This window comes from Kitasatospora sp. NPDC088548 (genome assembly GCF_044753005.1).
Classification (GTDB): domain Bacteria; phylum Actinomycetota; class Actinomycetes; order Streptomycetales; family Streptomycetaceae; genus Kitasatospora.
The window spans coordinates 1-57,384 of sequence record NZ_JBIVMI010000038.1; the positions used below are offsets into that span (position 1 = coordinate 1).

Sequence of the window (57,384 nt, forward strand, 5' to 3'; positions counted from 1 at the left end):
GCAGGGGGGACCCTGTGGGAGAGTAGGACGCCGCCGAACAATTATTCCAGAGAACCCCCACCCGATTCCGGGTGGGGGTTCTCTGCGTTTACGGCTGTGTATTGCTGTGTATTTACGGCAGCGCGCGCAGGGCACGGCGGCAGCGGGGGTGGTGCTAAGTCCACCTCGGAACTGGGGTAGGACGGCCAGTGCCTCGGGCCGGCGGTGCAGGGAACACTGAGTCAGGACGATCGGTACCGGCATCAGGAGCACCCTTGACAACAGCGAGCCGAATGAGCGGCACGACGATGCGCGCCCAGACCGAGGCGGCCTTCCTGTCAGGTCGCCGGGCGCTGGCCCGGCTGGCACTGCTGGCGGTGGCGACGGTGCCGGCCATCGCGGTGCCGCTGGCGACGGCGCTGCTGGTGGGCGGGGCGGTCGCGTCGATCCTGCAGTACTACCTTCCGGCGGCGGTCCTGGTCGGTGTGCTGGTGGGGACGACCGCGGGGCTTGCGGCCGGCGGCCTGTTCGTCCGGCGCACGGCGAACCGGACGCGTGCTCAGCTGGAGCGCTGGTACGGCATCCGGCTGCCCGTCGAGTACGGCCCCCGGCCGGCGCTGGAGCTGGACGAGCGCGGTTACTGGTGGACCGGGTACTCGTATCACCGGTCCCACGCCGTGGCGAAGGTCGGGCAGCTGTTGCACTGGGCGGCCCGGGACCGGGCGACGCGCGCCGAGATCGGCTGGCTGGTGGTCAACCCGCTCGCGGCGGCCGCCCTGGCGGGCCCGGTGGCCGCTCTGCTCCTGATCGGTGCCGGCTACACCGTCGCGCAGCCGGTCTTCATGAACGGATTCGGGCCGTTGCCCCCGACGCTCGTCGGTCTCCTGGTGAACTCCGTGCTGGGGATCGCGCTGATCGTGCTCGGTGTGCTGGTGGCGCCGTACGCGGTGCGGGCCTACGCGGAGCTGGCGCGCAGGGTCCTGGACCAGGACGGGTGGTCCTCGCACGCCCAGCTCGCCAAGCGGGTGGCGGAGCTGACCGAGACCCGGGCGGACGCGGTGGGCAGCCAGGCGGCCGAGCTGCGGCGGATCGAGCGGGACCTGCACGACGGTGCGCAGGCCCGGCTGGTCGCGATCGGAATGACCCTGGGCACGATCGAGCACCTGATGGACACCGACCCGGCCGCCGCCCGGGAGCTTCTCTCGGAGGCCCGGCAGTCCTCCGCGCGAGCGCTCCAGGAACTGCGCGACCTGGTCCGCGGCATCCACCCGCCGGTGCTCGCGGAGCGCGGACTGGGTGATGCCGTCCGGGCGCTGGCGCTGGACAGCGCGCTGCCGACCGAGGTCTGCGTGAGCCTGCCGGACCGCCCGCCGGCGCCGGTCGAGGCGGCTCTGTACTTCAGCATCAGCGAGCTGCTGGCCAACGCCGCCAAGCACTCGGCCGCGGAGCAGGTCTGGGTGGACATCCTGTACCGGGCCGGCACACTGCGGATCACGGTGACGGACGACGGCATCGGCGTGGCGGACCCCACCCGGGGTACCGGCCTTCGCGGGATCGAACGGCGATTGGGTACCTTCGACGGTGTCCTCGCCATCGACAGCACGTCGGGCGGTCCGACCACAATCACCCTGGAGCTGCCGTGCGAGTTGTCCTCGCCGAGGACCTCTACCTCCTTCGCGAAGGCCTGATCCGGCTGCTGGAAGCGCACGGCTTCACCATCGCGGCCGCCGTCGAGACCGGCCCTGAGCTGCTGGACGCGCTGCTGACGCACCGTCCCGACGTGGCGGTGGTCGATGTGCGGCTGCCGCCGACGCTCACCGACGAGGGACTGCAGGCCGCGCTCAGCGCGCGCCGGGAGATCCCGGGCCTGCCGGTGCTGGTGCTGTCGCAGCACGTCCAGCAGCTGTACGCACGGGAGTTGCTGGCGGACGGCACCGGTGGGATCGGGTACCTGCTGAAGGACCGGGTGTTCAATGCCGGCCAGTTCATCGACGCGGTCCGCCGGGTGGCGGACGGCGGTACGGCGATGGACCCGGACGTGATCGCGAAGCTGATGCAGAGCACCGCCCGCCGCCCCGGTCCGCTCCAGCGCCTGTCGCCGCGCGAGCGGGAGGTGCTGGAGCTGATGGCGGAGGGCTGTTCCAACTCGGCGATCGCGGGCCGACTGGTGGTCAGCGACGGCGCGGTGGCCAAGCACATCGCCAATATCTTCACCAAGCTCGAACTCGCCCCGGCCGACGACGCGAACCGCCGGGTGCTCGCCGTGCTGGCCTATCTCAACGGAACGGTGGAGCGGAGCGGCTGACACCCCACCGGGTCCGCGTCCCCCGCGTGCGGCGGGCAGTGACACCCCGGGCTGCGAGAACGCTGAAACAGGTGTGCGAGTAAACTCCGGGGGGCCGAGCCCGGAGGTTGCTCAGCCGTCCGGCGCCCCGACACGTGGGAATCGGCAGCCGAGGCAGCGTACGGCAGCAGCCGACATCCAGGGGTTGATAGACGTAATGGCACGCCCATCGCTCACCAAGGCCCATCGGGTCCTGCTCGGCCTGGTCGCGGCAGGGGCCTGCCTGATCTCGGGCATCGGTTTCGCGGGCTCGTACAACGCGGTGCGGGACCTGGCGGAGGAGAAAGGTTTCGGCACCTTCTCCTACGCGTTCCCCATCGGCGTGGACGCCGGTATCGTCGTCCTGCTCGCGCTGGACCTGGTCCTGACCTGGCTGCGGATCCCCTTCCCCCTGCTGCGGCAGACCGCCTGGCTGCTGACGGTCGCCACCATCGCCTTCAACGCGGCCGCCTCCTGGGGCGATCCGCTGGGGATGGGCATGCACGCGGTCATCCCGGTGCTCTTCGTGGTCGTCGTCGAGGCCTCCCGGCACGCCGTCGGCCGGATCGCCGCGATCACCGCGGACCGCCACATGGAGTCCGTCCGGCTGATGCGCTGGGTGCTGTCGCCGGTGCCGACCTTCCGGCTCTGGCGACGGATGAAGCTCTGGGAGCTGCGCTCCTACGACGAGGTCGTCCGGCTGGAGCAGAACCGGCTGGTCTACCGGGCCCAGCTGCGCTTCCGCTACGGGCGCGGCTGGCGCCGTTCGGCGCCGATCCAGGCGCTGCTGCCGCTCAAGCTGGCCAAGTACGGGGTGCCGCTCGACCCGGCGGTACTCGACCGGCTGGACGACGAGACGCGCGAGGCCCGTGAGGCCAGGGAGCTGGCCGAGAGCCGTCCGGTGGCCGCGGCCATCCCACCGGGCGCCGCCGCCGACACCCAGCCGCAGCCCGGGCCCTCTTCCCCGGAGCAGCGGTCCCAGCCCCAGCCCCAGCCCCGACCTCAGACCCAGTCCCAGCACCCCGAGCCCGAACCGGCTCCGGCCGCCGTCGCGGCGGTGCCCGCCGAGGTGGCCGCGCCGGTGCTCGCCAAGCTCGCCGCGGTACGGCTGCGCGCCGCCCAGGAGCCGGCCGGGGACGCGGAGCAGGCACCGCCGCCGCCGAGGGAGGAGCTGAACGTCTGGACCGAGCGTCCGGTGCGGACCACCGGTCACCAGGACGACGGCACGACGGGCGGCCGGGTGCCGGGCCAGGCCTCCCCGTGGTTCAAGCCGCCGCGCCCGTCGACCCCGCTGCCCGTCCAGCAGGGGGTGGCGCAGGCCGACACCGCCACCCACGGCCACCCGGACGACGCCGAGTACGCCGACTTCCCGCAGGAGCCCGTGCTCCCGCAGGGTCCCGGCTCTCCCGAGGACACCGACCACCCGCGGCAGCCGGGCCACCCGGAGGACTCCGCGCCGCGCACCGTGCCGTCCCGGCTCGACCCCGAGCTGTGCTTCGAGGCACTGGTGACGTACATCGACACCTTCGAGCACCATCCCGACCCGCAGCGCCTCGCGGACTGGCTGACCAGGGAGTACGGCGTGACCGGCACCCGTCCGGACGGTTCGGTGAACCCGAAGGACGTCGCCGAGCTCTTCCCCGAGCTGCGCGACCGTTACGCCGCCGCCGGGAGGGAGTGACGCGTCGCGGCCGCCCGTCCACCGCGCCGCGGGCCATTGACGCCCGATTCCGGCGGGGCTACCTTCGCCGCAACAAATTGTTGAACTGATGGTTCGGCATGGAGGAGCGCGGATGTCGCAGGTCGCGGCGGACGGTCAGGGGCCGGTGGGCGGAGCCTCGTTCTCCCGCGCCGCCCGGGCCGCCGTGGAGGCGCTGCTCGCCCCGGTCGACGCCGACCTGACGCGTCGCTACCCGGGCGACCCCGGTACCCGGCAGCCGGTCCACACCGTCTACGTCCCGGCCGACGCCTTCACCGCCGGCACCGTCCGCGACTGGGGCCGCCAGGCCCTGGAGGCCTTCGACACCCACGCCGGCACCCCGGCCGAGCTGGCCCGGGCGCTCGGTGTACCGGACGACGCCCTGCTCGCGGACGTGCACGCCCGGGTCCGGGCCAAGCTGGTGCGGGAACCGGTCGAGGACCTGCGGATCGACTTCGAGGACGGCTACGGGCCGCGGCCCGACGCCGAGGAGGACGCGGCCGCCGTCCGCGCCGCCGGGCTGGTCACCGCCGCCGTGGCGGACGGCGGCGCGCCGCCGTACCTCGGCATCCGGATCAAGTGCCTTGAGGCGGCCGTCCGTGACCGCGGCATCCGCACCCTGGAGCTGTTCCTCGCCACCCTGCTGGCCGGCGGCGGTCTGCCCGACGGCCTGGTCCTCACCCTCCCCAAGGTGACGTACGCCGAGCAGGTCACCGCGCTGGTCCGGCTGCTGGAGGACTTCGAGCGCGGCGCCGGCCTGCCGGCCGGGCGGCTCGGCTTCGAGATCCAGATCGAGACCACCCAGGCCGTCCTGGGCCCCGACGGCCGGGCCACGGTCGCCCAGATGATCGAGGCCGCCGAGGGCCGGGCCACCGGTCTGCACTACGGGACCTTCGACTACAGCGCCTCCTGCGGGGTCGGCGCCGCCCACCAGAGCCTGGACCACCCGGTCGCCGACCACGCGAAGGCGGTGATGCAGGTGGCCGCGGCCGGTACCGGCGTCCGGCTCTCCGACGGTTCGACCAACGTCGTGCCGACCGGCTCCACCGCCCGCGTGCACGCCGCCTGGAAGCTCCACCACGACCTGGTCCGCCGCTCGCTGGCCCGCGCGTACTACCAGGGCTGGGACATGCACCCGGCGCACCTGCCGACCCGCTACGCGGCCGTGTACTCCTTCTACCGCGAGGGTCTGGCGGCCGCCGCCGCCCGGCTGGCCGCCTACGTCGCCCGGACGGGCGGCGAGGTGCTGGACGAGCCCGCGACCGCCCGGGCGCTCAGCGGCCATCTGCTGCGCGGTCTGGACTGCGGCGCGGTCGACCCGGCCGAGGTCACCTCGCTGACCGGCCTGGACCGCATCCGGCTGGAGACCCTGGCCAGCCGCTGACCGGCCGACCCGCCGTCGACACGGCTTAGGCTGGCGGTACCGCCCGGACGTACCCGGCCGGTACCGCCAGCCTTCGTCGTCTCCGGGAGAACCACCGCGCCATGTCCGCCACGCCGGAGCCGACCCCCAGGACGTACCTCACCATCCGGCGCGACGGCAGCCACGAGACCGAGATCAAGAAGTCCCGGTTCATCTGCCATCTCGCCCGGGTCGCCGACGAGGAGGAGGCACAGGCGTTCATCGCCGGCATCCGCAAGCGGTACTGGGACGCCCGGCACAACTGCACCGCCTTCGTGGTCGGCGACGAACAGCGGCGCGAGCGCTCCAGCGACGACGGCGAGCCGGGCGGCACGGCCGGCGTGCCCATGCTGGAGGTGCTGCGCCGGCGCGGGCTGACCGACACGGTGGCCGTGGTGACCAGGTACTTCGGCGGGATCAAGCTCGGTGCGGGCGGCCTGGTGCGGGCCTACGGCAACGCGGTGTCGGCGGCGGTGGACGAGGTGGGCCTGCTGGAGCGGCGGCCGGTGGCGCTGCTGGCGGTGACGGCCGGGCACACCCGGGCCGGCCGGGTGGAGAACGACCTGCGGGCGGCCGGGTACACGGTGCGCGACCTGGCGTACGAGGCGGCCGGGGTGCGGATCGAGGTCGGCGTGCCGGAGCCCGAGGTGGCGGACTTCCACACCTGGCTGGCCGAGGCGACCGGCGGTACGGCGGTTGCGGTGGCGGCGGGCCGGACGTATGTCGAGGTGCCGGTCTGAACGTCGGACCCGTCGAATCCGACGGATCCGACCGGCGCGATGGTTTCGGACAGACTTTCGGACAGATCGGGGCCGGCTGGTTTCGACTGGCCGTCGCGGTTGCCTAGCCTGGTCCGACCGCCGATCAGGAAGCCGACCGAGATGACCCTCGTTCAGACCATCACCCTGCCCCCGGGGGCCAGCACCGGCTGGCACTACCATCCGGGCCGGGTCGAGGTGGTGGTGCTGTCCGGGACGTTGACCCGGACGCTGTACGACGGGCGGGTCGAGGTCACCCGTGCCGGGGGCTCGCTGGTCGAGGAGGCCGGCTCGGTCCACATCCACGTGGGCCGCAACCACGGGAGCGTCCCCGTGGTGCTGATCGCCAGCTACGACACCCCGGCGGGCTGCCCGCTGGCCGTGCCGGTGGCGGAGCCGGCGTGGAGCCGCAGCGGTACCGGGCCCGTCGGCACCTGAGCCGACCGCTCCCTGAGTCGCCCCCTGAACCGGCCCGCTGAGCCGGACGGCGACCGAAGCAGATGACGGCCCGTTCCGGCGGGCCGCTTGAGCAGATTCACTCGAACGTATTGACGTGGCCCGGAGTTGGAACTTCCGCTCCGGGCTGTGGCGTTTCCTGGGCAAGGATCCGGCCGAACCGGACGAAATGACCTCATCGATGGAGGACGAGAGACCCCACCCCGCACCACGGAGGTATGCGCATGACCTCGGACCGCTTCCCGTCGCCCGCCCGAGCCGAGCTGTTCGCCCCCCGGGGGCCCGCGACGCCCTACCGGATGACCGTCACCACCGCGCTCCCGCACGCCGATGCCGTCGCCCTGGCCGACCAGGGCCTGGGCGCCTGGCTGAAACAGGAAGGCTGCGAGGAGCCCCCGCCGGCCGTCCGGGAGCCCGTCGGCCCCGACACCCCTGACACCCCCGCCGAGCGCCTGCGGCTGGGTGACCGTGTCCTGCTCGACCGCGACCACGGCCCGCTGCGCGGCGGCCCGGGCACCGGCCGGTACCACCGCCGCCGGCTGCGCACCCCGGCGCCGCACGGCACCCACCAGCTCACCCTCACCATAGCGACCGGGGCCGAGGGCCCCACCTGGGTCCGGCTGGAGGCCGAGACGCACACCACCGGAAGCGGTGTGCGGACACCCTGCCGAGTGCCCGTGCCCGAGCTCGCCCGTACCCTGCTGCCCCTCCTCGACGCCACCGACGGCCCGGCCGCCGTCCACCTCTCCCCGCAGGTGCTGACCGCGGGCCAGGTCGGCGGCCTGATCGACGAACTCTGCGACCCGGAGCGCCGGCTGCCCACCGTGGTCGCCAGCGTCCCGGTCAACCTCGGGCTCGACCAGTGGCTCGCCGATGTCGTCCGCCCGCTCTGTCACCAGCTGCCCGGCCTCGCGACCGCCTACGTCCTGGACCCGGGCGCCCGCACCGAGTTCAACGTCGCCCTGGAGTACCACACCGTGTACGGCGGGGCGGTGCGCACCTACCTGCCCGAGGTCGACCCGGCCTCCCGGCAGGACGGCGCCCGGCACCCGGTACTGGCCCGTCAGCGGATAGAGGAGGACATCCGCCGCGCGGCCGGGCTGCTGGCCCGCGAGCCGCGCCGGCTCGCCGCCGAACAGCCGCTGCCGCCACCGCTGGCCGCCGTCCCGGTGCTCCGCGTGGCCCCGCCCTCCGGGGCGCGGGCGGACGCCGACCGGGCCGCTGCCGACGCCCGGGCCGAGCTGGCGGCGCTCGTCCGTGAGGAACGGCAGGACCGCGCCGAGCAGCAGGCCAGAGCCGACGAGCTGGAGCTGGTACGGCACAGCCTGCGCCGTGAGCGCCGCCGCGACCGCCGGCGGCCGGCGCCGGGTGACGAACAGGCCGGGGCACGCCACGGCGGTGCCCCGGTGCGGGGGATGACCGGCCGGCTCTGCGCCGGCCCCGGCGGTGCGGTCCTGCCCACCATGCCCGGCGGGCACTCCGGTCCGGTCGGCCCGGCCGGTTCCCCCAGCCACTGGATCGACGCCCCCGGGACGTTCACCGAGCTGATGACCAGACTGGGCGAGTTCCCGCTGCTCTCCTTCACGGGGGACCAGAAGACCACGCTCGCCCTCGACGGACTGCAGTGCGCCGGGGCCTCCTGGGCCCGGCTCACCTGGGACGGCCTGACGGCCCTCCAGGAGTACGCCGAAGCGGCGGTGCGCGGCGAGGCGGGCGGCGACTTCAAGCAGTGGTGCGAACGCACCCCGGCCGGCTGCCACCGCTTCCCGCCCCGCAAGGCGGTGCGCGGGGAGTCCCGGACGGTGTTCAGCCACACCAAGTGGAAACGGGAGCGGATGCTGCCGGTACCGGAGTGCGTGGACGTCTCCCGGCGTGCCTTCATGGGCGCACACCTGAGGATCGGCGGCGGTCGCACCGCACCCCGGCTGCACTACCTCGACGACTGCTCGGGCAGTGGCCGGATCTATGTCGGCTACATCGGTCTGCACCTGACCAACACCCGGACCAACTGAGAGGCTTGGCTGCCCGGTGCGCCCGTTCGGTGGACAATGTCCCGCAGGGGCAGGGCCGCGGGGTCGCCGGCCGCCCCGGGCAGGCGCCGGACGAGCATGGGGGAACGACGACCGATGCAGTACTCAGCAGACGGCCAGTCCGACGGCACCGCCACCGTCCCCGTGCCCCAACCGGGCTTTCTGGCCTCGGTCTTCCGTGATCTCGGCGCCGACGGGCCGGGCGGTGGCGAGGGGGACGCCGACGCCGGCGGTCGCAGCGGTGGCCGGGCCGACAGCCATGACGGTGGTGGCGGTGGTGGCGGTGGTGACGGTGGTGACGGACCGTCCGGGGAGGGCGTGGACGAGTCCGTCGCCGCCCACGCCCGGGCCGCCGCCCTGACCCACCACCGCACGCTCGCCGTCCGGACCGAGCGTGAGCGGCTGGCCGACCTGCTGCGGCGGGCCGCGCTGCCGGTCTCGGCCATGGACTTCGAGAGCCAGCTGCGCCGCTACGAGCCACGTCCCTACCGGGCGGCCGGCCCGGAGGCGGAGGCCGACGGCGCCGAGCCGCGCTGGGCCGACTTCGCTCCCGCCGAGCCGCCCGCGACCGACCCCGACGCGGCGCCGACCCGCCGCCTGCTCGACTCCGGTTACCAGCGCGAACTGGCCCAGGCCCGGCTGGCCCACCAGCGCGCCCTGCGGGAGTGGCGCACCCGGCAGGCCGAGGCCGGCAGCCCGGCCGCGGACGAGTCCCGGCGGGTCCACGAGGAGGCCGAGCAGGCCAGAGCGCGCGCGGTGCGTGAGTACAACCAGACCCTGGAGGAGTGCCGGCGGGCGTACCGGCTGGCCGAGCCGGCCGCCGTGGAGTCTCTGCTGGAGCGAGCGCTGGCCGCCGCCGAGACGGCCACCCAGGACCTCCCCGCGCCCTGCCGGGCCGTCTTCCGCCCGCTCACCCGCACCGCCGTGCTCGACCTCGACCTGCCGCCGCTCGACCTGGTGCCGTCGCTGACCGGCTACCGGCTCGGCGCGGACGGCGACATCCTGCCGGTGCCGCGCCCGCCGGCCGACCGGGCCACCGACTACCTCCGGCTGGTGGCCCGGCTGGCACTGCGCGCGCTGCAGGCCGCCGACGCCGTCGACACCGACGAGATACTGGCCGGGGTGGTGCTCAACGGCTGGCTGCGCGACCCCGGCGGGGCGGAGCCGCTCTGCCTGGTGAGCGTGGACGCCGACCGGGACGCGCTGGCCAGGACCAGACTGCTGCCGCCCGCCGCCCCCTACGAGGAGCACGACGGCGAGGGCGTGTACGCGGACGCCGAACAGGACGAGGCGCTGGTCCGGCTGCGCCAGCTCGGCGCCGCCGTCACCCCTGATCCCTACGCCCGGGCGGGCGTCGAACCGGCCGCCGTGGCGGGGGCCACGGTGCCGTCCGCGCCGGACCTCTCGGCGAACGAGTTCGCCCAGCTGGTCCGCGAACTGCTCACCTGCGGCGGGCTGGCGCAGTGGAGCGTACGGCTGCGCGGCCCGGCCGGGCTGGTGGCCACCGGCGAGGGGGCACCGGACAGCGCGCTGCCCGGGCGCTGGGTGGTCTGGGCCTCCCGGGGGCCCGGGCCGGTGGGGGAGGAGGAGATCAGGACGCTGGCGGAGGCGGTCCGCGAGGAGTCCGCCGAACGCGGCCTGCGCCTGACGACCGGCCGCTTCACCGACGAGGCCCTCGACCTCTCCGGGGAGGACGGACACCAGCACATCCACCTGGTCGACGGCGAGGGCGTGCGCGAACTCGCCTGTACCCACCTCGGCCTGCCGCTCGCCGTCGGCCGGTAGACCGGCGGCGCCCGCCGGGCCGGACACCGTGGTGCCTCACCCCGTCGGCCCGTCCGACGGGCGCCGGGCCGGGAGCGGCGTGACGCTGGGGGCGCGGGTGCCGGGCTGACCGGGCCCGGCCGGGCGGCGGCGCCCCGGGCAGCGGCCCGCATGGCCCGGCCGAGGGGTTGCCCGGCACCGGTCGGTGGTCGGCCCGGACCCGGGCGGGACGCGGGGGAGGCGGGATGGGCGCGGTACCCGGTACAGCGGTACCCGGTACGGGGGAGCGGCGGTGACCGCCGTCCTGGTCGCCGCCGGGGCGTTCCTGATGACGCTGATCGGCGGTTACGTCGCCCAGCGCACCGGTGACCGGCGCCATCTGGTGCTCGGCTTCGCCGCCGGGCTGATGCTCGGCGTGGTGGCCTTCGACCTTCTGCCGGAGTCACTGCACGAGGCGCCGGCCGAGATCCACGGAGTGCCCCAGGCCCTGCTGATGTTCGCGGCCGGGTTCCTGACCATCCATGTCATCGAGCGCGCGGTCGCCATCCACCGCGGCCACGAGGGCGAGTACGCCGCCCACACCCACGGCCACCACCACGTCCAGGACCAGGTGACCACCGCCTCCGGCAACGGCTACCAGGGCGTCGGAGTGACCGCCGCGCTGGCCCTGGTCGGGCACAGCGTGATGGACGGCTTCGCGATCGGCGCGGCGTTCCAGGCCGGGACCACGGTCGGGACGGTGGTCGCCATCGCCGTGGTCGCGCACGACTTCGCCGACGGCTTCAACACGTACACGATCACCCGGCTGTACGGGAACGACCGGCGGCGGGCGCTGACGCTGCTCGCGGCGGACGCGCTCGCCCCGGTGACGGGCGCCGCGATCACCCTGCTCTTCACCATCCCCCACCACCTGCTCGGCCTCTACCTGGGCTTCTTCGCGGGCTTCCTGCTCTATCTGGCGACCTCCGACATCCTCCCCGAGGCGCACAGCCCGCACCCCTCCCGCAGCACCCTGCTCTGCACCCTCGTCGGGGTGGGCTTCATGTGGCTGGTGATCGGCCTCGCCGGATAGGGCCGGTCCGGCGGATCTCCGCCGGGCCCGCCCCGACCGGCCGGTCAGCAGGCCGGGGCGGACCACCGCTCCCGCATCGCGGTCAGCGCCTCGGTGATCGCCGGGCGCCGGGAGGCCTGGGTGCGCCAGAGGGCGAACACCCGGCGGGCGGGCTCTGGTACCACCGGCCGGGAGACCACCCCGGGCGGGAGGGCGCCCCGGCCGAGCCGCGGTACCAGGCCCATGCCCAGGCCCGCCGCGATCAGCGCGATCTGGGTCTCGAACTCGCCGACCTGGTACCGCACATCGGGCTCCTCGCCGGCCTCGCGCAGGGTGCGAACCAGCCAGTCGTGGCAGATGTTGCCCGGTGGCACGCTGATCCAGCGCTGCCCGCAGAGCCGCCGCACCGGCACCACGGCCGACCCGGCCAGCGGATCCCCGGCGGGCAGCAGCAGATCCACCGGGTCCGCGCCGAGGTCCATCCGGGAGAGCCCTTCCTGCACCGGCAGCGGCACGGTCGGCCAGTCCTGGACCAGCGCCAGGTCCACCTCGCCCCGCGCCACCAGCTCGGCCGCCGGGTACGGATCGCTCTCCAGCAGCCGGACGTCCAGCTCGGGGCAGCGCGCGCGCAGGTCGGCGAGCACGCCCGGCATCAGCCCCCGCGCGCCGGTGGCGAAGGCGGCGACCAGCAGCCGTCCGACCGCCTGGCCGCGCTGCTCCTCCAGCCGTACCTCGGCCCGCTCCACCAGCCCCAGCACCGCCTGCGCGGTGGCGGCCAGCTCGCGGGCGGCGTCGGTCAGCACCACGCCGCGGCCCTGACGCTCCAGCAGCACCGTCCTGGTCTCGCGCTCCAGCTTGGCGATCTGCTGCGAGACCGCCGACGGGGTGAAACCGAGCGAGGCCGCCGCTCCGCCGACCGAACCGTGCACGGCCACCGCGTGCAGCGCCCGCAGGCGCCCCAGATCCATCATGCAGTAATGTTAAACGGTTACCTTCAGAACTCATCGCTGGTGCTACACGATTTCGGCGGCCATGCTCGACCCATGACCACCGCACCCGCCGCCCCGGGCGGCAGCATGAGCCCGCGTCACATCGCCCTGGCCGTGCTGGTGGCCGCCGTCTGGGGCCTCAACTTCGTCCTCATCCACGTCGGCCTGGAGAACTTCCCGCCGCTGCTCTTCTGCGCCCTGCGGTTCGCCGTCGTGGCCGTCCCCGCGGTCTTCTTCGTCGGCCCGCCCAAGGTGGCCCGGCGGTGGGTCCTCGCGGTCGGCCTCACGCTCGGGGTGGTCAAGTTCGGCCTGCTCTTCCTGGGCATGCACGCCGGGATGCCCGCCGGGCTCTCCTCCCTGGTCCTCCAGGGCCAGGCCGTCTTCACCGCGCTGTTCGCCGCCGTCCTGCTGCGGGAGCGGCCCGGCGGGCAGCGGCTGGCCGGACTGGCGGTCGCCTTCGCCGGCATCGGCCTCAGCGCGGTCGACCGCGGCCTCGGCGGCCCGCTCGGCGCCTTCGTCCTGGTCGTCCTCGCCGCGCTGGCCTGGGGGCTCTCCAATGTGCTGACCCGCCGGGCCGCGCCGCCGGACGCCCTGCGCTGGATGGTCTGGGTCAGCGCCGTTCCGCCGCTGCCGCTGCTGGGGCTCTCCCTGCTGGTCGAGGGCCCGGCCGCCGACCTGCGGGCGCTGCGCGACATCACCCCCGCCGGCCTGGGCGCGATCGGGTACGTCGGGCTGGTCTCCACCCTGTTCGGCTTCGTCGCCTGGAGCTTCCTGCTGCGCAGCTACGACGCCACCGCCGTCGCGCCCTACTCGCTCCTGGTCCCGGTGTTCGGGATGTCCTCGGCCTGGCTGCTGCTCGGCGAGCGGGTCGGCCCGCTCGCCGCGGGCGCCGCGCTGCTGGTGATCGCCGGGATCGGGATCACCGCGCTACGCCCGGGGGCGCTGTCCGCCGTGGTGGCGTGGCGGCCGCGTAGCGGCTCTCGGCGGAGCGCAGCACTCGCAGCAGCACGTCCTGGTCGGCGGGGCTGACCTGGCCGAAGTACTCCTGCGCCACCTCGTGCCGGACCTGCCCGATCCGCTCCACCGCCGACCGGCCGGCCTCGGTCAGCAGGATCCGGACGGCGCGTCGGTCGGCCGGGTCCGGGCTGCGTTCGACCAGGCCCGCCTCCTCCAGCGCGTCGACCACGGTGGTGGCCGAGCGGGGGGCGATGTGCAGCCGGTCCGCGAGGTCGCTCAGCCGCATCGCCCGGTCCGGCAGCTCGCAGCCGGGTGCGTGGGCGAGGGTGCGCAGGGCGCGGCCCTGACCGGGGGTGATGCCGTAGGGCTCCAGTCGCTCGCTGGTGCGGCGCCGGATCCGTTTGATCGCCCGGGTCATCGCGTCGGCGAGCTCGGCGGCGGTGTCCTGCGGGGCCGGCACCGGGGCGTCCGGCGGGTCCGGGGTGGGGGAGGAGCTCGCCGCGTCGTCGGTCGGCGTGGTGGTCATGGGCGGTCTCCTCGGCAGGTGTCCGCCCCAGGGTATCGGCCGGTTCCGGCCGTGGGGCGGGGGCGTGGACCGGCCCCGGGCGCGCGGATCCGGAAAGATGTTGAGCAAGGCTCAGTATCTGGGTTAGCGTAGCCCCGAGTGAGGGCACCCTAAGTTCCCTCCCAGGATCCTGGAGGACCAGTGCCCCGCTCCGAAGCCCGCGTCACCACCGACCGTTCCGCCCGCTACGCCAAGCAGCTCGCCAGCCACATGGGCCGCAAGATCGAGGCCCACTGGTCCGAGGAGACCGGCCGCGGCACCCTCACCTTCGGCGCCGGCACCGCCACCCTGGAGGCCACCCCCGACGCGCTGCTGCTCGCCGTCGAGGGCGAGACCGAGAAGCTGCCCGGCCTGGAGGACGTGGTCGGCCGCCACCTCGTCCGCTTCGGCAGCCGCGACGAACTGGTCGTCGAATGGCACCGTGACAACGGCGAGCCCGGTCTCGTCCACCGCAACGACGAGCCCGCCGAGGGCTGACGACTACGCCCGCCGCCCGGCTCCCCGGGGCAGCCGGCGGGCGAGAGCCCACAGCACCAGGCCGCCCAGGCACCAGCTGGCCACCACGTCCAGCAGCCAGTGGTAGTCGCTCCACAGCAGTCCGAGACCGACGCCGACCGAGAGCAGCACGGCGCCCGCGGTCAGCCGCCGCCCCGCGCGGGCGCCGACGGTACGGGCCACCAGCAGCGCGGCGACGCCGTACGCCAGGGTCGCGGTGGCCGTGTGCCCGGACGGGTACCAGCCCCACTGGTCCGCCGCCAGCGGCACCCCGAACGGGCCGGGCCGGGCGAACCAGGCCTTCGCCGGGACGACCAGCAGCGGGATCAGCCCGGTCGTCAGCACCGCCACCACCGCCGGCAGCCACCAGCGCGGCGCCCCGGCCCGGCGGGACCGCCCGGCGGCCAGCGCGCCACCGGTGAGCAGCACCGGGACCGCCGGGACGGAACTCCCGAGGTCCGACAGCGCCTTGCCGAGGTGGTTGAGCAGGGTGCTGTGCAGGTCGTGCCTGGCCGCCCGGACGGTGTGCCGGGCCCAGTGGTCCAGACCGAGCAGCGGGCCGTCGACGGCCACCTGCCAGGACACCAGCACCAGCACGACCGCGAGCACCAGCGGCAGCGCGACCGATCCGGCCAGGCGGCCCACGACGCGAGATGGCCGCCCCGGAGCAGGGGGGGTAGCTCCGGGGCGGCTCTGACGATCGCCGTTCCGTGCGCCCCGGGGGGTGTGGGCCGGACGGTCGGTCGATCGGTCTTCGGTGTGCGCCGCCTTCTCCGAGGCGGCCCGGTCGTCCTCGCGGACGACTCGCGGATCCGCCGGCGAGGGCGGTGCCGCGGACCGGTCCGCCAATGGCTGAGGCTCGCTGTCCATCTGTCATGACCCTACGTCAACGGATTTGCCCCGCCGAGGAGCTTCGGCGATTCCGCACAGCATCTTCACCGCCCGCCGGGCCAGGCCGCGGCGTCCCCCGTACAGCTGCCCGAACCGGCTCGAACCCGCTCGAACGGCCGAACGTAACGAACCGGCGGTGCAGACCGAACGGCCCGCGGGGACCAGAGGTCCCCACGGGCCGTTCAGCGCTGTCCGGACATCCCTCCGGCGGGTGTGTCACCTGTCGGGCTCCACCGGCTCAGAGGGCGGCGAAGGCGCCCTCCAGGATGTCCAGGCCCTCGTTGAGGAGGTGCTCCGGGATGACCAGCGGCGGCAGGAAGCGCAGCACGTTGCCGTAGGTGCCGGCGGTCAGCACGACCAGGCCCTCGGCGTGGCAGGCCTTGGCGATGGCCGCGGTGGCCGCCGCGTTCGGCTCCTTGCCACCCGGCTGCACCAGCTCGACGGCGATCATCGCGCCGCGGCCGCGGACCTCGCCGATGATGCCGAACTTCTCCTGCATCTCCCGCAGACGGCCCAGCATGATCTCGCCGATCCGCTGCGCCTTGCCGTTGAGGTCCTGCTCCTTCATGGTCTCGATGGCGCCCAGCGCGGCGGCGCAGGCCACCGGGTTGCCACCGTAGGTGCCGCCCAGGCCGCCGGCGTGCGCGGCGTCCATGATCTCGGCGCGACCGGTCACCGCGGACAGCGGCAGACCGCCGGCGATGCCCTTGGCGGTGGTGATCAGGTCCGGGACGATGCCCTCGTCGTCACAGGCGAACCACTGGCCGGTACGGCAGAAACCGGTCTGGATCTCGTCCGCGACGAAGACGATGCCGTTGGCCTTCGCGAACTCCACGATCGCCGGCAGGAAGCCCTTGGCCGGCTCGATGAAGCCGCCCTCGCCCTGGATCGGCTCGATGATGATCGCGGCGACGTTGTCGGCGCCGATCTGCTTGTTGATGGTCTCGATGACCTGCGCGGCGGCCTCGGCGGCGGCGTTCTCCGCACCGGTCAGCCAGCGGTACGGGTAGGCCACCGGCACCCGGTAGATCTCCGGGGCGAACGGGCCGAAGCCCTGCTTGTACGGCATGTTCTTCGCCGTCAGCCCCATGGTGAGGTTGGTCCGGCCGTGGTAGCCGTGGTCGAACACCACGATGGCGGTGCGCTTGGTGTAGGCGCGGGCGATCTTCACCGCGTTCTCGACCGCCTCGGAGCCCGAGTTGAACAGCGCGGTGCGCTTCTCGTGGTCGCCCGGGGTCAGCTCGTTGAGCTGCTCGGCCACGGCCACGTAGCCCTCGTACGGGGTCACCATGAAGCAGGTGTGGGTGAAGGCGGCCAACTGCTCGGTCGTCCTGGCCACCACGGCCTCGGCGCTGTTGCCGACGTTGGTCACGGCGATGCCGGAACCGAAGTCGATCAGCGAGTTGCCGTCCACGTCCTCCAGGACGCCCCCGTTGGCACGGGACACGTACACCGGCAGGGTGGTGCCGACGCCGGCCGCCACCGCACCCAGCTTGCGGGCCTGCAGCTCCTGCGACTTCGGACCGGGGATCGCGGTGACCAGGCGGCGCTCCTGCGGGAGCGGCGTTGCGGCGCTCATGGGTTTCTCCAGACTTCTCGGCTCGGTGCTTCGCAGGCTACGGCCGCCCTCCCCGGCCGGGCATGCGCCACTCGGTAGCACTCAGCCGTCCGACTTGTCCGAGGCGGCCAGCGCGGGTAGTGCGACGGCCCGGCGGCTTCGCTCCACTACATTGAGCGCGGGCGTGTCGCCGGTGCGGCGGCATGGGTATGGCGGCACCGACGACGTCGGGCCGGGCGGGCGAGGGAGCGGGGCCGTACATGGGACTGGACGGGGCGCGGAGCCACGGCGAGCGGGCGACAGCCCCACCCCCTGCACCCATGCCCCACCAACGCCCCCACCGCCCGACGGGTGCGGCCGGGCCCGCCTTCGACCTCTCCGCCTGGGTCGCGGCCCCGCGGCCGGAGGCCGCCCCCGGCATCTACCGGCAGGGCTACCGGCAGATCGACCCCGACCGGGCGGAGGCCGGCAGGGTTCCGACGTGGCCGTTGCTCCTTCGTGCGGTGCTGAACGCAGTGGTGGGGTGGTTCGCCTACCTGTACGGAACACAGTTGCTGACGTATGTACTCGTCTGGTTCGGGGGGCAGACAGGCATCGGGCCCCTCGCCGAACCGTCTGAGTCCGAGGCCATGCTCACCCTCCTGGTCGTCAACGCGGTCGTCCTCGCCGTCGTGATCAAGGTCTTCGGCCGGATGGGCCGCTGGCCGGAGGTGTGGCGGCGCTACGTGGCGCCGCTGCTGTCGCGCACCGTGACCCAGGAGGCGCCCGCGGCGGACGCCGAGGTGGCGGAGGCGGCGGCCCGGTCGGCCGACCCCTGGGTCGTGCTGCGGGCCGGCGGGGCAGGCGTGGCCGCCGGGCGGCTGGACGGGGAAGCGGTCGGCGACATCGACTACGTGCGGATTCGGCAGGCGTGGGAGTCGGCGCAGGCGGATCCGGTGTTCGTGCCGGCCTTCGTCGCCCAGGTGGCGGCCCGCGGCGCGGCGGCGTTCGCGCACCCCTCCGAGGTGCGGGAGCTGCCGGGGCGGGACGAGCAGCACGATCTGCTGCTGCGTCAGGTCCGGCTCGGCACCACCCAGGACGTGCCGAAGAACCCGCTGACGCACCGGGCCGCCGGCTTCGCGCTGGACCCGGCCGTGCTCGGCACCTCGCTGCTGGCGGTCGGCCCGGCCGGGACGGGGAAGACGGCGCGGCTGGCCCGGCCGGTGGCCGAGGCGCTCTGCCTGCAGGCACTGGCCGGCACGGCGTGCGCGGTGGTGATCGGATCGGCGGAGGCGGACCTCGGGCCGGACGCCTGGTACGACGTGGTGATCGCCCCGGGCGACCCGGGCTCGGCGTACGGCCTGGACCTCTACGGCGCGGCGCGGGATCCGGACGAGGCAGCCGCCCGGCTGGCCGAGGCGCTGCTGCCGGACGAGTTGACGGCCCGCGCGGAGAGCGCCCGGACGGCGCTTCAGCAGGTGGTCGGCCCGTTCCACGCCGCGTACGGCCGCTACCCGGGTGTGCGCGAACTGCGGGCGCTGCTCGGGGGTGAGACGGAGGCGCTGGGCGCCCTGGCGAAGGCGCTCGGGACGGCCGGCCGGCTGGCCCTGTACGAGCGGGACCTGGCCCACCGTGAGCGCCAGCGGGGCCGGGCGGACGATCCGGGGGCGCTGTTGGCGGACCGGTTGGCGCTGCTGGACCGCCCGGCCTTCGAGGGGGCGTTCGCGACCGACGGGACCGGTCGGCCGCCGTTCGCGATGCGGGTGCTGGACCATCCGCTGCGGGTGCGGGTGAAGCTGCCCGAGCGCGGTCACCCGGAGGCGGCGCGGATGCTCTCGCGGCTGGTGGTGGGCCAGTTCGTCCAGGCCGCCGGCGTTCGCGAGGACCGGTCGCTCTTCGCCGGCCTGGTGGTGGACGACGTCTCGGCGGCGCTGGACGCCCACACCGTCCGGGGTCTGCAGCGGATGCGCGGGGCCAACGCGGGCGCCGTGCTGCTGCTGCGGACCCTGGTGGACCTGCCGGAGGCGCTGCGGGCGCCGCTGTTCGGCGCGGTCGGCTGCCGGATGGCGTTCCCGGGGATCGCGCCGTGGGACGGGCGGCTGTTCTCCGAGGCCTGGGGTACGCATCTGGTCCGCGAGACGGCGGTGACGCACACTCCGGACACCTCGGGCGGCCTGCTGCGCCGGGCCGGGCGGCTGGGGCGCAAGGCGTTGTCGGGGACCACGGCGCAGACCGAGTCCGTCACCACCCGGGAGGTGGAGCGGCTGCGCTGGTCGCCGTCGGACCTCGCGCACGCGCTGCCGGCGGGGCACGCGGTGGTGTCGCTGACAGCGGTGTCGGGGGAGCAGGTGCCGCCGTTGCTGGTGGACCTGCGGGACTGAACCGGCGGGCCGCGTTCCGCCGGGACGGCGCCCCCAGGTATCGCCTCGGAGGTGGATTCGGCAGTGCCGGTTGTCCGGAGCGTCCATAATGAAGGGGAGAGACCCTCGTCAGACCCTCCGCCCCTCTCCTCGCCCGGCCGCAACGGCGCGGTCGGGTCGTTCCCCCGAAGGTGCCATGCCTCCCACACTCGCCTCCGTCGTCCGCAACACCTCGCTCCATCTGACGGTCCTCGCCGGTGGGGACCATCTGGAACGGCCGGTCCGCTGGGTGCACACCAGCGAGCTGGACGATCCGACGCCGTTCCTCGAGGGTGGTGAGCTGCTCCTCACCACCGGGATCAAGCTGGGCCGCACCGCCGCCCGGCTCCAGGCGTATGTGCACCGGCTGGCCGACGCGGGCGTGGTGGGGCTGGGCCTCGGCGTGGGCCTGTCGCACACGGAGGTGCCGCAGCCGCTGGTGGACGCGGCCGCCCAGCGCGGGCTGCCGCTGCTGCGGGTGCCGGAGCCGACGCCGTTCATCGCGATCAGCAAGGTGGTCTCGGCGGCGCTCGCCGCCGAGCAGTACGAGGCGGTGACGACCAGCTTCGAGGCGCAGGAGGAGCTGACCCGGGCGGCGCTCGGCAAGGACGGCACCACGGCGGTGGTCCGCCGGCTGGCGGCCCGGCTGGGCGGCTGGGCGGCGCTGTACGACGGTTCGGGCGCGCTCTCGGTGGTGGCTCCGGACTGGGCGGCCCGCCGGGCCGGCCGGCTGGCGGCCGAGGTGGACCGGCTGCGCCGCCGTCCGGCGCCGTCGAGCGCCGCGTTGCAGGGCCGTTCGCCGGGGATAGACACGGCGGACGAGGACTACGTGGTGGTCCAGTCGCTGGGCGCGGACCGTCGGGCACGGGGTTTTCTCGCGGTCGGTACCGAGGACCGGATCACCCCGACCGAGCGGTATGTGCTGAACGCGGCGGTGGCGCTGCTGACCCTGACCCTGGAGCGTTCCCGGGAGCTGCGGCAGGCCGAGGAGCGGATGGGCGCCGCGCTGCTGCGGATGGTGCTGGCGGGCGAGGTGGGGACGGCCCGGCAGGTGGCGGTCGGGCTGTTCGGCGGTCTGCCGGAGGGGACGATACGGGTGATGGTGGCCGGTGCCGCGCAGGGCGTGGACGCCGCGGAGGCGCTCGGGGAGCTGGGCGACCGGGCCGAGCAGGCCGGCGCCCGGGTGGGGGAGAAGCTGTTGGTGGCGCGGGAGGACGGCGCGCACGGGCCGCGGCTGATGGTGCTGGCGCTGGACAACGGCGCGGTGCACCGGGCCTGTCTCGGCGCGGTGGAGGAGCACGAGGGCCTGTCGTTGGGCGTCTCGGCGCCGGCCGGGCTGGAGGAGTCGGGTACCGCTCACGCGCAGGCCGAGCGGGCGCTGGCGGTGGCGCTGCGCGGTGGCCGCCGTTCGGTGGACCACGAGGAGGTCGGCGCGGGTTCGCTGCTGCCCCTGCTCGGCGAGGACGCCGTGACGGCCTTCGCGGAGGGGCTCCTGCGCCCGCTGCGCGAGCACGATCGCACCGCGCGCGGCGACCTGGTGGCCTCGCTGCGGGCCTGGCTGTCCAGACACGGGCAGTGGGACGCGGCCGCCGCCGATCTGGGCGTGCACCGGCACACCCTGCGCTACCGGATGCGGCGGGTCGAGGAACTGCTCGGCCGTTCGCTGGACGACACCGATGTGCGGATGGAGCTCTGGCTGGCGCTGCGTTCCGGCGAGGAGTGACGGGAGCGACCGGAACGGCGGAAGCGGCGGAAGTCGCGGGAGCGGCGGGCCCGCTGGACGTGGTGGAGTGGCGGCGCCCGCGAACGCTACTCGGTGGCCAATCCGGTCGGCGCGCCGCCGCCCCTACCCTCGGTTCAGGTCCCACGTTCGTGGGGCCCTGAGGACGACGAGGAGAGGGCCGGTACCACGGTGACCACCACGTACGATTTCTGGCTGGCCGGCCGCCGGGCGAGCGGCGACGCGGACTTCGAGGTGTACAACAGCTGGGACGGCCGCCTGGTCGGCAAGGTCGGCATCCCGAGCGAGGCCCAGGTCGAGGAGGCGCTGGACGCCGCCGTCGCCGCGCTGCCGGTGTTCGCCGCGACCCCCGCGCATGTCCGCGCCGCCGCGCTGGACCACGTGGCCAAGCGTCTGGCCGAGCGCACCGAGGAGATCGCCCAGCTGATCACCGCCGAGAACGGCAAGCCGATCAAGTGGGCCCGCGGCGAGCTGGGCCGGGCCGTCTCCGTCTTCCGCTGGGCCGCCGAGGAGGCCCGCCGTACCAACGGCGAGACCATGCGGCTGGACACCGACCCGGGCGGCACCGGCCGCTTCGCGGTGGTGCGCCGCTTCCCGCGTGGTGTGGTTCTGGGCATCGCCCCGTTCAACTTCCCGCTGAACCTGGTCGCCCACAAGGTGGCCCCGGCGATCGCGGTCGGCGCCCCGATCATCCTCAAGCCGGCTCCGGCCACCCCGCTCTCCGCGATGGTGCTGGGCGAGATCCTGGCCGAGACCGATCTGCCGGCCGGCTCCTGGAGCATCCTGCCGGTGCCGAACGACCGGATGCCCGCCCTGGTTCAGGACCCGCGCCTGCCGGTGATCTCCTTCACCGGTTCGGACAAGGTCGGCTACCAGATCATGGACTCGGTGCCGCGCAAGCACACCACCCTGGAGCTCGGCGGCAACGCCGCGGCCGTGGTGCTCGCCGACTGGTCCTCGGAGGAGGACCTGGACTGGGCCGCCGCCCGGATCGCGATGTTCGCCAACTACCAGGGCGGCCAGTCCTGCATCTCGGTGCAGCGGGTGATCGCCGACGCGTCCGTCTACGACGCTCTGGTGGAGAAGGTCGTGGCCAAGGTCAAGGCCCAGGTCACCGGTGACCCGAACGACGAGGCCACCGAGGTCGGCCCGCTGGTGGACGAGAACGCCGCCAAGCGGGTGGAGTCCTGGGTGGACGACGCGGTCGCCAAGGGCGCCAAGGTCCTCACCGGCGGCACCCGCGAGGGCGCGACCTACGCCCCGACCGTGCTGGCCGAGCTGCCGGCCGACGCGATCCTGGCGAAGTCCGAGGTGTTCGGCCCGGTCCTGTCGCTGCACCGGGTGGAGGGCACCGACGAGGCCTTCGCCGCCGTCAACGACTCCGCCTTCGGCCTGCAGGCCGGCGTGTTCACCCATGACCTGCAGACCGCCTTCCGCGCCCACCGGGAGCTGGAGGTCGGCGGCGTGATCATCGGTGACGCCCCCTCCTACCGCGCCGACCAGATGCCGTACGGCGGCGTCAAGGACTCCGGCGTCGGCCGCGAGGGCGTCAAGTACGCGATGGACGACTACACGGTGGAGAAGGTCCTGGTCCTCACCGGCCTCGACCTCTGATCCGGCCGTAGCAGGGGCCCGGCACCGCGCGCGGTGCCGGGCCCCCGGCGTGTCGTGGCGGCCTCAGCCGCGCCCGGTCACGGCCGCGACGGCCTCGGCCACGGTGGTGTCGCCCGAGACCAGTTCCAGCGTCCGCCCGGCCGTGCCCGGTTCGTGCAGCAGCGCCGCCAGCACGGCGGCCACGTCGGCCCGGTCCACCGCGCCGCGCCCGGCCGAGGGGGCGAGCCGGACCAGGCCAGTGCCCGGGCCGTCGGTGAGCCGGCCGGGGCGCAGCACCGTCCAGTCCAGCGTGGTGCGGGCCCGGACGGCGTCGTCGGCCGCGCCCTTGGCCCGCAGGTAGGTCTCGAAGACCGGGTCGGCGGGGTAGCGGGCCGCGGCGTCGGCGCCCGTCGAGGAGATGATCAGGTAGCGCCGGACGCCGGCGAGTTCGGCGGCGTCGGCGAGCAGGACGGCCGCGTCGCGGTCGACGGTGTTCTTCCGGGCGGCGCCGCTGCCCGGACCGGCTCCGGCGGCGAAGACCACCGCGTCGGCGCCGGTGAGCAGCCGGGCGAGCTCGGGGGCGGTGGCGGCCTCCAGGTCGAGCGTCAGCGGCTCGGCGCCGGCGTCCACCAGGTCCCCGGCCTGTTCGGGCCGGCGGATGATCCCGGCGGGCCGGTCGCCGCGCTCGGCGAGCAGCCGCTCCAGCTTGAGCGCGATCTGTCCGTGGCCCCCCGCGATGACGGTACGCATGGCTCCGACGGTAGCCGGGGGGTGTCCCGGCGTCCTGTGGAGGCCGCCGGGCAGGACACAATGGGCGCATGACTTCGCTTGCCCACCCGCAGCTGCGTTTCACGCCGACCGTGCAGGACCCGTCCGCTCCCCGGGAGCTGGTGATCCTCGGTTCCACCGGGTCGATCGGCACCCAGGCCATCGACGTGGTGCTCCGCAACCCGGACCGTTTCTCCGTGGTCGCCCTGTCGGCGGCCGGCGGCCGGGTGGAGCTGCTCGCCGAGCAGGCCCTGCGGCTGGGCGTGCACACGGTGGCGGTCGCCGACCCGGCCGCCGAGCCGGCGCTGCGCGAGGCGCTGGCCGCCAGGGCCGGCGGCCGTGCGCTGCCCGCCGTGCTGGCCGGTCCGGACGCGGCGACCGAGCTGGCCGGGATGGAGTGCCACTCGGTGCTGAACGGCATCACCGGCTCGATCGGGCTGCGTCCCACGCTGGCCGCCCTGGCGGCGGGCCGGGTGCTGGTGCTGGCCAACAAGGAGTCGCTGATCGTCGGCGGCCCGCTGGTGAAGGCGGTGGCGAAGCCGGGGCAGATCGTGCCGGTGGACTCGGAGCACGCCGCGCTGTTCCAGGTGCTGGCCGGCGGTACCCGGGCCGAGGTCCGCAAGCTGGTGGTCACCGCGAGCGGCGGCCCGTTCCGCCGGCGGACCCGCGAGCAGCTGGCGGGCGTCACCCCGGCGGACGCGCTGGCGCACCCGACCTGGGCGATGGGCCCGGTGGTCACGGTCAACTCGGCCACCCTGGTGAACAAGGGGCTGGAGGTGATCGAGGCGCACCTGCTGTACGACGTGCCGTTCGACCGGATCGAGGTCGTGGTCCATCCGCAGTCGGTGGTGCACTCGATGGTGGAGTTCACCGACGGTTCCACCCTGGCGCAGGCCAGTCCGCCGGACATGCGGATGCCGATCGCGCTGGGGCTGGGCTGGCCGGACCGGGTGCCGGACGCGGCGCCGGGCTGCGACTGGACCAAGGCCGCCACCTGGGAGTTCTTCCCGCTGGACAACGAGGCCTTCCCGGCGGTGGAGCTGGCCCGCGAGGTGGGCTCGCTGGGCGGTACCGTGCCGGCCGTTTTCAACGCCGCCAACGAGGAGTGCGTGGACGCGTTCCTGAACGGCCGCCTCGCTTTCACGGGAATCGTGGACACTGTTGCCAAGGTCGTGGCCGAACACGGCACCCCGGCGTCGGGAACTTCTCCGACCGTCGAGGACGTCCTGCACGCGGAGGACTGGGCCCGCGCCCGGGCCCGCGAGCTGGCGGCCGGCTGACGACGGCGCACGACCCCTGACGACGACGAGCGGAGCGGCATGACGGAGGACCAGCGGTGGCAACGGTTTTGACGGTGGTCGGCATCCTGGTCTTCGCGGTCGGGCTGCTCTTCTCGATCGCCTGGCACGAGCTCGGCCACCTCTCGACGGCGAAGCTGTTCGGCATCAGGGTGCCGCAGTACATGGTCGGCTTCGGCCCGACCATCTGGTCCCGGCGCAGGGGTGACACCGAGTACGGCATCAAGGCGATCCCGCTGGGCGGGTACATCCGCATGATCGGGATGTTCCCGCCCGGCGAGGACGGGCGGATCACCCAGCGCAGCAGCTCGCCCTGGCGGACGATGATCGAGGACGCCCGGGAGGCCTCCTACGAGGAGCTCCAGGAGGGTGACGAGCAGCGGCTCTTCTACACCCGCAAGCCGTGGAAGCGCGTCATCGTGATGTTCGCGGGCCCGTTCATGAACCTGATCCTGGCTTTCGGGCTGTTCCTGACGGTGATGATGGGCTTCGGCGTCACGATGGCGGTGCCCACCATCCGCACCGTCTCGGAGTGCGTCGTCAAGGCCGGCCAGCCCACCGACGAGTGTCCCGCGGACGCCCTGCCGGCCCCGGCGTTCAAGGCCGGGCTGAAGCCGGGGGACAAGGTCCTCTCCTTCGACGGGGACCGGATCGGCAGCTACGACCAGCTCCAGGCGGACATCCGCAGGTCGGCCGGGAAGACCGTGCCGATCGTGGTGGAGCGCGGCGGGCAGCAGCTCACCCTCACCCCGACCATCGCCGTCAACGACGTCCAGAAGTACGACGCCAACAACATCCCGCTCAAGGGCCAGACCGTGCAGGCCGGGTTCCTCGGCTTCACGCCGAGCAGCGGGGTCGTCCGGCTGGGCTTCGGCCAGTCTCTCGACCGGATGTACGACATGGCCGAGGGCGGGGTGAAGTCGCTGGTCGCCCTGCCCGGCAAGATCCCGGGCCTCTGGCATTCGGTGGTGGACGGCACCCCGCGGGACGCCGACTCGCCGATCGGCATGGTCGGCGCGGCCCGGGTCAGCGGCGAGGTCTTCTCGCTCGAGATCCCCGGCAGCCAGCGGATCGCCACCTTCGTGAACCTGCTGGCCGGCATCAACCTGTCGCTCTTCCTGTTCAACATGCTGCCGCTGCTGCCGCTGGACGGCGGTCACATCGCCGGCGCGGTCTGGGAGTCGATCCGCCGGCGCACCGCGCGTCTGTTCAAGCGGCCGGACCCGGGCCCCTTCGACGTCGCCCGGCTGATGCCGCTGGCGTACGTGGTGGCCAGCGTCTTCATCGGCTTCACCCTGCTGGTGCTGGTCGCCGACCTGGTCAACCCGGTCAAGATCAGCTAGCCGGCGGGTGTGCCCGGCCCCGGCCGGGTGCCGTACCGTTGGAGGCCGGGTACGCGGACATCGGCGTGCCCGGCCCGGCTGTCCCTACCCGCCGGACCGACGACCTCAACCCCGGGGAACCCTGCGCACATGACCGCGATCTCGCTCGGTATTCCGTCCCTGCCGCTCAAGCCGCTCGCCCGGCGCCGTGTCTCCCGGCAGATCATGGTCGGCAACGTACCGGTCGGCGGCGACGCCCCCGTGTCGGTGCAGTCCATGACCACCACGGTGACCTCGGACATCAACGCCACGCTGCAGCAGATCGCGCAGCTGACCGCCTCCGGCTGTCAGATCGTGCGGGTCGCCGTCCCCTCCCAGGACGACGCGGACGCGCTGCCGATCATCGCGAAGAAGTCCCAGATCCCGGTCATCGCCGACATCCACTTCCAGCCGAAGTACGTCTTCGCCGCGATCGACGCCGGCTGCGCCGCGGTCCGCGTGAACCCGGGCAACATCAAGGCCTTCGACGACAAGGTCGGCGAGATCGCCAAGGCCGCCAGGGCCGCCGGGACGCCGATCCGGATCGGCGTCAACGCGGGCTCGCTCGACAAGCGCCTGCTGGAGAAGTACGGCCGGGCCACCCCCGAGGCGCTGGTGGAGTCCGCGCTCTGGGAGTGCTCGCTGTTCGAGGAGCACGACTTCCGCGACATCAAGATCTCGGTCAAGCACAACGACCCGGTCGTGATGATCAACGCCTACCGTCAGCTCGCCGCCGCCTGCGACTACCCGCTGCACCTCGGCGTGACCGAGGCCGGTCCGTCCTTCCAGGGCACCATCAAGTCCGCGGTCGCCTTCGGCGCGCTGCTCGCCGAGGGCATCGGCGACACCATCCGGGTCTCGCTCTCGGCCCCGCCGGCCGAGGAGATCAAGGTCGGCAACCAGATCCTGGAGTCCCTCGGCCTGCGTCAGCGCGGCCTGGAGATCGTCTCCTGCCCGTCCTGCGGCCGCGCCCAGGTCGACGTCTACAAGCTCGCCGAGGAGGTCACCGCCGGCCTGGAGGGCATGGAGGTGCCGCTGCGCGTCGCGGTCATGGGCTGCGTCGTCAACGGTCCCGGCGAGGCCCGTGAGGCCGACCTCGGGGTCGCCTCGGGCAACGGCAAGGGCCAGATCTTCGTCAAGGGCGAGGTCATCAAGACCGTCCCCGAGTCGAAGATCGTCGAGACGCTGATCGAGGAGGCTCTCAAGCTCGCCGAGCAGATGCAGGCCGACGGCGTCGAGGCGGGTGCTCCGACCGTCGTCGCGGGCGAGTGACCACGCGGGTGGTTTGATCGCGGTGTTTTCCGAAGGCGGGGCCGTCCGTGCGCGGACGGCCCCGCGGCCGTAGCCGGGTGGGGCCACGGGATAGGGTGCGGCCAGAGTCGTCTAGTGAGGTGCTGTCTCGATGCTCGATCGAGGTGCGATGCTCCCCAGCTCGTTCCAGGCCGCCCGGGCCCTGGCGACCACCCGCGTCCTGGAGGCACCCGACCTCGCGGACACCCTGGAGGTGCTCCGCCGGGACCCGGTCGCCAACGCCTTCGTCGCCACCCGGGTCGAGGCGGTCGGTCTCGATCCCTGGCGGCTCGGCGGCGAGATGTGGGGCTGGTACGACGAGCGCGGTGAGCTGGACGCGCTCTGCTACGCCGGGGCCAACCTGGTCCTGGTGAACGCCGGGCCGCAGGCCGTCCAGGCCTTCGCCGAACGCGCCCGCCGGCAGGGCCGCCGCTGCTCCTCGATCGTGGGCCCGGCCGGGCCCACCGCCGCCCTCTGGGCACTGCTGGAACGCAGTTGGGGCCCGCCCCGCGAGATCCGGGCCCACCAGCCACTGCTCGCCACCGCGGTGCCGTCGGCCGAGATCGACCCCGACCCGCTGGTGCGGCGGGTGCGGCGGAACGAGATCGAGACGCTGATGCCGGCCTGTGTGGCGATGTTCACCGAGGAGGTCGGGGTCTCCCCGCTGGCCGGCGACGGCGGGCTGCTCTACCAGGCCCGGATCGCCGAACTCGTCTCCGCCGGGCGCTCGTTCGCCCGGATCACCGAGGACGGCCGGGTGGTGTTCAAGGCCGAGGTCGGGGCCGTCACGGAGGGCGCCTGCCAGATCCAGGGCGTCTGGGTGGCCCCCGAGTACCGCGGTCAGGGCCTGTCCGAGACGGGCATGGCGGCCGTGCTGGACATCGCCCTGCGCGAGGTCGCCCCGGTGGTCTCGCTGTACGTCAACGACTACAACCTGCGGGCCCGGGCGGCCTATCGGCGGGTGGGCTTCCGCGAGGTCGGCGCCTTCATGAGCGTCCTGTTCTGACCTCCGCCCGCGGGCGGGCCGGACGGGTAGTAACGTCCGGGGCATGGATCAGCTGACCGGGGTGACGATCGAGGCCATCGACCTTGCGACGTGGGCGCCGCAGGCCCTCGATGTCCAGGCGGTGGCGTTCGGGCTGACGCCCGAGGAGGTCGCGGTACGGCTGCACATCGTCGGGCGGCACGCCCAGCAGCCCGGGGTGATCGCGCTCGGCGCGCTGAGCGGCGGCCGGCTGGTCGGCTTCGGGTACGGGATGCCCAACCACCGCGAGCACTGGTGGAGCAGCGTGATCGAGCCCTACCTGGAGGCGCGCGGGTACGGCGACTGGCTGGACGACGTCTTCGCGGTCACCGAACTGCACGTGCTGCCCGAGTTCCAGGGGCAGGGGATCGGCTCCGGTCTGATCCGGACGCTCTGCGAGCGGTCCGGGCGGCCGCGCAGCATCCTCTCCGCGATCGACGCCGAGACGCCCGCCCGCCGCCTCTACCGCTCGCTCGGCTACCGGGACCTCGCCCGCGCGGTGCACTTCCCGAACACCGACCGCCTGTACGCGGTGATGGGCGCCCCGCTGCCGTTGCGCGGGCCGGGTCAGAGCACTCCGGCGAACTCCAGGTAGAGCTCGGCGTCCTCCCGGCGGCCCGCCGCCAGGGCGCGCAGGCCGAGGTCGGCCGCGCGGAACAGCGTCCAGCCGCGCAGCCGGTCCTGTTCCACCTCCAGGGCGTCGGAGAGCTGACGCAGCCGGCGGCGGGCCGCGGCGGCCGCGCCCGGGGAGCCGATCAGGGTGTCCGCCCGGTCCAGGGCCAGCCGGGCCAGGTCGTAGGCGCGTTCGCCGACCAGTGGGCGGGGATCGATCGCCAGCCAGGGCGCGCGGTCGGCGGCGAGCACATTGCCGTGGTGGAAGTCGCCGTGCAGCAGGAACATCTCGTCGGTGGAGGCGAGCAGTCCCTCGGCGGTCTCCAGGGCCTCGGCCACCAGGGCGGCGGCCTCGGCCGCGCCGGGCAGTTCGCGGTGGCGGCGCAGGCCGTCGGAGCCGACGGCCACCCGGCCGGCCAGGCTCTGGTAGGGGTGGCTCTTGGGCGCCGGCGTCCAGAGCCGGCGCAGCAGGCTGGTGGCCTCCAGCATCGCCTTCGGCTCGGCCAGCGAGCGCAGCGGGATCTCGCCGTGCAGCCGCTCCAGCAGCAGCATCCCCTCGGCGGGGTCGGCGTCCAGCAGCAGGACGGCGCCGCGGCCGGCCCAGTGGGTGAGGGCGGCGTGCTCCTGGGCGGTCTCCGGGGTGAGCAGGCCGGCCTTGAGGACGGCGGGGGTGAGGTCGTCGCGTCGGACGTACCCGATCAGGCTCAGCGCGCCCCCGGGGTCGAGCACCCGCTCCAGGGTGAGGTTCCAGCGGGCCAGATGGGTGGCCACGTGCGCGGGCAGCCCGGCCAGCCAGCGCCGCCCCGCTTCACCCTCGCCCTCGCCGACGCTGTGCGTCAGCCAGGCGGGGACGGTGATCTGCCCTGGTGCTGCCGACATGCTGGCCTTCCGGTTGGCGCTTCCCCCGTGGTACTACCCGTCCATTGTCGGCCATATCTGCGAAACCGCAGGTCAGCGACGCGAAGGGGATGAGCGGGGGAAGCCCGGCGGGCGGCGGGACCGCAGGTCAGGCGGTCGGTGTCGGGGTCGTGCCGGGGCCGGCGGTGCCGGGGGTGGGGACGGCCGGGTCGGGGAGGCCGGGGAAGGGGGTGGCGGCGGCGCCCCAGCGCCGGGCACGCAGGGCGCTGTCGCGCAGGGAGTCGGCGGCGGTGGCGCGCTGGGGGCCGGTGGTGGCGGCGACCAGGTCGGCGTAGACGGCCGCGAGGCGGGTCTCGATATGGGCGGCGAGCCGGCCCGCGCCCGCCGCGTCGGTGACGGCGAACGGCAGCTGGTACCCGGCGGCCGCGGCGCTCGGGGTGACGCCGACCCCGCCGAGCACCCGCTGCCAGGCGTCCCGCCGGGCCTGGTGGGCGGCCAGGGCGGTCCGGGCGTCGGCGCGCTGCTGGTCGTCGGGGAGCCGGGCGCCGACCACGCCGTAGCCGTAGACGGCGGCGTGTTCGGAGCTCAGCGCGCGCTGGAGGGCGGTGACGGCCTCCGGGCTCAGCCCCGCCCCACTGGCGGCCGCCGGGGGCGAGGCCGGCCCCGACGGGGAGGGCGAGGAGGAGGACGGGGCGGTGGTGGGAGCGGCGGACGGTACGGGCGGTGGCGGGGCCGGGGTGGTCGGCGGGGCGTCGTCGCCGAGGGCGACGGCGTGCAGGACCCCGGCGGCGGAGACGGAGGCGAGCAGCCGGGCCAGCTGGGGCGAGGCGGCGCCGAGGTCGGCGAGCCGGGCCTGCGCGGTCTGCCGTTCGAGCGAGGCGAGCGCGGCCTCGGTACCGACGGCCGAGGTCGGTGCCGTGGACGGGGACAGCGACAGGGACGCGGACGCGGAGGAGGCGGCGGTACCGGGGGAGACCGAAGCCGTCGGCAGCCCGGCGGCCAGCGCGGCCCGGTGCTGGACCACCTCGGCCCGCAGCGGCTGGAGCTGCGCGGCCTGCCCGGCACCCGGACCGGCCAGCAGGGCGTCGTACCCGGCGAGCAGGGTGTCGGTGTCGGTGACGGCGCGCAGCCGGACCGGCTCGTCCGGGTCGGGGCGGCGGCGGTCGCCTGGCCCGCCGCCGTCGCCGTCGTGGGAGCCGGTGCAGGCGGTGAGCGCGCCGCCCGCGGTGAGGAGCAGCCCAAGGGCCAGGAAGGTCCGTCGGCTGGGCGGCTGCATCGTCGTCACTCCGGGGCGTGTACGGGAGGACGGCCTGCCCGCCTGCCCTCGTTGGCGTGAATGATTACAGAATCCTCACGTAGCCGGGCACGGATTCGATCACACCGCGTCCCGGCCCGCCGGTGTGACCTTGCTCGCAGTGGGTGTCGCGCGGGCGGCCGTGCGCTGCCCGGAATCGGTGGTTGGCGGCTTCACCGGATAGGCTTTGGGCCGAGCTGCCGCGACCCGGTCTGCGCCCGACCGGCGCCAGGGGACGCGGAGCGACCTTCTGACAACAGCAGACGCGGCCGAGGAGTCCACCCGGATGAGCACCACCCACACCGACCGGCTGCGCGCGTTGCTGGAGCCGCTGGCCGCTCAGTCGGGCCTGGACCTGGAGGACGTCAAGGTCACCCAGACGGGCAGCCGCCGCCAGGTGCAGATCGACGTGGACGCCGACGGCGGCGTGGACCTGGACGCCATCGCCGAGTTCAGCCGCGTGGTCGGCGAGGCCCTGGACGAGTCCGACGTGATGGGCTCCGGCGCGTATGTGCTGGAGGTCGGTTCGCCGGGCGCGGAGCGTCCGCTCACCGAGCCCCGCCACTGGCGCCGGGCCGAGGGCCGGCTGGCCAGGATCCACCTGTCCGACGGCGGCGAGATCGTCGCCCGGGTGCTGGAGGCGGACGAGGACGGCGCGCTGGTCGAGGTCCAGCCGGTGAAGGGCCGGGGCCGGGCCAAGGAGCGCCGTCTGGAGTACGCCGAGGTGGCGCGGGCCCGCGTCCAGGTGGAGTTCAACCGCAAGGACGAGCAGCTCCTCGACGAGGCCGAGGACTTCGCGGACGCCTCGGCGGACGACGACGCCCCCGAGGAGGGGGACGACGGTGCGGAGTGACGACCTGCGCACCGACCGCACCATGTACGTGACGAAAGACGAGGAGGCGTAGCCGTGGACATCGACATGAGCGCCCTGCGCACGCTGGTTAACGAGAAGAACATCCCCTTCGACCTGCTGGTCGAGTCCATCGAGTCCGCCCTCCTCACCGCGTACCACCGCACCGAGGGCTCGCGCCGCCGCGCCCGGGTCGAGCTGGACCGCAAGTCGGGCCATGTCACCGTGTGGGCGACCGAGGACCCGGCCGAGCTGGAGGAGGGCGTCGAGCCGAAGGAGTTCGACGACACCCCGAGCGGCTTCGGCCGGATCGCGTCCAGCATCGGCATCCAGGTGATGATGCAGCGTCTGCGCGACGCCGCCGACGACCAGACGTTCGGCGAGTACGCGGGCAAGGAGGGCGACATCGTCACCGGTGTCGTCCAGCAGGGCAACGACCCGAAGAACGTGCTGGTGGACATCGGCAAGCTGGAGGCCATCCTGCCGCCGCAGGAGCAGGTCCCGGGCGAGGACTACCGGCACGGCACCCGTCTGAAGTGCTACGTGGTGGCGGTGCGGCGCGGTGTCCGCGGCGCCTCGGTGACGCTCTCGCGCACCCACCCCAGCCTGGTGAAGAAGCTGTTCGCGCTGGAGGTCCCGGAGATCGCGGACGGCAGCGTGGAGATCGCGGCGATCGCCCGTGAGGCCGGTCACCGCACCAAGATCGCGGTCTGGTCGCGCCGGGCCGGGCTGAACGCCAAGGGCGCCTGCATCGGCCCGATGGGCAGCCGGGTGCGCGCGGTGATGGGCGAGCTGCACGGCGAGAAGATCGACATCGTGGACTGGTCGGAGGACCCGCGGGAGATGGTCGCCGCCGCGCTGTCCCCCGCACGGGTGACCAGTGTGGAGATCGTCGACTTCGCCCAGCGCTCCGCACGGGTGATCGTGCCGGACTACCAGCTGTCGCTGGCGATCGGCAAGGAGGGGCAGAACGCCCGCCTGGCCGCCCGCCTCACCGGCTGGCGGATCGACATCCGCCCGGACACCGAGGGGCAGCCGGAGAACGGCGGCCGGGAATCCTCGGACCAGTAGTCAGCGTCGTCACAGGCCCCCCGCCGGTCCTTCCCGGATCGGCGGGGCGGCGCCATGTCCCTTCGGAGGGGTAGACTTGCCTTCGTCTGGCCGGACGCATGTCCGAGCACGCCCGGAACGCACCTGCGTGGGCTGCCGCAAGCGAGCGGCCAAGCACCAGCTGTTGCGTGTCACGGCGGTTGAGGGCGTCTGCGTCCCCGACCCCCGTGGCGCACTGCCGGGCCGGGGCGCGTACCTGCACCCCGAACCGGCCTGCCTCGACCTCGCGGTCCGCCGTCGGGCGTTCCCCCGGGCCTTCCGGCTCCAGGGCACGCTCGACACGGAGCGGCTCCGCGAGTACATCGAGGAGCGGGCAGGCGACACCCCGGGGCCCTGAGTCCACTCAGGCCCGCCCGGTGGGCACCTTCCGCTACGGCCGCCGCTCTGCGGCGGAGAACCACCGCAACAAGCACAGCGCTCGGGCAGCCGCGCGCCGTGCCACCAGTCAGGTACCTCGCGATGTGGAAGTAGGTCGAGATTGCGATGAGCACTCGATGAGTACGCGATGAGTACGCGATGGGTACGCCCATGAAGTAGCGACGGTCCGGCGGACGAGACACCCCGGACTCATAGACAGGAGTGAAGTGGCTAAGGTCCGGGTTTACGAACTCGCCAAGGAGCTTGGCTTGGAGAGCAAGGCCGTCATGGCCAAGCTCACCGAGCTCGGCGAGTTTGTCCGTTCGGCGTCCTCGACGATCGAGGCGCCGGTCGTACGCAAGTTGACTGACGCGCTGGGAGTGGCCCCCACCGGTGGCGGTTCCGCTGCCAAGCCGGGCCCGCGCAAGCCCGCGGCGCCCCAGCCCGCCGGTGGCTCCGCCGCCGGCGCGGCCGCACCCAAGCCGGGTGCCCCGACCCCGGGTCCGCGCCCTGCCGCGACCCCGGGCCCCCGTCCCACCCCGGCCGCCGCGGCTCCCGCCGCCCCGGCCGCGCCCGCCGCGACCCCGCGTCCCGCCGCGGCGCCGACCCCGGGCCCGCGCCCGGCGGCTCGCCCCGCCGCTGCCGCGCCCGCGGCCCCGGCTGCTCCGGCGGCCGAGTTCTCCTCGCCGGCTCCGGCCGGCGACGCCCCCGCCGCGCGTCCGGCCGCCCAGGCCCCGCGTCCGGCGGCCGGTCCTGCCGCCGGTGGCGCCCGTCCGGGCCCGCGTCCGGCCGGTCCGCGTCCGGGCAACAACCCGTTCACCTCGGGCAGTGCCACCGGTATGGCCCGCCCCGGCGAGCGTCGTCAGGGTGCGCCCGGTGCCCGCCCGGGTGCCCCGGGTGCGCAGGGCGGCGACCGTCCGGCGCGTCCGGGTGGCGACCGTCCGCGTCCGGCCGGTGCCCCCGGCGCGCAGGGTGGCGACCGTCCGCGTCCGGGCGGTGACCGTCCGCGTCCGGCCGGTGCCCCCGGTGCCGGTGCCCCCCGTCCGGGTGGCGACCGTCCGCGTCCGGCCGGTGCCCCCGGCGCCGGTGCCCCCCGTCCCGGTGGTGCCCCGCGTCCCGACGGCATGCCCCGTCCGGCCGGTCCGCGCCCCGGTGGCCCGACCCCGTCCGGCATGCCGCGCCCGAACCCGGGCATGATGCCGCAGCGTCCGGCTCCGGGCCCGCGTCCCGGCCCCGGCGGCCGTGGTCCGGGTGGCCCCGGCGGCCGTCCGGGTGCTCCGGGCGGTGCCCGTCCCGGCTTCGCCGGCCGTCCGGCCGGTCCGGGCTCGCGTCCGGCCGGTGGCGGCTTCGGCGGCCCGCGTCCCGGTGGCGGTGCCCCGGGTGGCGGCGGTGGCTTCGGCCCGCGTCCGGGTGGCTTCAGTGGCCGTCCCGGCGGCCCGGGTGCCCGTGGTGGCACGCAGGGCGCCTTCGGTCGTGGCCCGGGCGGTCGCCCGGCTCGCGGTCGCAAGTCGAAGCGGGCGAAGCGCCAGGAGTACGAGGCCATGCAGGCCCCGTCCGTCGGCGGTGTGATGCTGCCCCGCGGCAACGGCCAGACCGTTCGCCTGTCGAGCGGCGCCTCGCTGATGGACTTCGCGGAGAAGATTAACGCCAACCCGGCCGCGCTCGTCTCGGTGATGTTCAACCTCGGTGAGATGGTCACCGCGACCCAGTCGGTCTCCGACGCGACCCTCGAGCTGCTGGCCGGCGAGATGGGCTTCATCCTGGAGATCGTCAGCCGGGACGACGAGGACCGCGAGCTGCTGGAGTCGTTCGACATCGACTTCGGTGCCGACGAGGGCGACGAGGACCAGCTGGCCCCGCGCCCGCCGGTCGTCACCGTCATGGGTCACGTCGACCACGGTAAGACCCGCCTGCTGGACGCCATCCGCAAGTCCAACGTGGTGGCCGGCGAGGCCGGTGGCATCACCCAGCACATCGGTGCCTACCAGGTCGCGACCGTCGTCAACGGCGAAGAGCGTCCGATCACCTTCCTCGACACCCCGGGTCACGAGGCGTTCTCCGCCATGCGTGCCCGTGGTGCCAAGTCCACCGACATCGCGATCCTGGTGGTCGCGGCCAACGACGGTGTCATGCCGCAGACGGTCGAGGCGCTGAACCACGCCAAGGCCGCGGGTGTGCCGATCGTGGTCGCCGTCAACAAGATCGACGTCGAGGGCGCGGACCCGACCAAGGTCCGCGGTCAGCTGACCGAGTTCGGTCTGGTGGCCGAGGAGTACGGCGGCGACACCATGTTCGTCGACATCTCCGCGCGCCAGGGTCTGAACATCGACCAGCTGCTGGAGGCGGTCGTGCTGACCGCCGATGCCTCGCTCGACCTGCGGGCCAACCCGGACCAGGACGCGCAGGGTATTGCGATCGAAGCCCACCTCGACAAGGGCCGCGGCGCCATGGCGACCGTGCTCGTGCAGCGCGGTACCCTCCGCGTCGGTGACTCGATCGTGGTCGGCGACGCCTACGGCCGCGTCCGCGCGATGCTCGACGAGAACGGCAACAACCTCGCCGAGGCGGGCCCGTCCCGTCCGGTGCTGCTGCTCGGTCTGACCTCGGTGCCCCGCGCCGGCGACAGCTTCATCGTCGTCGACGAGGACCGCACCGCCCGTCAGATCGCCGAGAAGCGCTCGGCCCGCGACCGCAACGCCGCCTTCGCGCAGCGTCGGGTCCGGGTGTCCCTGGAGGACCTGGACAAGGCCATCGCCGCCGGCTCCATCGAGCAGCTCAACCTCATCATCAAGGGTGACGTCTCCGGTTCGGTCGAGGCCCTCGAGGACGCCCTCGTCAAGCTGGACGTGGGCGAGGAGGTCGAACTCCGGGTCCTGCACCGCGGTGTGGGTGCCATCACCGAGTCCGACGTGGACCTGGCGATGGGCTCGGACGCCATCATCATCGGCTTCAACGTGCGCGCCGAAGGCCGTGCGCGTACCGCGGCCGACAAGGAAGGCGTGGACGTCCGGTACTACTCGGTCATCTACCAGGCGATCGAGGAGATCGAGTCGGCCCTCAAGGGCAAGCTCAAGCCCGAGTACGAGGAGGTGCGCCTCGGCTCCGCGGAGATCCGCGAGGTGTTCCGCTCCTCCAAGTTCGGCAACATCGCCGGTGTCCTGGTCCGCGAGGGCCTGCTGCGCCGCAACGCCAAGGCCCGCCTCATCCGCGACGGCAAGGTCGTGGCGGAGAGCCTCACCATCGAGGGTCTGCGCCGCTTCAAGGACGACGCGACCGAGGTCCGCGAGGGCTTCGAGGCCGGTGTGACCCTGGGGTCGTTCAACGACATCAAGGTCGACGACGTCATCGAGACGTACGAGATGCGCGAGAAGCCGCGCGCGTAGGCGAGTGGCTGCCGGGGCCGGTCGACGGGTGGTATTTCCGTCGACCGGCCCCGGTCTCGCTGTGTAGGGTCCGGGGTAGTCAGATGTAGCAGTATCAGCCCGGTTCAGGGCTGCCCCCGAGGCCTCCAGGTCGGCGAGACCTGTCATACATGTTCGTGGGAACACTCACCTTCGACCTGCTGCTGGGCGACGTCCACTCGCTCAAGGAGAAGCGTTCGATCGTGCGGCCCATCGTGGCCGAACTGCAGCGCAAGTACAGCGTGTGCGCTGCCGAGACCGGGAACCAGGATCTGCACCGCCGGGCCGAGATCGGTCTGGCGGTGGTGTCCGGCGACGCCGGATACGTCACCGAGATCCTGGACAGCTGTGAGCGGTTGGTCGCCGGCCGCCCCGAAGTCCAGTTGCTCTCCGCCAGGAGGCGCTACCACGGCGACGACGATGACTGAGATCTGTGCGCGGCGGCGGAAGTCGCCGTTCTCACACAGATCAGGACCGAGAGCGCCCACAAGGCTGGGCGCGGGCCGGTACTTTGGGGCGTGGGCCCCGACGGGTGCGCAGCTCACCCGGGTACCGGGCCCACTGCACGAGGAGGCAACGTGACCGACACCGCAAGGGCGCGCAAGCTCGCCGACCGCATCCAGGTGGTCGTCGCCCAGACCCTGGAACGGCGGATCAAGGACCCCCGGCTGGGGTTCGTGACCATCACTGACACCCGGGTGACCGGCGATCTGCGCGAGGCCACCGTCTTCTACACGGTCTACGGCGACGACACCGAGCGCGAGGCCACGGCCGCCGCGCTGGAGAGCGCCAAGGGCGTGCTCCGCTCCGAGGTCGGCAAGCAGACCGGGGTGCGTTTCACCCCGTCGCTGACCTTCGTCGCGGACGCCCTGCCGGAGAACGCCCGGAACATCGACGACCTGCTCGACCGGGCCCGGGCCATCGACGCCGCGGTGCGCACCACCGCGGCGGGCGCGACCTACGCCGGCGGCGCGGACCCGTACAAGGTCCCGGCGTCCGAGCGTGACGACGAGGACGAGTAGTCATGGCGGGTGAGCCGGCGCAGGCCGGTTCGGCGGCAGGAGCGGCAACCACGGGGGCGTCATCCACCAGCACGGTGGAGGGTGCCCTCGCGGTGCTTCCGGGGCCGCGCTCCGAGACGCCCGGGTTCGAGCTGGTCTGGCAGCAGGTGGTCGCCGAGATCCGGCGGGCCCGCTCGATCGACCTGATCTGCCACATCTGCCCGGACGGTGACGCGCTCGGCTCGGCCCTGGCGGCCGCCCTGGCGCTGCGCGGGCTCGGTCACGAGGTGCGGGTGTCGTTCGGCGACGACCCGCAGATCGTGCCGGAGTCGCTGGCCTTCCTGCCCGGCCAGGAGCTGATCGTGCCGGCCTCCGAGGTGCCCGACACCCCGGAGCTGGTGCTCTGCTTCGACGTCGCCGCGGAGAGCCGGCTCGGGCTGCTGCACGGCAAGGCCTTCGCCGCGCCCGTGCTGGTGGTGATCGACCACCACGCCTCGAACCCCGGCTTCGGTACCCATCAGCTGATCGACCCGTCCGCGCCGGCCACCGCCGTCCTGGTGGACGAACTGCTGGGCAGGCTCGGCGTCGAGCTCGACCACGACCTCGCCACCTGCCTCTACACCGGCGTCGCCACCGACACCGGCTCCTTCAAGTACCGGGCCACCACGCCCGCCACCCATGAATTCGCCGCCCGGCTGCTGGCCACCGGGATCCGGCACGACCTGATCTCCCGGCAGCTGTGGGACACCTCCTCCTTCGGCTACCTCAAGGTGCTCGCCGGCGCGCTCGACCGGGCCGTCTACGAGCCCGACGCGGCCGACGGCCTGGGCCTGGTGTGGACCTGGGTGCCGTACCAGGACCTGGTGCTCTTCAGCGTCACCGTCGAGGAGATCGAGGGCCTGATCGACATCCTGCGACGCCCGGCCGAGGCCGAGGTGGCGCTGGTGCTCAAGCAGGACCCGGACGGCACGCTGCGCGGCTCCTCGCGTTCCAAGGGCGCGGTGGACGTCGCCGCCGCCTGCGCGGCGCTCGGCGGCGGCGGGCACACCTACGCGGCCGGGTTCACCGCCCGGGAGGACGTGGCCGCCGTGGTCGAGCGGTTCCGGGGCGCGCTGCGGCCCGTCCGCTGACCACTTCCAGCAGAGCTTTCCTCCAGTAGAGCCTTCACAGAAAAGAACAGATGAAGCGCAAGGGAACCGGCCCCGACGGCCTGGTCATCGTGGACAAGCCGGAGGGCATCACCTCGCACGGGGTGGTCGCCAAACTGCGGTGGCTGGCCGGCACCCGCAAGGTCGGCCACGCCGGCACGCTGGACCCGATGGCCACCGGCGTGCTGGTCATCGGGGTCGAGCGGGCCACCCGGCTGCTCGGCCATCTGATGCTCACCGCCAAGACGTACGAGGCGACCATCAGGCTCGGCCAGACCACCGTCACCGACGACCGGGAGGGCGAGGTCACCGCGTCCGTCCCGGCCGACGGTGTGACCGGGGAGGCCGTCGACGCCGGGATCGCCGCGCTCACCGGCGAGATCATGCAGGTGCCGTCCAAGGTCAGCGCGATCAAGATCGACGGCAGGCGTTCGTACGCGCGGGTGCGCGAGGGCGAGGAGTTCGAGCTGGCGGCCCGGCCGACCACGATCCACTCCTTCACCGTGCACGAGCGGCGGGCGGCCGTCGCCGAGGACGGTACGCCGGTGGTCGACCTGGACGTCACCGTCGAGTGCTCCTCCGGCACCTACATCCGGGCGCTGGCCCGCGATCTCGGCGCCGGGCTCGGCGTCGGCGGTCACCTCACCGCGCTGCGGCGCACCAGGGTCGGCCCGTACGGGGTGGAGTCGGCGCGGACCCTGGAGCAGTTGGAGGAAGGGGTGACCGGCGGTACGGGGCTGGAGGTGCTGCCGATCGGCGCGGCCGCGGCGGCCGCCTTCCCGCGCTGGGACCTCGACGCCGAGCAGGCCGAGCTGCTCTCCCACGGTGCCCGGCTGAAGGCCCCCGGGCTGGGGGTGGACGGACCGGTCGCGGTGTTCGGGCCGGACGACCGCTTCCTGGCCCTGGTGGAGGAGAAGGGCGGGCAGGCGAAGCCGCTCGCCGTCTTCGTGGGCTGACCCGGCGGGGCCGCGCAGCAGGCGGATTCGCGTCCAAGTTCACTCGCACGGGGGAGCGCGCGAGGTGAACGCCGGTGGTGAACGGCGCAGGCGCGGTCGGGCCGCGCCTGCGGCGGGCAGGCTCCCCGGCGGCGAGCAGGTCGCCGTGACGCGTCCGCCCCCGGGCCGCCCGGCCCTGCGGGGAGGGCTGCGCGCATGCCGGGATTCCTGGACGGCGACGAGGTGGCGGACGATCCGGGGCGGTACCTGCTGCGGATCCGCGACCTCGGCGGACGGCTGCACGGGCTGGGGTTCGTCGTCGACCCGCAGGGCACCGTCCTGACCGCGCACGAGAGTGTCGCGGGCCTCGACCGGGTCGTCCTGCACACCCCCGGCGGCCAGACCCGCGTCCTCGGCCCGGAGAGCGTCCTGCCGCTGCCCGGGCACGGGCTCGCCCTGCTGCGCACCGACGCCGTCGGCGGGCTGCCGGTACCGCCACTGCCGGTCGCGGCGGCGGGCGGCGGGCCCGAACCGGTGGTGCCCGGGCTGACCGGGGACGACACGGTGGTGGCCCTGCGCTGCGACGCCCTGGGGGTCACCGCCGCCGGCTACGCCCGGCCGGGCGGCTTCCACCTGCTCGGCGGGGTACTGCTGCTCGATGTGCCGGCCGCCGACGGCGTGCTGGTGCCGGCCGGGGCGCCGGTGCTGGACGCCCGCAGCGGCGCGGTGGTCGGCCTCGCCGCGCCCGCCCTGCGCGGCCCCGGCCGGGCCGGGGCGCTGCCGGCCGTACCCACGACCGGCGGGCCGGGGGAGCCCGCGCCGGAACTGCTGGCGGCGCTGGCCCGGAACGCGGTCGGCGTCCCGGCGTACGGCACCGCGCTCAACCTCGCCGGGGTGCTGCGGCTGACCGCCGCCCGGCTGGCGGCCGCCGGCGCCGGCCCGGGCCGGGTGGCCGCCCTCGCCGCCGACCGGGTGGACCGTCCGGACGGCCTGGCCGGGGAGGAGCCGTCGGCGACGGTCACCGCCCTGGTCGGCCCGGCCGGCAGCGGCCGCACCACCGAACTCGCCGCGCTCGCCGTCCGCCGCGCCGACGGCGCCCACCCGCTGCCCACGCTCTGGCTGCGCGGCGCCGACCTGCGGGCCGAGGACGCCTCACTCGCCGACGCGGTGGAGCGCGCACTGGCTCTGGCGGCGGCGGAGCTGGGCACCCCGCCGCCGGGACCGGCCGCCGTGGCGGAGCTCTGCACGGCGGCGGGGCGGCCGCTGCTGGTGGTTCTGGACGGTCCCGAGGAGGCCCCGGCCCCGCTCGGCGCCCCCTGGCTGCGGGCAGCGGGGGAGTGGCTGACGGCCTGCGGCGCGCGGTTGCTGACGGCCTGCGGGGAGGAGGCCTGGGAACGGCTTGCGGCGGTCCCGGCAGGCGTCCAAGTGCCGGATTCCTCGGGCGGGTTGGCGGCCACCCCGGCCGTCCACCCGCTGGGCCCGCTGCCCGCCGAGGCGGCCGACCGGGTGCGGCGGCGGTACGGGGTGCCGCCCGGCCTGCTCTCCCCGGGGGACGCCCGGCACCCGCTGGCCGTCCGGCTGGCCGGGGAGCTGTGGGCGGAGGGCCTGCGCGGCCAGCCGGTGCGCCGGGGCGAGCTGTTCGCGGCCCACCTCGACCTGCGCTGCCTGCGGGTGGCCCAGCGGCTCGCCGAGGACGGTGGCCTCCGCCGCCCGGGCGCCCACCGGCGGGGCAGCGCCCGGCCGCCCGGCCCCGGGCACGGCCGGGTGCGGCGGCTGGCGGCGGCGGTGGCCGGCCGGGTGCACGAGGCGTCCCGGCGGATGCTCGGCGCGGAGCAGGGCGGCCTCGGCCGGGCGGCGTTCGAGGAACTGTTCCCGACCACCGGCGGCTGGGCGACGGCGGTGCTGGCGGAGGGCCTGTTCGTGCCCGCCGGTCCCGGCTACCGGCTCGCGCACGGCGAACTGTCCGACTGGCTGCAGGGCCTGCACCTGGACCTGGACGCGGCGCTGCGGCTGCTGCTGGGCGAGGCCGAGGACACCCGGCCGCCGGGCGGCGGCCCGGGCGTCCCCCGGCACCGGATCGGCCCGGTGGTGGCCGCGCTCCGGCGACCGGCCGAGACCTGGGGCGCGCCCGCCCTCGACCCCTGGCTGCACCGGCTCTGGCGGGCCCTGGACCTCCGGCCGCCCGGCAGCGAACCCGGCTGGTGGGCGGGCCGGTTGCTGGCAGCCGGGCTGGCGGCCAGCCCGGACATCACCGAACACCGCGCCCTGCTTGCCCAGTTGGCCGGACGGATCGCCGAACACGCCGCCGCCGCAGGCGGGTTCGAACGGCTGCCGGAGGACGGCCTGGGCCGGTTCGGCCCGGCGTTCTGGACCGGCCTCGGGCTGCCCGCCGGCCTCGAACTGGAGCTGCTGCGCCGGCTGGTCACCGCGGACGGACCCGGGCAGCCGTTCCTGGCCGTGGTGACCGCCCGGCTGCGCACCGACCCGGCCGCCGTGATCCCGCACCTGTGCGGCTGGTTCGACGACCCGCACGGCCTGCCCGCCCGCCCCGGTACCACCCTCGCCGACCTCGCCCACGACCTGCTGTACGCCCACCGCAGCCTCGCGCTGGACGATCTGACGGAGGCCCTTGCCGACGCCGCGCACCCGAGGGCGGACGCGCTGCTCACCGTCCTCGCCGCCGAGGAGCCCTCCGCGCTCTGCCGGGCGGTGGACCGCTGGAGCCACGACCGGCGCCCGGCCCGCCACGTCGCCGCCGCCGTGCACGCCCTGCGCGCCGCCCCGCACGCGCACGGCGCCGCGGAGCGGCTGCTGCGGTTCACCGCGCTGACGCTGCTCGCCCGCGAGGAGGAGCCCGGCCTGCACGGCGCCGCGCTCGCTCTGCTGGTCCGGGACGGCGGAACCAGGGCCGCCCACCTCCCGGCGGCCCTGGCCCGCTACCGGAGCGGCGGTGACCCCTTTCTCACCGCACGGGCGCTGGCACCGGCGCTGGAGAGCGACCCGGACGCCGTCCTCGCCGCCCTCGCGGACCGGCTGCCCGAGCCCGGCGCGGCGGTCGCCGAAACCCTGCGGGTGCTGGCCGACGCCCGCTCGCCGCTGGCCGTCCGGCGGGGCGCCGAGCTGGCCGCCCGGCTGCTGAGGGAGCGTCCGGCCCTGGCCGGGCCGATCGCGGTGGACTACCTGGGCCGCCGGCTGGAGCGCGGCGCCGCCGGGCCGGTCGCCCGGCTGGAGCTGCGGGTGCTGCTCGGCAGCGCGCTGGCGGCTCCGGCGGCGGCCGTCCGCCGGCCGTTCGCGGAGGTGCTGTCGGCCCCCGTCGCCGAGGCCGGCGCGGACGCCCTGCGGTGCGAACTGCTGGACACCCTGCTGGTCACCGAGGGCGACCCGGTGGTGCTGACCGCCGTCGTGGAGCGGCTGGCCGAGCACTGCGCGGCCGAGCGCCCGGAGCGGGCCCGGGCGGTGCTGGTCCGGGCGGCGGCCGCACTGCCGGCGGCGGACGACCTGCTGGTGCGCTGCGCCGGCCGCTCGGCGGCCTTCGCACTGCTGCTGGCGCGGTGGCCGGACGGCGCCCCGGCCGCGCCCGGCGGGCCCCGGACGGCCAGGACGCGGGGCCTGGTGGCGGCCGGCCGTGACCCGCGGTACGCCGCCGCCGAGGCCGAACGCACAACCGCCCAGCGGTCCGGACAGCCGCCGGTACGCCCAACCCGCATTCCGGTGCCGAACCAGGGGCAGGCGCATGGCACGCTATAGGGGTTCGGGTTTTGAGCGTTTGAGCGTACAGAAGGTACGCGCCGTACGGATCAAGGAGCGGTCAGGGTGCAGCGCTGGCGTGGCCTGGAGGAGATCCCCGCCGACTGGGGGCGCAGCGTCGTCACCATCGGCTCGTTCGACGGTGTGCACCGCGGGCACCAGCTGATCATCAACCGGGCGGTCGGGCGCGCCCGTGAGCTCGGGGTCCGCTCGGTCGTGGTCACCTTCGACCCGCACCCGAGCGAGGTCGTCCGCCCGGGCAGCCACCCGGCGCTGCTCGCCCCGCAGCCGCGCCGGGCCGAGCTGATCGAGGAGCTCGGGGTGGACGCCGTCCTGGTGCTGCCGTTCACCGCCGAGTTCTCGCAGGAGGCCCCGGAGACCTTCGTCCAGCAGGTGCTGGTGGACGCGCTGCACGCGCGCGGTGTCATCGAGGGACCGAACTTCCGTTTCGGGCACCGGGCGGCCGGCGACGTGGCGCTCCTCGCCGAGCTGGGCCGGGCGGCCGGCTTCGACGTCGAGGTCGTCGACCTCCAGGTGCGCGGCACGGCCGGGGACGGCGAGCCGTTCTCGTCCACGCTGACCCGGCGGCTGGTCGCGGCCGGCGACATGGCCGGCGCGGGTGAGGTGCTGGGCCGCCCGCACCGGGTCGAGGGCGTGGTGGTGCGCGGCGCGCAGCGCGGCCGCGAGCTGGGCTACCCGACGGCCAATGTGGAGACGGTGCCGCACAGCGCCGTCCCGGCCGACGGCGTCTACGCGGGCTGGCTGACGGCCGACGGGGAGCGGATGCCCGCCGCGATCTCGGTGGGTACCAACCCGACCTTCGACGGCACCGCCCGCACCGTCGAGGCCTACGCCATCGACCGGGTCGGCCTGGACCTGTACGGGCTGCACGTGGCCGTCGACTTCCTCGCCTATCTGCGCGGGATGGAGAAGTTCGACTCCATCGAGGCGCTGCTGGACCGGATGGCCGACGACGTCAAGCAGGCCCGCGAGCTGACCGACGGGCTCTGACCGACGCGCTTCGGGCGCGGCCCGTCGTACGGGCGCGCAAGAGGGCCCGCCGACCGTTCCGTACGGTCGGCGGGCCCTCGTGCGTCACTGCTGCGGCTGCTGGGGCGGCGGCGGGTAGCCGTATCCGGCGGGCGGTGCGGGCGGCGGGGGCTGCCGGTCGTCGGGCCTGGGCCCCTCCGGTCCGGCGGCGGGCCAGGCGGGCGGGTAGCCGTAGCCGACGGGCGGCGGCGGGGGCTGCTGCTGCCAGCCCGGCTGGGGCGGCTGTGCGCCCGGTGCGCCCGGCTGCGGGTAGCCGTAACCGGGCGGGGGCGGCGGGGCCCACGGCGCGCCGGGCGCGGGCGCGCCGCCCTGGTGGCCGCCGGGAGCCTGCTGGTACGGCGGCGGGGCCTGCTGCGGGTAGGGCTGCTGCTGCGGGTCCGGGTAGGGCTGGGCCTGGCCCGGGTAGGGCGCGGTGCCCTGCTGGGCCTGCTGCTGCCAGCCGGCCTGCTGCTGGGCGGCGGCCTGGTGGGCGCGGATGATGTCCTCGCCGACGAGGGTGGCCAGGTCGAAGTAGGCCTCGCGGACCTTGGGCCGCATCATGTCGAGGTTGACCTCGGCGCCGGCCGCCAGGCTCTCGTCGAACGGGACCACGACCACGCCCCGGCACCGGGTCTGGAAGTGCGCGACGATGTCCTCGACCTTGATCATCTTGCTGGTCTCGCGCACCCCGGACACCACCGTGATGCTGCGCTGCACCAGGTCGGCGTAGCCGTGGGCGGAGAGCCAGTCCAGGGTGGTCGAGGCGCTGGAGGCGCCGTCCACGCTCGGCGTCGAGACGATGATCAGCTGGTCGGCCAGGTCCAGCACCCCGCGCATCGCGCTGTAGAGCAGGCCGGTGCCGGAGTCGGTCAGGATGATCGGGTACTGGCGGCCCAGGACGTCGATGACCTGCCGGTAGTCCGAGTCGTTGAAGGTCGTCGAGACGGCCGGGTCGACGTCGTTCGCCAGGATCTCCAGGCCCGAGTTCAGGTCCTGCGAGGTGAACTGACGGATGTCCATGTAACTGCGCAGGTGCGGGATGGCCGTCACCAGGTCGCGGATGGTCGCGCCGGTCTGGCGCTTGACCCGGCGGCCGAGGGTGCCGGCGTCCGGGTTGGCGTCGATCGCGATCACCTTGTCCTGGCGCTCGCTGGCCAGGGTCGCGCCCAGCGCGGTGGTGGTCGTGGTCTTGCCGACGCCGCCCTTGAGGCTGATCACGGCGATCCGGTAGCAGCTCAGCACCGGGGTGCGGATGATCTCCAGCTTGCGGTTGCGCTCGGCCGCGGCGGCCTTGCCGCCGAACTGGAAGCGCGGCTGCTGGCGTTGCTGCTTCGGCTGGCTGCGCAGCAGGCGGTCCGAGGACAGCTCGACGGCGGCGGTGTAGCCGAGCGGCGCGCCGTGCGCGACCTGCTGCGGGGCGGCGGACTGCTGGAACGCGGCGGGCGCCTGCGGGACGCCGGACTGCTGCTGCCACGGCTGGCCCGGGCCCGGCGGCTGGGCCTGCTGGTGCGGGAGCGGCTGCTGGTACGCGGCCGGCTGCGGCCAGCCGCCCTGGCGCGGGTCGACCGGGGCGGCCTGCGGGCCGGGAGCCTGGGGCGCCCGCGGGGCCGCGGCCTGCGGGGTGGCCCAGGCCGGGGCCTGCTGGTCCTGGGGGTGCGGCTGCGGCGGCTGGGCCTGCTGCGGGTAGGCCTGCTGCGGGTACGGCTGCGGGGCGTACGGGTCGGCGTACGGCTGCGCCTGCTGCGGGGCCGGGGGCTGCGCGACGGGCGGTTGGGCGACGGGCGGCTGGGCCGGGCCCGGCTGCTGGTACGCCGCGGGGTCCGTCGGCGGCCAGGGCTGGGCCGGGGCCTGCGGGTGCTCCGGAGCGGGCGCCGGGGCCGGCGCGGGAGCCGTCGGCGTGGCGAACGGGACCTGCTGCGCCTCGACCTGAGGCGCGGGCGCGGGGGCAGGGGCCGGGACCGCCTCCGGCACGGGCACCGGTGCGGGAGCCGGAGCCGGAACAGCGGCGGCCGGCGGCGCGGCGGGACCGTCCGCCGGGAGGGCGAACTGCGCGGCCGGCCCGGCCGGTACCGGGGCGGCGGCAGGCGCCGGAGCCGGTGCGGGCACGGGATCCGGGACGGGCGCCGGCGCGGGCACCGCCACCGGCGCGGACGCGGCCTGACCGCCCCCCGCCGCCGGAGCGCCGGCCCCGCCCGGCGGCCCGGGCGCCGGCCCCGGCGCCGTCGGGGCACCGCTCGCGGGCTCGGCCGCCGGAGCCGCCGCGGACTCCGTCTGCACGTACCAGGACGGGGGAGTGTAGTCAGGCGTGTCGGACCAGTCGTCGTCGTCCTCCGCCGCGTTGTCGCCGACGTAGACGCCGTCCCGATCGCTGCTCACCTAGGGCTCCCTCGTGTTCGCCGCCGCTCTTTCGCGGTGCCGTTGCCGCATCAAAGACTAGGCCGTGAGCCACCTTCCGATGAAGGCGGAGTCTCATCCGGTCCGGGCCCGCGACCCCGGCGCGCGGCCTCAGTCCATCCGCCGCGGAGCGCCCAGGACCTGCTGCTCGGCCGGCCCGGGGACGGTCCGCACATACTGACGGCGCATCCGGGTCGCCCAGAGCGTCAGGTCCTCGCCGAGGCCGGGCAGCGCGGTGACGTCCTGCGGGTCGAGCGAGAGCACCCGGCCGATCAGCTCGGCCTCCTGCGGGGAGACCCGCTGCACCCCGACCAGGTCGGCGGAGTTGAGCACCCGGCCCGCGTTGGGCCCCAGGTACGGCAGCAGGGTCAGGGTGGTCTGCCAGGGCGCGGCGGAGAGCCGGCTGCGCGGCGGCCGGGCGCCGAGGTCGCGCACCACCAGCACCGGGGAGGCCACCGAGGCGCCCTGCGGGCCGAGGCGGCCGACCTGGTGGACCGTCACACACGGCTGCCCGCCGCCGGCGGCCTGCGCCATCGGGCCCCACAGCTGCGCGCGGCCGGTCTCGACGGCGACCCGGGCGCCGGTGGCGGCCGCCCGCAACGCGATGACCTGCGCCGTCCAGATCCCGCCGACCAGGACCAGGTCGTACGCGGTGGGCCGGAACAGGCCGAGGACGGCGGGCTGCCCCTGCGGGTCCTCGCCGATCACCACCCCGTCGTCACCGACCGGGAAGGAGAGCGCACCGAGGTCCCCGGCGGTCAGGACGTGCTTCTCCCGGCGCGGGCCGCGCAGCCCGAAGCCGGGCAGGACGCGGGGCCGGACCGGGTGCTGTTCGGCGCCGGGCTGCGGACCGGGGACGGGATAGGTCTGGTACGCCATCAGGAGGTCCCTCCCAGGGGCAGGGTGGCGAGCAGGCCGGGGGCCTGCTCCAGGTCGAGCCGGGACAGGCCGAGGCCGACGCCCTGCGCGCGCGCCTCCACCAGCCGCCCGACCTGGACCACCTCGCTCTCGCTGCGCCCGGTCAGCCGGACGTGCCCGCTGATCGTCACCGAGCCGCCGGTGCCGTGCCCGGCGGTCAGGCTGAAGGTGCTGGCCAGCGCGGGGGTGCCGGTGACCAGGTTGACCAGGTCGGGGGCGGCGATCCGCCCGGGGGCGCCGCCCGGCCGGCTGAGCTGCGGCCACCGGGAGATCCAGTAGGTGCTGTGCCAGCGGTCGTCGATCCGCCAGAACCGGTTGCCCTCCTGGGTCCGGCGGCCGCTGCCGCCGCCGCTCGCCGTGCCCTGTCGTCCGGCCACGGCGAGCGGGTTGGCGCAGGTGGAGATGGAGAGTGCGGCGATCAGCTCGCGTTCGTCCAGCACGGTCGCGTGGAAACCGGCGCTGTTGAGCCGGCCGGCCAGCTGGTCGGTGACCCGCTGGAGGGCCTTGCGGGCGCCCTCCTCGCCACCGCCCCGGGCCCGGACGGCGGTGGCGGCCCGCTCGGGGTCGAGCTTGAGCGCCACCCAGGTCAGCCGCAGTCCGGGGGTGGTGGTGCCGGCCGGGAGCTCCTGGTAGGCGCGGGTGGCCAGCGACTGTTCGGGCAGGTGCGGCGCGGGCGCCGGCTGGGTGTGCTGGACCAGTTGGACCGACTCCAGCGTGATGTCGTCCACCCGCAGGGCCGAGCAGATCACGTCCAGCGGCAGCGGCAGCGCGGTCCGCACCGGGCGCAGCGGCTGGTCCTTGGCCTGGACGAGCAGCACCGAGCTGAGGAAGGTGCCGTCGCCGACCATGCCGGTCTCGCGGCGCACCGGGCGGCCGCCGAGGTCGGTCTCGGTGGCGTGGGTGCAGGTGCGCAGCGCGGGTTCCAGCTCCAGCGCCGGGGCGAGGGCCGGGTCGGTGCCGGCCGGGAGCGTGCTGGTGCGGGCCTGCTTCCGACGGGCCTTCAGGGCGGCGCGCACCCGCAGCGCCTCGGGGATGGTGCGGCCGCGCAGCGGGACGACGGCGAGCACGACCAGCGCCAGCGCGACCGCGCCGAAGGCGCCGGCGACCGGCCTGCTGATCGTCCATCCGACCGCCACGAGCGCCACCGCGACCTCGACCAGCACGAGTTGCTGGAGCCTCAGCCGCCCGCCGAGCAGCCCGGGCCTGGGGTGGACCCGTACCGGGACGGGGGCGCCGGGGCCGTCGGCGGGCGCGGGCGCGGTGGCCGGGCCCGGCTCGCGCTGCGCCCGGTGGCCGGGGCGGCGCGCCCCCCTGCCCGGTGCCGTGCTGCGGCCTCCTGGAGCGGTCTGGCTTGGCATCCCCCGAGTGGCCCTCTCTGATCAGTTGTCGCGGCCCGGCTGGCCGGTTCGCGAACCGTACCCGTACCGTACTCACCGTCTGCTGCCGCATCGTAGAGGGTTCGAGGGTGCTCTCGCCCGGCGGGTGCGGACCACGGGGTATGTCGGTCAGACAGGGGAGACGACGAGCATGGCATCGCGCCGCGACGAGCTGAACGCCTACACCTTCGCGCGCAAGCGCACGGTCGGGGCCTTCCTGCTGCCCGGGGGCGGCGGAAGTGACGAGGACGCGCCGCGTCCGGTCAAGGCGATCCTGCCGAGCGTCGTCGTGGCGGCCCTGGTGGTCGGCGGGTTCGGGGTCTGGGGGGTCTTCAAGCCGAGTGCGCCGGTGAACTGGGACGACGGCAAGAACGTCGTCCAGGGCAAGAGTTCGACCACCCGGTACGTGGTGCTGACCGATCCGGACGGCCGGACCAAGCGGCTCCACCAGGTGCTCAACATGTCCTCGGCGCGGCTGGTGCTGCCGGTGGACGCGAAGGTGGTGGTGGTCGCCGACGAGGTCCTCGACAAGTACCCCAACCACGGTCCGACGATCGGCATCCCGTACGCGCCGGACAAGTTGCCCACCAAGGACAACGCGAGCAGGCCGATGAAGTGGTCGGTCTGCGACCGCCCCGGCTCGGACGACAAGCAGGAGACCGTCAACCAGGCGGTGTTCGTGGCGGCCGGTGCCGAGGCCGCGGCGCTGGAGGCCAAGGACCGGATCCTGGACACCGACCAGGCGCTGCTGGTGCAGCAGAAGGACGAGCAGCAGGTGGCCGCGCAGCCGGGCCCGGGTGAGCCGCCGCTCAAGCAGAGCACCCTGAACATCTACCTGGTGGACGCGCAGGGCCGTAAGCACGCCATCGGTGGCACCCAGACGGAGGACAAGGAGAAGAGGTCGCTGATAACGGCGATCTTCGGACCCAACGCGGAGCCGCAGCGGGTGAAGCGGGAGTGGCTGGACACCCTGGCGACCGGCAGCGCGATCCAGTTCCCGCAGGTAGAGGGGGTGGCCGCGGAGCCGCAGGCGCCCAACTCCTCGGTGGCGCTGGAGAACCAGGCGGACCGCAAGGTCGGTCGGCTGGTGCGTTACGGCGACCGCAACTACGTCGTCGGAAAGACCCAGTTGTTCCTGGTCACGCCGTTCGAGGCGCAGTTGATCCGTCAGAACCCGGCGTACCAGGGCCTCTACAAGTTCGACCAGGACAAGCAGCCGCGGATCGACGAGCTCACCCCGGCCGACCACGCGACGTACGGCAACGGCACCAGGCTGAAGAACCCGGGCGAGGACTGGCCGCTCAGGACGGGCGCGCCGGCCAACAACTGGCAGGCGCCCGCCGGGGCGCGCAAGGTCGTCTGCAGCACCTTCGACGGGGTCGCCGAGGACGGCAAGACGCCCCGGCGCAGCGTCTGGGCGGGGCAGGATTACCCGGCGCAGTACAGCAACGGCGCCGGGTCGGCCCATGTGACGCCCGGTCACGGCCTGTTCTACCGCGCGCTGGACAACGGGACCGGCGGCTCCGGCAGCGACTTCCTGATCACCGAGACCGGCCTGCGCTACTCGGTCCCCGCCAACGGCGACGGCGGCAAGGCCGGGACGGCCGCGCAGCCCGGCCAGAGCGGCACGCCCAAGGCGCCGTCGACGGCGCCCAGTACGCCGGCCGCGGCACCGCAGCAGCCGCAGCCGCAGGAGGAGGCCGGCGGCAACCAGGCCCGGCTCGGCTACCAGGGCGTGCAGCCCGTGCCGGTCCCCCGGGAGTGGTCGAACCTGGTGCCGGCCGGACCGGCGCTCAACGCCAGGAACGCGGCGCAGCAGCAGAACGCCTGACCCGCCCTGCCCGGCAGGGGAATTGGCGGACCCGGTCCGGTGTCATGGTCCGGTAACCGCCGTCCGGCCGGGGTTGGGTGAGCTGCGTGTGCCGACTACAGTGCTGCTGGGCATCACACGGGTGATGCGACGGGCGGGCCGGGAAGGCCCCCCGGACACAATGTCTGTCTCATGGGGGACGGTAGAGCATGGGTCAGTTCAAGACGACCGCTCAGGAGATGCTGGCGTTCGCCAAGCACATGGATCAGGTCATCGGCCAGATCGAGGGCGAGATCCGCGCGTTGGACCAGCTGGTGACCAACATCACCGGCGGGTGGCAGGGCCAGGCGGCCACCGCCTACAAGGGCCTCCAGGCGCAGTTCAACGAGGACGCGGTCGAGCTCAACAAGTCACTGCGGGCGATCAAGAGCGCGATCGAGCTGACGACCAAGCAGTACTCGGCCACCGACGCGGACCAGCAGGCCCAGTTCAGTGCCGGCAAGGTCTGATTCCTCGCTCTGACCGGCCATCCGTCGGAGCGCCCCGGTCGATGACGGGGTGCTCCGGATCCTCGACAAGGAGACATCGTGTCCGACTCGCACATTCTCGTTAACTTCGAAACCGTCAAGCAGGCCGGCGCCGACGTGCGCGCCACCGCGAAGCGGATCGAGAGCCAGCTGGAGGAGCTGAAGAGCGGCGTCAACAAGATCGCCTCCAGCTGGGAGGGCGCGGCCCAGCAGGGCTACCAGGCCCACCAGGCGAAGTGGGACCAGCGCGCCACGCACCTGCAGCAGGTCCTGACCCAGATCGCCGGCTCGCTGGACAAGGCCGCGGACAGCTACAACGCCACCGAGCGGAGCAACGCCGGCCTCTGGGGCTGACGAGGGTCCTGCCCCGGCCGGGGCGGTGAGCGACTCCGCCGCGAGGGGCGGGTGCCCGGCATCCGGGCACCCGCCCCTGGCACGCGATCACGGGTGGACGACATGAGGGGTGGCAGGGTGTCCGGAGTCAGATACCGGAAGGCGGCCGCGACGCTGGCCGCGCTCACGGTGCTGGGCGGTCCGCTGGCCGCCCCGGCGTCCGCCGACGCACCCCAGCCCGGTCTGGCCGCCGCCGGCGACTGCCCCAACCCCGCGCCCAATGTGCAGGTCGTGCCGTGGGCGCTGCAGCGCGTGGTGCTCGACGAGGTCTGGCAGGGCGGGCAGACCACGGGCGCGGGCGTCACCGTCGCGGTGATCGACACCGGGGTGGACGACCAGAACCCGCAGCTGGCCGGCAAGGTCGTCGACGGGGGTTCGCTGCTGAAGGACAAGGAGAAGGGCACCGTCCTCGGCACCGGCAGGGAGGACCCGGTCGGCCACGGCACCAAGGTGGCCGGCATCGTCGCCGCCGCCCGCAGCGACCGGACCGGCTTCGTCGGGCTGGCCCCCGGCGCGACCATCCTGTCGATCCGTCAGAACGACAGCGAGGGCAGCGGCGACGTCTCCACCCTCGTCGAGGCGATCTACAAGGCGCTGCAGGCCGGTGCCAGGGTCATCAACATCTCGCAGGACGTGCGCGGCGCCGGCGGCACGGCCTTCGCCGGCTATCCGGAGCTGAAGGCCGCCATCGACGCCGCCGAGGCGAAGGAGGCCGTGGTCGTCGCCTCGACCGGCAACGACGGCAAGGAGGGCGACACCTATCCCGGGGCCTTCCCGACCGTGCTCGCCGTCGGCGCCTCCGACCGCAACAACGAGCGCGCGGGCTTCTCGCAGTACGGCGAGTTCGTGAAGGTCGCCGCGCCCGGTGTCGACATGCTCTCGACCGTCCCCAAGGGCGGCCAGTGCGTCGACAACGGCACCAGCTTCGCCGCCCCGTACGTGTCCGGGCTCGCCGCGCTGCTGATCGGCGCCCACCCGAAGTGGAAGGCCCGGCAGGTCCGCGCCTGGATCGAGCAGACCGCGCAGCGCACCGAGCACGGCCCGAACCGCTTCATCGGCTGGGGCGTGGTGGACCCGCTGAAGGCCGTCACCAAGGCGCCCGAGGTGGCACCGGAGAAGGCTTCCGAGGACACCCCCGTCGAGCTGGCCGCCGCCCCGATCGTGCCGCGGCCGGTCGGCCTCGGCGAGACCCAGGCCGACCGCGACGGCCGCACCGCGACCTATGTACTGGCCGTCGGAGGCCTGCTCGTCGCGCTGCTCATCGGCGGTGGCGTGGTGCTCAGGGACCGCCGTCGGAGCCCCGGGGACTGACCCGGGAGCCGTTCGAAAACCCATCCGGATCCGTCTGTAACATCCGGCCCCGCTCACCGCATCCAAAAGATGTCAGTGACAGTCGGCGGGGGGACAGGACGGATGCGGCGGATCGGCGCCACACGGCAGGCCAAGGACGCGGAGTTCCTGGAACTCGTGTCGGGCCGGACCGGTCATCTGTACCGCTCGGCCTGCCTGCTGACCAGCGGAGACACCCACCACGCGGAGGACCTCGTCCAGGAGGCCCTCGGCCGGATGTATGTCCTCTGGCGCCGCAGCGCGTGGACCGGCGGACGGGACCGGATCGTCAATCCCGGGGCGTACGCCCACACCGTGATGGTGCGCACCTTTCTCGCCCAGCAGCGCCGCCGCTCCAGCACCGAGCGCCCCACCGGTGACCTCCCCGAACCGGAGGTGCGCGAGGCGGACAGCACGCTGCGGCTGACGCTGCTCGGCGCGCTCGCCCGGCTGCCGGCCAAGGACCGGGCGGTGCTGGTGCTGCGCTACTGGGAGGACCGCAGCGTCGAGGAGACCGCCGAGGTGCTGCGGTGCTCCTCCGGCGCGGTGCGCACCCGTACCTCCCGCGCGCTGTCCCGGCTGCGCGGCCTGCTCGGCGACTCGTTCGCGGAGCTGGCCGCCCGCTGAGCCGACCGGGCCCGTTGAGTCCGTAGATCCCGCTGAGCCCGCTGAGTGCCCGAGCTCCGCCACCGACCGACCCCGTGACCGAAAGAAGCGGTGATCACCCATGTCCGAGCAGGACAGATTCGAAGACGACGTCGTCTACGCCCTCACCCGTACCGGTGAAGGCTTCCGCACCGAGCAGGCCCCGCTGGTCTCCGGCGGCCTGGACCGTGGCCGCCGCCGCTGGCGCCGCCGCTCGGCCGCCGCGGTGGTGAGCGGTACGGCCGCCCTGGCCGTGGTGGCCACCGGCGCGGTGTACCTCTCCGGCTCCGCCGGGAACTCCCCGGCCGGCACGGTGCTCACCGCGGCCGCCGAGCCGGCGGCCGGCAGCGGCACCGGGACCGGAGGCGGTACGGGCTCCGCCTCCCCGACGCCGTCCGGCTCCGCGACCGCCGAACCGCCGGTGATCACCGGGGACGAGGTGCTGGCCACCTTCAAGGCGCTGCTGCCGAAGGGGACGGTGTCCAACGGTTCCGGGCGGGGTACCGACGACAGCAGCGGACCGGGCAACGGCACCTTCGCGGCCGCGGACCTGGTTTTCGACGACGGTCAGGGCAAGTCCTTGATCTCGGTCGCGATTCAGAAGCACCGCAAGGGCCAGTCGCAGCCGCGCACCTGCCCGGCCGACCTCAAGACCGCCCGGCTCGACTCCTGCGCCGTCACCGTCCTGCCGGACGGTTCCCGGCTGCTGCTCAGCCAGGGCTACGAGTACCCCGATCACCGGGCCGACACCAAGCAGTGGCTGGCGCAGCTGGCCGGGCCGGACGGCCGGGAGATCCTGGTGAGCGAGTGGAACTCGCCGCAGGAGAAGGGGGCGCCGGACAGCCGCCGCAATCCGCCGCTCGGCCTCGACCAGCTGAAGTCCGTGGCCACTGACAAGTCCTGGGACCGGATCGTCGCGGCGGTCCAGTACGACGGGGTCGACACCGAGCCGCTGGACACGGGCCTCTCGCTGGAGGACCGCGAGGCCGTCTTCGCCGGGCTGCTGCCCGCCGGGGCGCGCGTGACCGCCCGCGACGGCAGCCAGATCTACGCCACCTTCCAGGTGAGCAGCGGGACCACGACCGGCCCGGTGATCCTGAAGGTCGAGAACTGGTCGAAGCAGGCCGGCGACACGCAGCTGGGGGAGCTGTTCAAGGACGCGACCACGCTGCCCGACGGGACGAAGGTGGTCGAGTACGGCCCTGGTTCCGCCAAGGCGGGCTCGGCCCAGCCGATGGTGGACACCCTCCACCCGGGCGGCCTGCGGGTCATGGTCACCCTCGGTTCCGGCCCCGCCAAGGGCGGTCGGACCGCGGGCGTACTGACCCTCGACCAGCTCAGGGCGATCGCCACCAGTGCGCAGTGGAAGCTCAGGAAGTGACCACGCCGTAGGAGACGGCAGTGCCCCGGGCCAGGGGGAGCCCGGGGCACTGCCGTGTGGGGGAGGGGTGGGGTCTCAGGCCTGCTGCTCGTCCTCGGGGAGGCTGATCACCCAGTGGCTGTCCTGCCGGGGGCGCAGGTAGAACAGCCAGTAGAGGGTGGCGGCGGCGGTGATGCCGCCGGTCCACAGCAGGGGTTCGGTGTCCAGCTGGGTGATGATGTAGACCAGCAGCGCGATCAGCACCACCGGGACGGCCGGCCACAGCGGCATCCGCCAGGCGGCGGCGTGCTTGTGGTGGGCGCGGCGGGAGAGCAGCGCGGCGATCGCGACCAGCAGGTACATCCCGGTGACGGCGACGCCGGTGATGTTGCTGAGCAGCTCGCCCGGGACGAAGCAGAGGGCGGCGCCGGGGAGGCCGACGGCGAGGGTGGCGACCCACGGGGAGCCGAACCGGCCCAGGGTGCCGAAGGCCTTGTTGACCGGCTCGGGCCAGGCCTTGTCACGGGCGGAGGCGAACAGCACCCGGGAGTTCTGGATCACCATGACGATGCCGGCGTTGATGATGGCCAGCGCCACGCAGAGGCTGATGAAGGTGCCGACGGCGGAGTTGCTCCAGGCCGTGACCATGCCGGAGATGTCACCGGAGCTGAGGGTGGCCAGGTCGGGGGCGCCCATGGTGATGGCGGCGACCGGGATCAGGAGGACGGCGGCGGAGATGCCGAGCGTCCACAGCACCGTGCGGGAGACGTTGCGGCGCGGGTTCTCCAGCTCCTCGGAGAGGTAGACCGCGGTGGAGAAGCCCTGGGTGATGAAGAGCGCGATGCCGAGTGCGCCGATGATGGCGCCGATGCTCACCGTGGTGGTGGCGCCGCCCTCGCCGGCGACCACGCCGTGCAGCAGGCTGGGCGCGTCGCCGTTGGCGTGGGCGAAGCCGAGCACCGAGACGACACCGGCGGCGATGACCTCCAGGACCAGGAAGATGCCGGTGATCCAGGCGTTGGCCCGCAGGTCCAGCAGACCGGCCAGGGTGGCGGCCAGCATCACCGCGGCGCCCGCGATCGCCTTGTCGACGTGCAGCACCGGGGCGAGGTAGTCGGCCGTGCCCAGGGCGATCACCGAGGGGACGATCATCACCACGATCAGCGAGAGCACGAAGACCAGCCAGCCGGCCAGTCGCCCGGCCAGGGTGCCGACCATCGCGTACTCGCCGCCGGCGCTGGGGATCAGGGTGCCGAGCTCGGAGTAGCAGAAGGCGACGGCGATACAGAGCACCGAGCCGATCGCGATGGCCAGGGCGGTGGCGCTGCCGATGCTGGAGAACAGCTCCGGGACGATCACGAAGAGCGTGGAGGCCGGGGTGACACAGGACAGCGTGAGCAGGGTGCCGCCCACGACGCCGATCGAGCGCTTGAGCTTCTGGGGGGAGGCGGTTGCGCCCTCGGTCGCCGCAGCGGGGGCTACGGCGAGTGGTGGGCGAAGCGTGTCGGTCATGTGGCTTCCGATCGGCTCTGTGCGGTCCTGGAGAGGGAGCGGTATCGCCTCCGCCGGCTGGCTGCTCTGGGTCCTGGTTCTGAACGCTCCCTGGCCGCCATGGAACCTTGGCCGTATTGATTGCGTCAATGGCGGAATTGCTTCGGAATCCGTTGCGGCAAGCGGCATAAACATGCGATCTGATGATCACTCACGGTCATTGTCATGCATGTCCGACTTGTTACTTTCGCCGCACCGTGCCTGAATCCAAGGTGAACGGAGTGTTGCAAGCGCCCATTCAAAGGCTGGGGTGGGGTGTGGCAGCGACTGCCCAGGCGCCCCTCCCGTGTCCGCCGTCCTCCCAGGCCGCAACGGGAACCGCAGCGACACGCCGTAAAGATCTAGGTAACGTTTCAGTAGCCGGGACGC

At 74.2% G+C, this 57,384-nt stretch carries 46 protein-coding genes; 35 read left to right on the forward strand and 11 right to left on the reverse strand.

Annotated elements, in window-relative coordinates; translation table 11 throughout:
* Window positions 1-272 precede the first annotated feature (272 nt).
* From ACIP82_RS33915 to ACIP82_RS33955, 9 genes are all read left to right on the forward strand, one after another.
* Complete coding sequence (locus ACIP82_RS33915; protein ID WP_363611130.1) at window positions 273-1,667, forward strand: histidine kinase; 1,395 nt, start codon at window positions 273-275, stop codon at window positions 1,665-1,667.
* Window positions 1,619-2,284: a response regulator transcription factor gene (locus ACIP82_RS33920; RefSeq protein WP_363611132.1), complete on the forward strand. Its 666-nt coding sequence runs from the start codon at window positions 1,619-1,621 to the stop codon at window positions 2,282-2,284. Before ACIP82_RS33915 ends, ACIP82_RS33920 begins: the two co-directional genes overlap by 49 nt.
* Window positions 2,285-2,480: 196 nt before the next feature.
* On the forward strand, window positions 2,481-3,983 hold the full coding sequence (locus ACIP82_RS33925) for a DUF2637 domain-containing protein (RefSeq protein ID WP_400659063.1): 1,503 nt from the start codon (window positions 2,481-2,483) through the stop codon (window positions 3,981-3,983).
* 112 nt (window positions 3,984-4,095) lie between these two features.
* On the forward strand, window positions 4,096-5,385 hold the full coding sequence (locus ACIP82_RS33930) for a DUF6986 family protein (RefSeq protein WP_400659065.1): 1,290 nt from the start codon (window positions 4,096-4,098) through the stop codon (window positions 5,383-5,385).
* A gap of 101 nt (window positions 5,386-5,486) precedes the next feature.
* Window positions 5,487-6,143 carry a YigZ family protein gene (locus ACIP82_RS33935; RefSeq protein ID WP_363611138.1) on the forward strand — a complete coding sequence of 219 codons (657 nt, stop codon included), beginning with the start codon at window positions 5,487-5,489 and terminating at the stop codon, window positions 6,141-6,143.
* A gap of 141 nt (window positions 6,144-6,284) precedes the next feature.
* Entirely contained in the window at window positions 6,285-6,599 is a 315-nt protein-coding gene (locus ACIP82_RS33940; RefSeq protein ID WP_363611140.1) for a cupin domain-containing protein, read from the forward strand.
* Window positions 6,600-6,841: 242 nt separating this feature from the next.
* Complete coding sequence (locus tag ACIP82_RS33945; RefSeq protein WP_400659068.1) at window positions 6,842-8,629, forward strand: hypothetical protein; 1,788 nt, start codon at window positions 6,842-6,844, stop codon at window positions 8,627-8,629.
* Window positions 8,630-8,743: 114 nt separating this feature from the next.
* The gene (locus ACIP82_RS33950; protein ID WP_400659070.1) at window positions 8,744-10,432 is read left to right on the forward strand and encodes a restriction endonuclease; all 1,689 of its coding nucleotides are present in this window, start codon (window positions 8,744-8,746) and stop codon (window positions 10,430-10,432) included.
* Between the two features lie 307 nt (window positions 10,433-10,739).
* On the forward strand, window positions 10,740-11,483 hold the full coding sequence (locus ACIP82_RS33955; protein ID WP_400659129.1) for a ZIP family metal transporter: 744 nt from the start codon (window positions 10,740-10,742) through the stop codon (window positions 11,481-11,483).
* A 44-nt stretch (window positions 11,484-11,527) separates the two neighbouring features.
* Here the strand turns inward: ACIP82_RS33955 and ACIP82_RS33960 are convergent, their stop codons facing one another.
* Window positions 11,528-12,433, reverse strand: a complete 906-nt coding sequence (locus ACIP82_RS33960) for a LysR family transcriptional regulator (protein WP_400659072.1) — start codon at window positions 12,431-12,433, stop codon at window positions 11,528-11,530.
* 105 nt (window positions 12,434-12,538) lie between these two features.
* Here ACIP82_RS33960 and ACIP82_RS33965 point away from each other — a divergent pair, with 105 nt between their 5' ends.
* Window positions 12,539-13,480 (forward strand): EamA family transporter, encoded by a 942-nt coding sequence (locus ACIP82_RS33965; protein ID WP_400659131.1) that lies wholly within the window; start codon window positions 12,539-12,541, stop codon window positions 13,478-13,480.
* Here the strand turns inward: ACIP82_RS33965 and ACIP82_RS33970 are convergent.
* Window positions 13,371-13,934 carry a MarR family winged helix-turn-helix transcriptional regulator gene (locus ACIP82_RS33970; protein ID WP_400659074.1) on the reverse strand — a complete coding sequence of 188 codons (564 nt, stop codon included), beginning with the start codon at window positions 13,932-13,934 and terminating at the stop codon, window positions 13,371-13,373. The two genes, ACIP82_RS33965 and ACIP82_RS33970, sit on opposite strands and share 110 nt — an antisense overlap.
* Before the next feature lie 180 nt (window positions 13,935-14,114).
* Between ACIP82_RS33970 and ACIP82_RS33975 the strand changes: the two genes are divergently transcribed.
* On the forward strand, window positions 14,115-14,450 hold the full coding sequence (locus tag ACIP82_RS33975; RefSeq protein ID WP_400659076.1) for a DUF2218 domain-containing protein: 336 nt from the start codon (window positions 14,115-14,117) through the stop codon (window positions 14,448-14,450).
* Between the two features lie 3 nt (window positions 14,451-14,453).
* On the opposite strand, the gene ACIP82_RS33980 is transcribed toward ACIP82_RS33975, so the two are convergent.
* Together ACIP82_RS33980 and gabT are read right to left on the reverse strand one after the other, a co-directional pair.
* Window positions 14,454-15,113: a phosphatase PAP2 family protein gene (locus tag ACIP82_RS33980; protein WP_400659078.1), complete on the reverse strand. Its 660-nt coding sequence runs from the start codon at window positions 15,111-15,113 to the stop codon at window positions 14,454-14,456.
* Window positions 15,114-15,597: 484 nt separating this feature from the next.
* Window positions 15,598-16,938 (reverse strand): 4-aminobutyrate--2-oxoglutarate transaminase, encoded by a 1,341-nt coding sequence (gene gabT, locus ACIP82_RS33985; protein ID WP_363611156.1) that lies wholly within the window; start codon window positions 16,936-16,938, stop codon window positions 15,598-15,600.
* A gap of 299 nt (window positions 16,939-17,237) precedes the next feature.
* On the opposite strand from gabT, the gene ACIP82_RS33990 reads away from it, so the two are divergent.
* The 3 genes from ACIP82_RS33990 to ACIP82_RS34000 all read left to right on the forward strand — a co-directional run bounded on the left by ACIP82_RS33990 (window position 17,238) and on the right by ACIP82_RS34000 (window position 22,650).
* The gene (locus ACIP82_RS33990) at window positions 17,238-19,277 is read left to right on the forward strand and encodes an ATP-binding protein (protein ID WP_400659080.1); all 2,040 of its coding nucleotides are present in this window, start codon (window positions 17,238-17,240) and stop codon (window positions 19,275-19,277) included.
* Between the two features lie 175 nt (window positions 19,278-19,452).
* The gene (locus ACIP82_RS33995) at window positions 19,453-21,018 is read left to right on the forward strand and encodes a PucR family transcriptional regulator (protein WP_363611160.1); all 1,566 of its coding nucleotides are present in this window, start codon (window positions 19,453-19,455) and stop codon (window positions 21,016-21,018) included.
* Window positions 21,019-21,207: 189 nt separating this feature from the next.
* A complete protein-coding gene (locus tag ACIP82_RS34000) occupies window positions 21,208-22,650 on the forward strand; it encodes an aldehyde dehydrogenase family protein (protein ID WP_400659083.1) in 1,443 nt (480 codons plus the stop codon).
* A gap of 63 nt (window positions 22,651-22,713) precedes the next feature.
* Here ACIP82_RS34000 and ACIP82_RS34005 read toward each other — a convergent pair whose 3' ends face one another.
* A complete protein-coding gene (locus ACIP82_RS34005) occupies window positions 22,714-23,379 on the reverse strand; it encodes an NAD(P)H-binding protein (protein ID WP_363611164.1) in 666 nt (221 codons plus the stop codon).
* A 68-nt stretch (window positions 23,380-23,447) separates the two neighbouring features.
* Here ACIP82_RS34005 and dxr point away from each other — a divergent pair, with 68 nt between their 5' ends.
* The 5 genes from dxr to ACIP82_RS34030 all read left to right on the forward strand — a co-directional run bounded on the left by dxr (window position 23,448) and on the right by ACIP82_RS34030 (window position 28,965).
* Complete coding sequence (gene dxr, locus ACIP82_RS34010; RefSeq protein ID WP_363611166.1) at window positions 23,448-24,677, forward strand: 1-deoxy-D-xylulose-5-phosphate reductoisomerase; 1,230 nt, start codon at window positions 23,448-23,450, stop codon at window positions 24,675-24,677.
* A 56-nt stretch (window positions 24,678-24,733) separates the two neighbouring features.
* On the forward strand, window positions 24,734-26,038 hold the full coding sequence (locus tag ACIP82_RS34015; protein WP_363611168.1) for a site-2 protease family protein: 1,305 nt from the start codon (window positions 24,734-24,736) through the stop codon (window positions 26,036-26,038).
* Between the two features lie 129 nt (window positions 26,039-26,167).
* Entirely contained in the window at window positions 26,168-27,328 is a 1,161-nt protein-coding gene (gene ispG, locus ACIP82_RS34020; protein ID WP_363611170.1) for a flavodoxin-dependent (E)-4-hydroxy-3-methylbut-2-enyl-diphosphate synthase, read from the forward strand.
* Window positions 27,329-27,476: 148 nt separating this feature from the next.
* On the forward strand, window positions 27,477-28,352 hold the full coding sequence (locus tag ACIP82_RS34025; protein ID WP_363611238.1) for a GNAT family N-acetyltransferase: 876 nt from the start codon (window positions 27,477-27,479) through the stop codon (window positions 28,350-28,352).
* 43 nt (window positions 28,353-28,395) lie between these two features.
* Window positions 28,396-28,965, forward strand: a complete 570-nt coding sequence (locus ACIP82_RS34030; protein WP_363611172.1) for a GNAT family N-acetyltransferase — start codon at window positions 28,396-28,398, stop codon at window positions 28,963-28,965.
* Here the strand turns inward: ACIP82_RS34030 and ACIP82_RS34035 are convergent.
* Complete coding sequence (locus tag ACIP82_RS34035) at window positions 28,938-29,861, reverse strand: aminoglycoside phosphotransferase family protein (protein WP_400659086.1); 924 nt, start codon at window positions 29,859-29,861, stop codon at window positions 28,938-28,940. The two genes, ACIP82_RS34030 and ACIP82_RS34035, sit on opposite strands and share 28 nt — an antisense overlap.
* 127 nt (window positions 29,862-29,988) lie before the next feature.
* On the reverse strand, window positions 29,989-31,116 hold the full coding sequence (locus tag ACIP82_RS34040; RefSeq protein ID WP_400659134.1) for a ferritin-like domain-containing protein: 1,128 nt from the start codon (window positions 31,114-31,116) through the stop codon (window positions 29,989-29,991).
* 304 nt (window positions 31,117-31,420) lie between these two features.
* On the opposite strand from ACIP82_RS34040, the gene rimP reads away from it, so the two are divergent.
* The 10 genes from rimP to ACIP82_RS34090 all read left to right on the forward strand — a co-directional run bounded on the left by rimP (window position 31,421) and on the right by ACIP82_RS34090 (window position 44,694).
* Window positions 31,421-31,987 carry a ribosome maturation factor RimP gene (gene rimP, locus ACIP82_RS34045; RefSeq protein ID WP_400659088.1) on the forward strand — a complete coding sequence of 189 codons (567 nt, stop codon included), beginning with the start codon at window positions 31,421-31,423 and terminating at the stop codon, window positions 31,985-31,987.
* Window positions 31,988-32,041: 54 nt separating this feature from the next.
* Window positions 32,042-33,055 (forward strand): transcription termination factor NusA, encoded by a 1,014-nt coding sequence (gene nusA, locus ACIP82_RS34050; RefSeq protein ID WP_363611178.1) that lies wholly within the window; start codon window positions 32,042-32,044, stop codon window positions 33,053-33,055.
* Between the two features lie 127 nt (window positions 33,056-33,182).
* A complete protein-coding gene (locus tag ACIP82_RS34055; RefSeq protein ID WP_400659091.1) occupies window positions 33,183-33,431 on the forward strand; it encodes a YlxR family protein in 249 nt (82 codons plus the stop codon).
* A gap of 247 nt (window positions 33,432-33,678) precedes the next feature.
* Entirely contained in the window at window positions 33,679-36,834 is a 3,156-nt protein-coding gene (infB, locus tag ACIP82_RS34060) for a translation initiation factor IF-2 (protein WP_400659093.1), read from the forward strand.
* 149 nt (window positions 36,835-36,983) lie between these two features.
* Window positions 36,984-37,280: a DUF503 domain-containing protein gene (locus ACIP82_RS34065; protein WP_363611184.1), complete on the forward strand. Its 297-nt coding sequence runs from the start codon at window positions 36,984-36,986 to the stop codon at window positions 37,278-37,280.
* A 150-nt stretch (window positions 37,281-37,430) separates the two neighbouring features.
* Window positions 37,431-37,874: a 30S ribosome-binding factor RbfA gene (gene rbfA / locus ACIP82_RS34070; protein WP_363611186.1), complete on the forward strand. Its 444-nt coding sequence runs from the start codon at window positions 37,431-37,433 to the stop codon at window positions 37,872-37,874.
* Window positions 37,875-37,876: 2 nt separating this feature from the next.
* Window positions 37,877-38,983, forward strand: a complete 1,107-nt coding sequence (locus tag ACIP82_RS34075) for a bifunctional oligoribonuclease/PAP phosphatase NrnA (RefSeq protein WP_400659096.1) — start codon at window positions 37,877-37,879, stop codon at window positions 38,981-38,983.
* A gap of 50 nt (window positions 38,984-39,033) precedes the next feature.
* Window positions 39,034-39,957, forward strand: a complete 924-nt coding sequence (gene truB, locus ACIP82_RS34080) for a tRNA pseudouridine(55) synthase TruB (protein WP_363611190.1) — start codon at window positions 39,034-39,036, stop codon at window positions 39,955-39,957.
* A 195-nt stretch (window positions 39,958-40,152) separates the two neighbouring features.
* Window positions 40,153-43,683, forward strand: coding sequence for a serine protease (locus tag ACIP82_RS34085; RefSeq protein WP_400659098.1), 3,531 nt, complete (start codon window positions 40,153-40,155; stop codon window positions 43,681-43,683).
* Window positions 43,684-43,749: 66 nt separating this feature from the next.
* Window positions 43,750-44,694, forward strand: coding sequence for a bifunctional riboflavin kinase/FAD synthetase (locus tag ACIP82_RS34090; protein WP_363611194.1), 945 nt, complete (start codon window positions 43,750-43,752; stop codon window positions 44,692-44,694).
* An 84-nt stretch (window positions 44,695-44,778) separates the two neighbouring features.
* Here ACIP82_RS34090 and ACIP82_RS34095 read toward each other — a convergent pair whose 3' ends face one another.
* The 3 genes from ACIP82_RS34095 to eccE form a co-directional block, all read right to left on the reverse strand.
* Window positions 44,779-47,088 carry an AAA family ATPase gene (locus ACIP82_RS34095; RefSeq protein WP_400659101.1) on the reverse strand — a complete coding sequence of 770 codons (2,310 nt, stop codon included), beginning with the start codon at window positions 47,086-47,088 and terminating at the stop codon, window positions 44,779-44,781.
* 129 nt (window positions 47,089-47,217) lie between these two features.
* On the reverse strand, window positions 47,218-47,985 hold the full coding sequence (locus tag ACIP82_RS34100; RefSeq protein ID WP_400659103.1) for a hypothetical protein: 768 nt from the start codon (window positions 47,983-47,985) through the stop codon (window positions 47,218-47,220).
* Window positions 47,985-49,382: a type VII secretion protein EccE gene (gene eccE, locus ACIP82_RS34105; RefSeq protein WP_400659105.1), complete on the reverse strand. Its 1,398-nt coding sequence runs from the start codon at window positions 49,380-49,382 to the stop codon at window positions 47,985-47,987. Before eccE ends, ACIP82_RS34100 begins: the two co-directional genes overlap by 1 nt.
* A 169-nt stretch (window positions 49,383-49,551) precedes the next feature.
* On the opposite strand from eccE, the gene ACIP82_RS34110 reads away from it, so the two are divergent.
* The 6 genes from ACIP82_RS34110 (at window position 49,552) to ACIP82_RS34135 (ending at window position 55,485) form a co-directional block, all read left to right on the forward strand.
* Window positions 49,552-51,231, forward strand: a complete 1,680-nt coding sequence (locus ACIP82_RS34110; protein ID WP_400659107.1) for a type VII secretion protein EccB — start codon at window positions 49,552-49,554, stop codon at window positions 51,229-51,231.
* 188 nt (window positions 51,232-51,419) lie between these two features.
* Window positions 51,420-51,719, forward strand: coding sequence for a WXG100 family type VII secretion target (locus ACIP82_RS34115; protein ID WP_363611204.1), 300 nt, complete (start codon window positions 51,420-51,422; stop codon window positions 51,717-51,719).
* A 78-nt stretch (window positions 51,720-51,797) separates the two neighbouring features.
* Window positions 51,798-52,091, forward strand: coding sequence for a WXG100 family type VII secretion target (locus tag ACIP82_RS34120; protein WP_363611207.1), 294 nt, complete (start codon window positions 51,798-51,800; stop codon window positions 52,089-52,091).
* A gap of 117 nt (window positions 52,092-52,208) precedes the next feature.
* A complete protein-coding gene (gene mycP / locus ACIP82_RS34125; protein WP_400659110.1) occupies window positions 52,209-53,441 on the forward strand; it encodes a type VII secretion-associated serine protease mycosin in 1,233 nt (410 codons plus the stop codon).
* A 69-nt stretch (window positions 53,442-53,510) separates the two neighbouring features.
* A complete protein-coding gene (locus ACIP82_RS34130; protein WP_363611211.1) occupies window positions 53,511-54,086 on the forward strand; it encodes a SigE family RNA polymerase sigma factor in 576 nt (191 codons plus the stop codon).
* A gap of 100 nt (window positions 54,087-54,186) precedes the next feature.
* Window positions 54,187-55,485 (forward strand): hypothetical protein, encoded by a 1,299-nt coding sequence (locus tag ACIP82_RS34135; protein ID WP_400659113.1) that lies wholly within the window; start codon window positions 54,187-54,189, stop codon window positions 55,483-55,485.
* A 75-nt stretch (window positions 55,486-55,560) separates the two neighbouring features.
* Here ACIP82_RS34135 and ACIP82_RS34140 read toward each other — a convergent pair whose 3' ends face one another.
* Entirely contained in the window at window positions 55,561-56,976 is a 1,416-nt protein-coding gene (locus ACIP82_RS34140; protein ID WP_363611215.1) for an APC family permease, read from the reverse strand.
* Window positions 56,977-57,384: the final 408 nt, after the last annotated feature.

Excerpts from the sequence above, each read along its gene's own strand:
- ACIP82_RS33915 (WP_363611130.1), top strand. The coding sequence starts at position 273 with ATGAGCGGCACGACGATGCGCGCCCAGACCGAGGCGGCCTTCCTGTCA.
- ACIP82_RS33925 (WP_400659063.1), top strand. The coding sequence starts at position 2,481 with ATGGCACGCCCATCGCTCACCAAGGCCCATCGGGTCCTGCTCGGCCTG.
- ACIP82_RS33930 (WP_400659065.1), top strand. The coding sequence starts at position 4,096 with ATGTCGCAGGTCGCGGCGGACGGTCAGGGGCCGGTGGGCGGAGCCTCG.
- ACIP82_RS33935 (WP_363611138.1), top strand. The coding sequence starts at position 5,487 with ATGTCCGCCACGCCGGAGCCGACCCCCAGGACGTACCTCACCATCCGG.
- ACIP82_RS33940 (WP_363611140.1), top strand. The coding sequence starts at position 6,285 with ATGACCCTCGTTCAGACCATCACCCTGCCCCCGGGGGCCAGCACCGGC.
- ACIP82_RS33945 (WP_400659068.1), top strand. The coding sequence starts at position 6,842 with ATGACCTCGGACCGCTTCCCGTCGCCCGCCCGAGCCGAGCTGTTCGCC.
- ACIP82_RS33950 (WP_400659070.1), top strand. The coding sequence starts at position 8,744 with ATGCAGTACTCAGCAGACGGCCAGTCCGACGGCACCGCCACCGTCCCC.
- ACIP82_RS33955 (WP_400659129.1), top strand. The coding sequence starts at position 10,740 with ATGACGCTGATCGGCGGTTACGTCGCCCAGCGCACCGGTGACCGGCGC.
- ACIP82_RS33960 (WP_400659072.1), bottom strand. The coding sequence starts at position 12,433 with ATGATGGATCTGGGGCGCCTGCGGGCGCTGCACGCGGTGGCCGTGCAC.
- ACIP82_RS33965 (WP_400659131.1), top strand. The coding sequence starts at position 12,539 with ATGAGCCCGCGTCACATCGCCCTGGCCGTGCTGGTGGCCGCCGTCTGG.
- ACIP82_RS33970 (WP_400659074.1), bottom strand. The coding sequence starts at position 13,934 with ATGACCACCACGCCGACCGACGACGCGGCGAGCTCCTCCCCCACCCCG.
- gabT (WP_363611156.1), bottom strand. The coding sequence starts at position 16,938 with ATGAGCGCCGCAACGCCGCTCCCGCAGGAGCGCCGCCTGGTCACCGCG.
- ACIP82_RS33990 (WP_400659080.1), top strand. The coding sequence starts at position 17,238 with ATGCCCCACCAACGCCCCCACCGCCCGACGGGTGCGGCCGGGCCCGCC.
- ACIP82_RS33995 (WP_363611160.1), top strand. The coding sequence starts at position 19,453 with ATGCCTCCCACACTCGCCTCCGTCGTCCGCAACACCTCGCTCCATCTG.
- ACIP82_RS34005 (WP_363611164.1), bottom strand. The coding sequence starts at position 23,379 with ATGCGTACCGTCATCGCGGGGGGCCACGGACAGATCGCGCTCAAGCTG.
- dxr (WP_363611166.1), top strand. The coding sequence starts at position 23,448 with ATGACTTCGCTTGCCCACCCGCAGCTGCGTTTCACGCCGACCGTGCAG.
- ispG (WP_363611170.1), top strand. The coding sequence starts at position 26,168 with ATGACCGCGATCTCGCTCGGTATTCCGTCCCTGCCGCTCAAGCCGCTC.
- ACIP82_RS34025 (WP_363611238.1), top strand. The coding sequence starts at position 27,477 with ATGCTCCCCAGCTCGTTCCAGGCCGCCCGGGCCCTGGCGACCACCCGC.
- ACIP82_RS34030 (WP_363611172.1), top strand. The coding sequence starts at position 28,396 with ATGGATCAGCTGACCGGGGTGACGATCGAGGCCATCGACCTTGCGACG.
- ACIP82_RS34035 (WP_400659086.1), bottom strand. The coding sequence starts at position 29,861 with ATGTCGGCAGCACCAGGGCAGATCACCGTCCCCGCCTGGCTGACGCAC.
- ACIP82_RS34040 (WP_400659134.1), bottom strand. The coding sequence starts at position 31,116 with ATGCAGCCGCCCAGCCGACGGACCTTCCTGGCCCTTGGGCTGCTCCTC.
- rimP (WP_400659088.1), top strand. The coding sequence starts at position 31,421 with ATGAGCACCACCCACACCGACCGGCTGCGCGCGTTGCTGGAGCCGCTG.
- ACIP82_RS34065 (WP_363611184.1), top strand. The coding sequence starts at position 36,984 with ATGTTCGTGGGAACACTCACCTTCGACCTGCTGCTGGGCGACGTCCAC.
- ACIP82_RS34075 (WP_400659096.1), top strand. The coding sequence starts at position 37,877 with ATGGCGGGTGAGCCGGCGCAGGCCGGTTCGGCGGCAGGAGCGGCAACC.
- truB (WP_363611190.1), top strand. The coding sequence starts at position 39,034 with ATGAAGCGCAAGGGAACCGGCCCCGACGGCCTGGTCATCGTGGACAAG.
- ACIP82_RS34085 (WP_400659098.1), top strand. The coding sequence starts at position 40,153 with ATGCCGGGATTCCTGGACGGCGACGAGGTGGCGGACGATCCGGGGCGG.
- ACIP82_RS34100 (WP_400659103.1), bottom strand. The coding sequence starts at position 47,985 with ATGGCGTACCAGACCTATCCCGTCCCCGGTCCGCAGCCCGGCGCCGAA.
- eccE (WP_400659105.1), bottom strand. The coding sequence starts at position 49,382 with ATGCCAAGCCAGACCGCTCCAGGAGGCCGCAGCACGGCACCGGGCAGG.
- ACIP82_RS34110 (WP_400659107.1), top strand. The coding sequence starts at position 49,552 with ATGGCATCGCGCCGCGACGAGCTGAACGCCTACACCTTCGCGCGCAAG.
- ACIP82_RS34115 (WP_363611204.1), top strand. The coding sequence starts at position 51,420 with ATGGGTCAGTTCAAGACGACCGCTCAGGAGATGCTGGCGTTCGCCAAG.
- ACIP82_RS34130 (WP_363611211.1), top strand. The coding sequence starts at position 53,511 with ATGTCAGTGACAGTCGGCGGGGGGACAGGACGGATGCGGCGGATCGGC.
- ACIP82_RS34135 (WP_400659113.1), top strand. The coding sequence starts at position 54,187 with ATGTCCGAGCAGGACAGATTCGAAGACGACGTCGTCTACGCCCTCACC.
- ACIP82_RS34140 (WP_363611215.1), bottom strand. The coding sequence starts at position 56,976 with ATGACCGACACGCTTCGCCCACCACTCGCCGTAGCCCCCGCTGCGGCG.